This is a genomic window from Azospirillum sp. TSH58 (assembly GCF_003119115.1).
In the GTDB taxonomy this organism is placed as follows: Bacteria; Pseudomonadota; Alphaproteobacteria; order Azospirillales; family Azospirillaceae; genus Azospirillum.
Window position 1 is genome coordinate 1 of sequence record NZ_CP022364.1, and the last position, 54,910, is coordinate 54,910.

59 protein-coding genes and 2 pseudogenes (1 of these 61 cut by a window edge) are annotated in these 54,910 nt (G+C 65.2%); 50 read left to right on the top strand and 11 right to left on the bottom strand.

Annotation, left to right across the window (positions count from 1 at the left end):
- Positions 1 to 77: 77 nt before the first annotated feature.
- The 19 genes and pseudogenes from TSH58p_RS03495 to TSH58p_RS32940 all read left to right on the top strand — a co-directional run bounded on the left by TSH58p_RS03495 (position 78) and on the right by TSH58p_RS32940 (position 12,924).
- Positions 78 to 386, top strand: coding sequence for a hypothetical protein (locus tag TSH58p_RS03495; RefSeq protein ID WP_109067743.1), 309 nt, complete (start codon positions 78 to 80; stop codon positions 384 to 386).
- 12 nt (positions 387 to 398) lie between these two features.
- Complete coding sequence (locus tag TSH58p_RS32925) at positions 399 to 1,361, top strand: hypothetical protein (protein WP_162600018.1); 963 nt, start codon at positions 399 to 401, stop codon at positions 1,359 to 1,361.
- Positions 1,264 to 2,064, top strand: a complete 801-nt coding sequence (locus TSH58p_RS34395; protein WP_162600019.1) for a phage terminase large subunit family protein — start codon at positions 1,264 to 1,266, stop codon at positions 2,062 to 2,064. Before TSH58p_RS32925 ends, TSH58p_RS34395 begins: the two co-directional genes overlap by 98 nt.
- 40 nt (positions 2,065 to 2,104) lie before the next feature.
- Positions 2,105 to 2,445: pseudogene (locus TSH58p_RS34400) on the top strand (terminase gpA endonuclease subunit); the annotation flags it as partial.
- On the top strand, positions 2,346 to 3,110 hold the full coding sequence (locus TSH58p_RS34405) for a terminase gpA endonuclease subunit (RefSeq protein ID WP_109469113.1): 765 nt from the start codon (positions 2,346 to 2,348) through the stop codon (positions 3,108 to 3,110). The pseudogene TSH58p_RS34400 and the gene TSH58p_RS34405, both read left to right, overlap by 100 nt.
- 198 nt (positions 3,111 to 3,308) lie before the next feature.
- A complete protein-coding gene (locus TSH58p_RS03515) occupies positions 3,309 to 3,980 on the top strand; it encodes a phage portal protein (RefSeq protein ID WP_162600022.1) in 672 nt (223 codons plus the stop codon).
- A 286-nt stretch (positions 3,981 to 4,266) separates the two neighbouring features.
- Positions 4,267 to 4,476, top strand: coding sequence for a hypothetical protein (locus TSH58p_RS03520; protein ID WP_109469115.1), 210 nt, complete (start codon positions 4,267 to 4,269; stop codon positions 4,474 to 4,476).
- 323 nt (positions 4,477 to 4,799) lie between these two features.
- On the top strand, positions 4,800 to 5,228 hold the full coding sequence (locus TSH58p_RS34650; RefSeq protein WP_371732444.1) for a helix-turn-helix domain-containing protein: 429 nt from the start codon (positions 4,800 to 4,802) through the stop codon (positions 5,226 to 5,228).
- A gap of 316 nt (positions 5,229 to 5,544) precedes the next feature.
- Positions 5,545 to 6,225 (top strand): hypothetical protein, encoded by a 681-nt coding sequence (locus TSH58p_RS03535; RefSeq protein WP_146205844.1) that lies wholly within the window; start codon positions 5,545 to 5,547, stop codon positions 6,223 to 6,225.
- Between the two features lie 378 nt (positions 6,226 to 6,603).
- Positions 6,604 to 6,678 (top strand): annotated as a pseudogene (locus TSH58p_RS34655) (hypothetical protein); the annotation flags it as partial.
- Positions 6,678 to 7,088 carry a hypothetical protein gene (locus TSH58p_RS03545; RefSeq protein ID WP_247895510.1) on the top strand — a complete coding sequence of 137 codons (411 nt, stop codon included), beginning with the start codon at positions 6,678 to 6,680 and terminating at the stop codon, positions 7,086 to 7,088. The pseudogene TSH58p_RS34655 and the gene TSH58p_RS03545, both read left to right, overlap by 1 nt.
- Positions 7,072 to 8,244, top strand: a complete 1,173-nt coding sequence (locus TSH58p_RS33810; protein ID WP_247895511.1) for an HK97 family phage prohead protease — start codon at positions 7,072 to 7,074, stop codon at positions 8,242 to 8,244. The genes TSH58p_RS03545 and TSH58p_RS33810 overlap by 17 nt, the downstream gene beginning before the upstream one ends.
- Entirely contained in the window at positions 8,223 to 8,915 is a 693-nt protein-coding gene (locus TSH58p_RS33815) for a Mu-like prophage major head subunit gpT family protein (RefSeq protein ID WP_247895512.1), read from the top strand. Before TSH58p_RS33810 ends, TSH58p_RS33815 begins: the two co-directional genes overlap by 22 nt.
- 167 nt (positions 8,916 to 9,082) lie before the next feature.
- Positions 9,083 to 9,985, top strand: a complete 903-nt coding sequence (locus tag TSH58p_RS03555) for a phage tail length tape measure family protein (RefSeq protein WP_109469121.1) — start codon at positions 9,083 to 9,085, stop codon at positions 9,983 to 9,985.
- Between the two features lie 56 nt (positions 9,986 to 10,041).
- Positions 10,042 to 10,401 (top strand): hypothetical protein, encoded by a 360-nt coding sequence (locus TSH58p_RS03560; protein ID WP_109469122.1) that lies wholly within the window; start codon positions 10,042 to 10,044, stop codon positions 10,399 to 10,401.
- A complete protein-coding gene (locus TSH58p_RS03565) occupies positions 10,362 to 11,240 on the top strand; it encodes a hypothetical protein (RefSeq protein ID WP_162600023.1) in 879 nt (292 codons plus the stop codon). The genes TSH58p_RS03560 and TSH58p_RS03565 overlap by 40 nt, the downstream gene beginning before the upstream one ends.
- Positions 11,237 to 11,878 carry a hypothetical protein gene (locus TSH58p_RS03570; RefSeq protein ID WP_109069227.1) on the top strand — a complete coding sequence of 214 codons (642 nt, stop codon included), beginning with the start codon at positions 11,237 to 11,239 and terminating at the stop codon, positions 11,876 to 11,878. The genes TSH58p_RS03565 and TSH58p_RS03570 overlap by 4 nt, the downstream gene beginning before the upstream one ends.
- Positions 11,879 to 11,891: 13 nt before the next feature.
- Complete coding sequence (locus tag TSH58p_RS03575; RefSeq protein WP_109469284.1) at positions 11,892 to 12,221, top strand: hypothetical protein; 330 nt, start codon at positions 11,892 to 11,894, stop codon at positions 12,219 to 12,221.
- Between the two features lie 118 nt (positions 12,222 to 12,339).
- Positions 12,340 to 12,924: a hypothetical protein gene (locus TSH58p_RS32940; protein ID WP_146205845.1), complete on the top strand. Its 585-nt coding sequence runs from the start codon at positions 12,340 to 12,342 to the stop codon at positions 12,922 to 12,924.
- Positions 12,925 to 13,064: 140 nt separating this feature from the next.
- Here the strand turns inward: TSH58p_RS32940 and TSH58p_RS32945 are convergent, their stop codons facing one another.
- The 4 genes from TSH58p_RS32945 to TSH58p_RS03590 all read right to left on the bottom strand — a co-directional run bounded on the left by TSH58p_RS32945 (position 13,065) and on the right by TSH58p_RS03590 (position 15,866).
- Positions 13,065 to 14,039 carry a hypothetical protein gene (locus TSH58p_RS32945; RefSeq protein WP_146205846.1) on the bottom strand — a complete coding sequence of 325 codons (975 nt, stop codon included), beginning with the start codon at positions 14,037 to 14,039 and terminating at the stop codon, positions 13,065 to 13,067.
- Positions 14,039 to 14,833 (bottom strand): HipA family kinase, encoded by a 795-nt coding sequence (locus TSH58p_RS32950; RefSeq protein WP_162600024.1) that lies wholly within the window; start codon positions 14,831 to 14,833, stop codon positions 14,039 to 14,041. The genes TSH58p_RS32945 and TSH58p_RS32950 overlap by 1 nt, the downstream gene beginning before the upstream one ends.
- Before the next feature lie 489 nt (positions 14,834 to 15,322).
- On the bottom strand, positions 15,323 to 15,628 hold the full coding sequence (locus tag TSH58p_RS32955; protein WP_146205848.1) for a hypothetical protein: 306 nt from the start codon (positions 15,626 to 15,628) through the stop codon (positions 15,323 to 15,325).
- A gap of 28 nt (positions 15,629 to 15,656) precedes the next feature.
- Entirely contained in the window at positions 15,657 to 15,866 is a 210-nt protein-coding gene (locus TSH58p_RS03590) for a helix-turn-helix domain-containing protein (RefSeq protein ID WP_109069230.1), read from the bottom strand.
- Positions 15,867 to 16,025: 159 nt separating this feature from the next.
- On the opposite strand from TSH58p_RS03590, the gene TSH58p_RS33550 reads away from it, so the two are divergent.
- The 27 genes from TSH58p_RS33550 to TSH58p_RS03720 all read left to right on the top strand — a co-directional run bounded on the left by TSH58p_RS33550 (position 16,026) and on the right by TSH58p_RS03720 (position 47,697).
- Positions 16,026 to 16,832, top strand: a complete 807-nt coding sequence (locus TSH58p_RS33550) for an AlpA family transcriptional regulator (RefSeq protein WP_204165711.1) — start codon at positions 16,026 to 16,028, stop codon at positions 16,830 to 16,832.
- Positions 16,825 to 17,346 (top strand): hypothetical protein, encoded by a 522-nt coding sequence (locus TSH58p_RS03600; RefSeq protein WP_109469125.1) that lies wholly within the window; start codon positions 16,825 to 16,827, stop codon positions 17,344 to 17,346. The genes TSH58p_RS33550 and TSH58p_RS03600 overlap by 8 nt, the downstream gene beginning before the upstream one ends.
- Positions 17,343 to 17,555 carry a hypothetical protein gene (locus tag TSH58p_RS03605; RefSeq protein ID WP_109067693.1) on the top strand — a complete coding sequence of 71 codons (213 nt, stop codon included), beginning with the start codon at positions 17,343 to 17,345 and terminating at the stop codon, positions 17,553 to 17,555. Before TSH58p_RS03600 ends, TSH58p_RS03605 begins: the two co-directional genes overlap by 4 nt.
- A 117-nt stretch (positions 17,556 to 17,672) precedes the next feature.
- Positions 17,673 to 18,860, top strand: coding sequence for a site-specific integrase (locus TSH58p_RS03610; protein ID WP_109067694.1), 1,188 nt, complete (start codon positions 17,673 to 17,675; stop codon positions 18,858 to 18,860).
- Between the two features lie 29 nt (positions 18,861 to 18,889).
- The gene (locus tag TSH58p_RS03615) at positions 18,890 to 19,903 is read left to right on the top strand and encodes a phage portal protein (RefSeq protein ID WP_162600025.1); all 1,014 of its coding nucleotides are present in this window, start codon (positions 18,890 to 18,892) and stop codon (positions 19,901 to 19,903) included.
- Between the two features lie 20 nt (positions 19,904 to 19,923).
- The gene (locus tag TSH58p_RS03620; protein WP_109070195.1) at positions 19,924 to 22,068 is read left to right on the top strand and encodes a prohead protease/major capsid protein fusion protein; all 2,145 of its coding nucleotides are present in this window, start codon (positions 19,924 to 19,926) and stop codon (positions 22,066 to 22,068) included.
- Between the two features lie 62 nt (positions 22,069 to 22,130).
- The gene (locus TSH58p_RS03625) at positions 22,131 to 22,475 is read left to right on the top strand and encodes a DUF2190 family protein (protein ID WP_109070194.1); all 345 of its coding nucleotides are present in this window, start codon (positions 22,131 to 22,133) and stop codon (positions 22,473 to 22,475) included.
- A 49-nt stretch (positions 22,476 to 22,524) separates the two neighbouring features.
- Complete coding sequence (locus TSH58p_RS03630; RefSeq protein ID WP_109070193.1) at positions 22,525 to 23,367, top strand: hypothetical protein; 843 nt, start codon at positions 22,525 to 22,527, stop codon at positions 23,365 to 23,367.
- Between the two features lie 2 nt (positions 23,368 to 23,369).
- On the top strand, positions 23,370 to 23,822 hold the full coding sequence (locus tag TSH58p_RS03635; protein WP_109070192.1) for a hypothetical protein: 453 nt from the start codon (positions 23,370 to 23,372) through the stop codon (positions 23,820 to 23,822).
- 81 nt (positions 23,823 to 23,903) lie between these two features.
- The gene (locus TSH58p_RS03640) at positions 23,904 to 24,251 is read left to right on the top strand and encodes a hypothetical protein (RefSeq protein ID WP_109070191.1); all 348 of its coding nucleotides are present in this window, start codon (positions 23,904 to 23,906) and stop codon (positions 24,249 to 24,251) included.
- Positions 24,252 to 24,264: 13 nt separating this feature from the next.
- Positions 24,265 to 24,711, top strand: coding sequence for a phage tail tube protein (locus TSH58p_RS03645; protein WP_109070190.1), 447 nt, complete (start codon positions 24,265 to 24,267; stop codon positions 24,709 to 24,711).
- A gap of 145 nt (positions 24,712 to 24,856) precedes the next feature.
- On the top strand, positions 24,857 to 25,525 hold the full coding sequence (locus TSH58p_RS32960; RefSeq protein ID WP_162600026.1) for a hypothetical protein: 669 nt from the start codon (positions 24,857 to 24,859) through the stop codon (positions 25,523 to 25,525).
- 36 nt (positions 25,526 to 25,561) lie between these two features.
- Complete coding sequence (locus TSH58p_RS03655; RefSeq protein ID WP_109070189.1) at positions 25,562 to 26,392, top strand: hypothetical protein; 831 nt, start codon at positions 25,562 to 25,564, stop codon at positions 26,390 to 26,392.
- Between the two features lie 143 nt (positions 26,393 to 26,535).
- Positions 26,536 to 26,754, top strand: a complete 219-nt coding sequence (locus tag TSH58p_RS03660; RefSeq protein WP_109070188.1) for a hypothetical protein — start codon at positions 26,536 to 26,538, stop codon at positions 26,752 to 26,754.
- A 3-nt stretch (positions 26,755 to 26,757) separates the two neighbouring features.
- Positions 26,758 to 27,369: a hypothetical protein gene (locus tag TSH58p_RS03665; RefSeq protein WP_109070187.1), complete on the top strand. Its 612-nt coding sequence runs from the start codon at positions 26,758 to 26,760 to the stop codon at positions 27,367 to 27,369.
- Between the two features lie 90 nt (positions 27,370 to 27,459).
- Positions 27,460 to 37,185 carry a phage tail length tape measure family protein gene (locus TSH58p_RS03670; protein WP_158282607.1) on the top strand — a complete coding sequence of 3,242 codons (9,726 nt, stop codon included), beginning with the start codon at positions 27,460 to 27,462 and terminating at the stop codon, positions 37,183 to 37,185.
- Entirely contained in the window at positions 37,185 to 38,759 is a 1,575-nt protein-coding gene (locus tag TSH58p_RS03675; protein ID WP_109070185.1) for a hypothetical protein, read from the top strand. The genes TSH58p_RS03670 and TSH58p_RS03675 overlap by 1 nt, the downstream gene beginning before the upstream one ends.
- 126 nt (positions 38,760 to 38,885) lie before the next feature.
- A complete protein-coding gene (locus tag TSH58p_RS03680) occupies positions 38,886 to 39,653 on the top strand; it encodes a hypothetical protein (protein WP_146205869.1) in 768 nt (255 codons plus the stop codon).
- A complete protein-coding gene (locus tag TSH58p_RS03685) occupies positions 39,650 to 42,565 on the top strand; it encodes a LamG-like jellyroll fold domain-containing protein (protein ID WP_109070183.1) in 2,916 nt (971 codons plus the stop codon). The genes TSH58p_RS03680 and TSH58p_RS03685 overlap by 4 nt, the downstream gene beginning before the upstream one ends.
- The gene (locus tag TSH58p_RS03690; RefSeq protein ID WP_109070182.1) at positions 42,565 to 43,248 is read left to right on the top strand and encodes a hypothetical protein; all 684 of its coding nucleotides are present in this window, start codon (positions 42,565 to 42,567) and stop codon (positions 43,246 to 43,248) included. Before TSH58p_RS03685 ends, TSH58p_RS03690 begins: the two co-directional genes overlap by 1 nt.
- 95 nt (positions 43,249 to 43,343) lie before the next feature.
- Positions 43,344 to 43,838, top strand: a complete 495-nt coding sequence (locus TSH58p_RS03695; protein WP_109070181.1) for a hypothetical protein — start codon at positions 43,344 to 43,346, stop codon at positions 43,836 to 43,838.
- On the top strand, positions 43,826 to 44,005 hold the full coding sequence (locus TSH58p_RS03700; protein WP_109070180.1) for a hypothetical protein: 180 nt from the start codon (positions 43,826 to 43,828) through the stop codon (positions 44,003 to 44,005). The genes TSH58p_RS03695 and TSH58p_RS03700 overlap by 13 nt, the downstream gene beginning before the upstream one ends.
- A 149-nt stretch (positions 44,006 to 44,154) precedes the next feature.
- Positions 44,155 to 44,997 (top strand): N-acetylmuramidase domain-containing protein, encoded by an 843-nt coding sequence (locus TSH58p_RS03705; protein ID WP_109070179.1) that lies wholly within the window; start codon positions 44,155 to 44,157, stop codon positions 44,995 to 44,997.
- 310 nt (positions 44,998 to 45,307) lie between these two features.
- A complete protein-coding gene (locus tag TSH58p_RS03710; protein WP_109070178.1) occupies positions 45,308 to 45,673 on the top strand; it encodes a type II toxin-antitoxin system MqsR family toxin in 366 nt (121 codons plus the stop codon).
- A gap of 15 nt (positions 45,674 to 45,688) precedes the next feature.
- Positions 45,689 to 46,741, top strand: coding sequence for a type II TA system antitoxin MqsA family protein (locus TSH58p_RS03715; protein WP_109070177.1), 1,053 nt, complete (start codon positions 45,689 to 45,691; stop codon positions 46,739 to 46,741).
- Between the two features lie 450 nt (positions 46,742 to 47,191).
- Complete coding sequence (locus TSH58p_RS32965) at positions 47,192 to 47,395, top strand: hypothetical protein (protein WP_162600027.1); 204 nt, start codon at positions 47,192 to 47,194, stop codon at positions 47,393 to 47,395.
- The gene (locus TSH58p_RS03720) at positions 47,392 to 47,697 is read left to right on the top strand and encodes a hypothetical protein (protein ID WP_109469126.1); all 306 of its coding nucleotides are present in this window, start codon (positions 47,392 to 47,394) and stop codon (positions 47,695 to 47,697) included. The genes TSH58p_RS32965 and TSH58p_RS03720 overlap by 4 nt, the downstream gene beginning before the upstream one ends.
- 26 nt (positions 47,698 to 47,723) lie before the next feature.
- On the opposite strand, the gene TSH58p_RS03725 is transcribed toward TSH58p_RS03720, so the two are convergent.
- On the bottom strand, positions 47,724 to 47,993 hold the full coding sequence (locus TSH58p_RS03725; RefSeq protein ID WP_247895514.1) for a ribbon-helix-helix domain-containing protein: 270 nt from the start codon (positions 47,991 to 47,993) through the stop codon (positions 47,724 to 47,726).
- Positions 47,994 to 48,370: 377 nt separating this feature from the next.
- On the opposite strand from TSH58p_RS03725, the gene TSH58p_RS03730 reads away from it, so the two are divergent.
- Complete coding sequence (locus TSH58p_RS03730; RefSeq protein WP_109072784.1) at positions 48,371 to 48,748, top strand: response regulator; 378 nt, start codon at positions 48,371 to 48,373, stop codon at positions 48,746 to 48,748.
- Positions 48,749 to 48,808: 60 nt separating this feature from the next.
- Here TSH58p_RS03730 and TSH58p_RS03735 read toward each other — a convergent pair whose 3' ends face one another.
- Positions 48,809 to 49,051 (bottom strand): hypothetical protein, encoded by a 243-nt coding sequence (locus TSH58p_RS03735; protein ID WP_109072785.1) that lies wholly within the window; start codon positions 49,049 to 49,051, stop codon positions 48,809 to 48,811.
- A gap of 161 nt (positions 49,052 to 49,212) precedes the next feature.
- Entirely contained in the window at positions 49,213 to 49,623 is a 411-nt protein-coding gene (locus TSH58p_RS03740) for a response regulator (RefSeq protein ID WP_109072786.1), read from the bottom strand.
- A 204-nt stretch (positions 49,624 to 49,827) separates the two neighbouring features.
- On the opposite strand from TSH58p_RS03740, the gene TSH58p_RS03745 reads away from it, so the two are divergent.
- Together TSH58p_RS03745 and TSH58p_RS03750 are read left to right on the top strand one after the other, a co-directional pair.
- Positions 49,828 to 50,361 carry a hypothetical protein gene (locus TSH58p_RS03745; RefSeq protein ID WP_109469127.1) on the top strand — a complete coding sequence of 178 codons (534 nt, stop codon included), beginning with the start codon at positions 49,828 to 49,830 and terminating at the stop codon, positions 50,359 to 50,361.
- 10 nt (positions 50,362 to 50,371) lie between these two features.
- A complete protein-coding gene (locus tag TSH58p_RS03750) occupies positions 50,372 to 50,956 on the top strand; it encodes a YgjV family protein (protein WP_109469128.1) in 585 nt (194 codons plus the stop codon).
- Here TSH58p_RS03750 and TSH58p_RS03755 read toward each other — a convergent pair.
- Entirely contained in the window at positions 50,907 to 51,413 is a 507-nt protein-coding gene (locus TSH58p_RS03755; RefSeq protein WP_146205983.1) for a DUF6790 family protein, read from the bottom strand. The genes TSH58p_RS03750 and TSH58p_RS03755 overlap by 50 nt on opposite strands.
- 219 nt (positions 51,414 to 51,632) lie before the next feature.
- Between TSH58p_RS03755 and TSH58p_RS03760 the strand changes: the two genes are divergently transcribed.
- Entirely contained in the window at positions 51,633 to 52,361 is a 729-nt protein-coding gene (locus TSH58p_RS03760) for a hypothetical protein (RefSeq protein WP_109469292.1), read from the top strand.
- A 17-nt stretch (positions 52,362 to 52,378) separates the two neighbouring features.
- Here TSH58p_RS03760 and TSH58p_RS03765 read toward each other — a convergent pair whose 3' ends face one another.
- The 3 genes in view from TSH58p_RS03765 to TSH58p_RS33555 are tightly spaced (each overlapping or abutting the next) and all read right to left on the bottom strand, a layout consistent with a single transcriptional unit that may run on beyond the window.
- Entirely contained in the window at positions 52,379 to 52,885 is a 507-nt protein-coding gene (locus TSH58p_RS03765; protein WP_109070371.1) for a hypothetical protein, read from the bottom strand.
- Entirely contained in the window at positions 52,885 to 54,192 is a 1,308-nt protein-coding gene (locus TSH58p_RS03770) for a hypothetical protein (protein ID WP_109070370.1), read from the bottom strand. Before TSH58p_RS03770 ends, TSH58p_RS03765 begins: the two co-directional genes overlap by 1 nt.
- Positions 54,192 to 54,910, bottom strand: partial view of a DUF1653 domain-containing protein gene (locus tag TSH58p_RS33555; protein WP_199230138.1) — the 3' portion only. Its footprint extends 157 nt past the window's final position; only the last 719 of its 876 coding nucleotides appear in the window; its start codon lies beyond the right edge, outside the window; it ends in the stop codon at positions 54,192 to 54,194. The genes TSH58p_RS03770 and TSH58p_RS33555 overlap by 1 nt, the downstream gene beginning before the upstream one ends.

The following is a 54,910-nucleotide window of genomic DNA, read 5'->3' on the forward strand; positions in this document are numbered from 1 at the left end:
CTCGTCGCGCTGGCTGTGGCGGCGGCGGTCAAGACGACTCACCGCGATGGGGTCGAGCTTGGGATCGGGTGCGCAAAATGACCGCCTTCCCTCCGATGCCCTCCCTCCCGCCCATCGTCATGCAGGAGCTGCGGCGCGAAGCGCTGAAGGCCGCCCTGCAGTTGGACGGCCTGCCGGACAAGAGCCTGGGCACCGTCATGAATGCGGCGAAGGTGGTGGAGGGCTTCATCCTCTTCGGCGATGCCGAGCATGCATGGCGTCACGCCGGCTTCCGCAGCGTGGCTGACGCCATCGCCGCTGAACGTGCTGCTGGGCGGGCGGCAACCCCCGATGATGTCGCGGCCTTGCTTCCGGCTAATGTCGCAACGCTGCGCCCGAAGGGCTGATCGGTTTCACCCATGGCCCGCGAACGGCCCCAGACCAGCGCGAAGGAGTTCATCGACCGCTTCAACTCGCTGGGGATCGTCGGTGACGATGATCTGCCGGTGACGGTGACGAAGGGCACCGTGTCCAAGCTGGTCAACGGGCAGGAGATGCCGCTGCTCGGCGTCACCTTCACCGCCACCATGCGCTGGCTGGCGGACAACACGGACCCGACGAAGCCGAAGTCGAAGCTGGGCACCGCGGCGCAACGGTGGTTGAGCGGGCAGGGAGCAGCACCAATCCCGCCGATCCCGAAGGCTCCGGGAGAGACGCCGGCGCGTCAGGCCGAAAAGCAGCCGACCGTGGCGGTGCTGCCGATGGAGGAAGGCATTTCGGCCGGCGGCCGGAACTCAACGGTATCCGAGTCCCGGCGCGAAAAAAGAACGGCTCGACGTCGAGCTGAAGAAGCGCGAACTGGCGAAGCACGACCGCGAGCACATTCCGCGGGCGGAAGTGGAGGTGGCGGTGGATGCCGCTATCACCGAATTCCGCGGCCAGTTCGAGGGTTCGCTGGGCTGCTGGCCCGTCAGGTCGCTGGCAAGACCGATACCGAGGCCTACACCCTTATCCAGGCTGAGGTTCGCCGGCTGCTGGAGCGGTTGAGCACGAACCTGCGGAAGGCCGCGATCGGGCTCGTCGATGAGCTGCACGACGGTGGGGCCGTCGAAACCGGAAGGCGAGTGACCTTCTCAACCGGATGGCGGCGGCTCTCGATCCGCCTCCGGAGATGGAGCCCGACGAGTGGGCCGAGGAGAACATCGTCCCCCAAGAAGGAGGGGATGCCCGGCCCTTACCGCATGGCCACACGCCGCCGCAGTTCATCCCGTTTGTGCGCGCGTTTTGGGACCCGCGTGGCGCCGCATCGTCTTCGTCTGCGGCGCCCAGGAGGGGAAGTCCCGAGCCGTCCAGGCGGTGATCGGCAAGAAGCTGGACCATGAGCCGGCGCCGGTCATCTACTACGGCCCGACCAAGACCTTCGTCGAGCGCACCATCGAGCCGCGCATCGTCGAGATGCTGAACTCCTCCAAGAGCCTGAAGGGTAAGACCCTCTGGGGGAAGAAGCAGAAGAAGACGCTGAAGGTGGTCAGCGGCGCGCCGCTGATCCTCAGTTGGGCGAGTTCCGGTTCCGAGCTTGCTGGTCAGGAAGCCGCGTTGGTCTTCATCGACGAACGTGACCGCCTGGCCGACGATATCGACGGCGAGGGCGATCCGGTCGAGCAGGGTGAGGCGCGTATCGGCTCCTACGCCAACGGCAAGATCGGGATCATCTCGACGCCAAAGACGGGCGTCATTTGGAAGGAGCGGCATCCCGAAACGGGGTTGGAGCATTGGGCAATCGCCGACCTAAAGAAGGTCAACAGCCCGATCATCAAGCTCTGGTGGGAAGGTTCGCGCCATGAAATGGCGTGGCCCTGCCCAGAATGCGGCGACTACTTCATCCCGCACTCTGGGCTGCTGGATTGGGACGGAAAGGCTGACGGCACGGCGACGTCCGCTCAGGCGGCCCGCACGGTTCAAGATGATCTGCGGATGCTGCGGGGTGCCGATAGCCGAGACGCACAAGGAGTGGATGTGCGATCGCATGATGCCGGTCGCGCCGGGGCAGCGGGTGGAGCCGGATGGAACGGTGGTGGGGCCTGACCCCGACACCGATTGCTTCTCGATCTGGTCCAACGGGCTGATGTCCAAGTTCAAGTCCTGGGCCAAGCTGGTTCGTCGGTGGCTGTCCGCCCTGGCGTCCGGTGAGCCTGGGAAGGTGCAGGGCGTCGTCAACACGGGCTTTGGCGAACTGCACGCCGTCTCAGGCGACGCCCCGAAGCACTCGGCGGTCACGGACTGCAAGCTGCCCTACAAGCGGGGGCAGGTGCCTACGGCGTCCAGCGGGTGGTTCTGACGGTCGACGTGCAGAAGCGCGGCGTCTATTGGGTGATGCGCGGCTGGGGCGCTCGGCGGGAGTCCTGGCTGATCGACTACGGCTATCTGCCGGGCGAGACGGACGGCGCCGAGGTCTGGGACGACCTGGAAGGGATCGTCCGAGCAGCGCTGCCCGGCAACACCGGCGTCAACCTGCTGCTGATCGACTCCGGCTACCGGCCCGGCAAGCCGGCGGTGGTGCGGAAAATGCCGTCTACGATTTCTGCCGGCGGTTCAGCCGCTCGTTCGCCCGGCCCATCAAGGGCGAGCGGTACCTGACCGGCAACAAGTGGTTCACCACCGCGGATAACGACGTTGACAGCCGGGGCAGGGTGCGGAAGTCCGCCGGCCTGATCCTGCACCGCCTGAACACGCATGAGTTCAAGAGCCGCGTGTTCGAGAAGATCACGCGGCGCAAGGAACTGGCTGGCGGCTGGCATGTGCCGGAGGACGTCGACGACGTCTATGCCAAGCAGATCGTGTCGGAGACCTGCCGGTGGGTGGGCGGCAAGCCGATCTGGGACGAGCTGGGCGCCAATCACTATCTCGACGCCGAGATGATGCAAGAGGCGGCGGCGGAGATCCTGAAGTTCCGCCTGCTGCCGCCGCTGCCGCCCGCGCCGGATGGGGCCGAAACCGATGAGGGCGCAGACGTCGAACAGCCGACCAGCGTGCCCCTGGTGGAAAGCGTCCAGCAGATCGTCGCTCCGCCGTCCGCTCCGAAGATCCGCCCGAGTTCCTGGCGCACCCCGAACATGAGGCCACGCCGATGAGCAGCTTCACCCAAGCCGACCTCGATGAAGTCGAGCGGGCCATCTTCAAACTGGCCACCGACCCCTTGCGCGTCCTATCCGAGTCCGTGGCGCGGACGGGTCCGAGAACGAGTTCAGCCGCGTCACTCTGCCGGAACTGCGCGCTCTGCGCGACCAGATCGCGGCGGCGGTGGCTGGCCAGCAGCGCACGAGTTGGCGATGCGCCAACGTGGCCCGCTTCAGCCGGGGATTCTGACGCATGCGTATGAACCCGCTCGACCGCGCGATTGCCTTCGTGTCGCCGCGGCCGCGCTGCGTCGCGTCCAAGCCCGGGCCGCGCTGGAGCTGACGGTCCGGACCTACGAAGCGGTGTCGGCGGCACGGGCGAACGGTCGGCGTGCCCCGGCCACCGGGCCGAACTCGGAATTGCGCGGCGGGGCCTTCCTCCGGCGCTTGTCGCGCGAAGCGGTACGGAACGCCGGCCCGGCCCGGTCGGCGGTGTCGAAGCTGGTGACCAACATCGTTGGCACCGGGATCATGCCGCGCGCAGCCACTGGCAATGAGAAGCTGGACAAGGCGCTGAACGACGGCTTTGCGCAGTGGTCGCGCGAATGCCTCGCGGGGACGCGGGGCGGGAACTTCGTGACGCTCCAGGTGCTGGCCGGCCGCTCGATGGTGGAGGGCGGAGAAACCCTGACGCGCCGCCGGACACGACAGGACCGTGATGGGCTGTTCGTTCCCGTCCAGGCTGAGCTGATGGAGCCGGATCTACTGGACGAGCAGAAGACTGTCGCGCTCGACAACGGCTACATCTTCCAGGGAGTGGAATTTAGCCCGACTGACACCCCGCGGGCCTACTGGCTGTTCGATGCCCACCCAGGCCAACCCTGATATTATCGTTTATAAACAATAAGTTAGGCCCTCTTGGACCCGTCCGGAGGGCCTTTTTCACATGCGACAAGGCCATTCGCCAAAAACCAAGGCGATACAAGGCGTTACGGCGCGCCCACGCGACAACGGCGCGACATGGACGCGACATGGACGCGACAAGAGACAGCCCCTCGAACGGGGCATTTTGACCAGGGTTGGGCGCCCGAAATCCGGCCCCTCCCACGCGACCCTCACCATGGAGAAGTATCATGAACGCACAGCCGTCCGCTGAGGCGGGCACCCTCGTTTGGGGCTTGGGCAACATCGCCAAGCACCTGGGATCACGAAGCGGCAGGCCCATTACCAGCACGAAAAGGGCAACCTGCCGACCTTCAAGCCGCCCGGCACGAACAAGATCGCCGCGCGCCGGGAAAGCCTCGATGAGCTGGTGAAGGGGTGGGAGGCCGCCGGCCGGACCGACGGCGCCGGCGCTGAGAAGGACCCCGGCCATGAGTGACCCTCTGGTGCGGGTGTCCGGTCTATCCCTCCTCGATGGGGAACCGGACGAGCGGGGGCGCCTGCCCTCGCGTGCCTCGACGTGCTGGTGGGGGGCGTGTGGCTCCACCGCTGCACGCTCGTCCGAGCCGAGGGCGGAGAGCTGGCCGTCCAGCCGCCCGCGGTCTTCGGCAAGGCGTTTGCCCGGCGAGCGGAGCGGGGAACCGATCATGCGGCCTGGGCAGCGGTCAACGCGGCGGCGCTGGCCGCTTACCGAACGGCAGGGGGCACGGAGGCCGCCGCGCCCGGCGCCGGGCCGGATGAGTGAGTGTCCGTGTCATGACCATGGTGTGGAACACGGACCTCAAGAGCACACCGAAGTTCGTGCTGCTTCGGTTGGCAGACTTCGCGGCCGATGATGGCGGGAAGGTTTTCCCTGGTGTGAAACGGGTAGCGAGGGACACCGGCCTGTGTCTCCGCGCTGTGCGGGACGCCTACCGTGTGTTGGAGGACTGCGGGGTGCTGGTGATGGTGGCTGCGGAAGATCCCGCAAACCACCTGCCTAGGGAATACCGGATCGACCTCGACCGCCTCCGTGAGCTTGCCGTTGCGAGTTCGCCGACCGCTGATGAGTTGGACATTCCGACCACACCACCCCCGGCACCAGATGCCGTACCCCCCGGCATCTCCTGCCTCCCTCCCCGGCACCAGATGCCGCACCCCCGGCACCAGATGCCGTACCCCCCGGCACCAGATGCCGCCAATCCATCATAAAGAACCACCAAGAATCCAGAATCAGACTCTATCGCTCGACCTGGGGGGCGAAGAGGCGCGACTGCCGCCCCCTGAACCGGACATCGAGGCCGCGTTCGCCGAGTGGTGGGCCGCCGTCCCACGCAAGGTGGCGAAAGGGGCGGCGTTGCGCGCCTACCGATCCGCCCTGAAGCACGCCACGCCCGCCGACCTCCTGGCCGGCATCCGCCGCTATGCGGACGAGGTGCGGGGCGGGAGGAGCGCTTCATCGCACACCCTGCAACGTGGCTGAACGGCCAGCGCTGGCTTGATGAGCCGGGCCGGCAAGGAGTCGACCATGCCCAACGTGACCAAGCTTCCCGCCCCATCAGGAACGGGTTCGTCGCCGTCGCTCTCGAAGAGGCTGAGCGACGCCACCAAGACGCCCCAAACGATCCTGCCCGATGGGACGGCCCAACCCTCGACTTGGACCCTGCCGGAGACGGTGGCGCCTGACCTGCAGCGGGAGGCCGCAGCGGCGTTGCCGGCGCTGGCCGAGTGGATGGGGCCGGCGGACGAGGACACCGTGCGCCGCTGGCTGGCGGACCTGGGCGTTCTGGTTGCCGGGACGATGGGCGTGGAGGAGGCGCGGGCCAAGCTGGCGGCCTACTCCCGCCTGTTGGCCGACGATTACCCGCGTCTCGCGTTCACGGAACGCACGCTGATCGCCGCGGGCCGCCGGTTCAACACGTACTTCCCGACGTTCGGGAAGGTCGCGGAGTTCTTGGACGAGCTGGCGGTGGAACTGCGCACGAAGGTCAACCGCGTGCAGGCCCTGGCCGTGCCGCCACGCCAGCGCCAGCGGGACGCCGAGGACGAGCCGGTGAGCCTGGAGCAGCGCCAGCGCATGGGCGAGCTGTTCGGCATTCTCGGCAAGGCCCTGACCTCCGGGGACTGGAGCGCGGTGGACGCGGAGTGCCAGCGGATCGAGGCGCGCGGGAGCCGAGATGGCGTAGAGCCGCCTGGGGCGCTGCTGTAGCGCGTTCTGCGCTGTAGGGGTGTCCGAGTGGCAGGGGAAAGCCAGAGCCACGCCAGCGGTCACCGGAGGCGCGCGGAAGGGGTATCCAGGGCTCGGGACAGCGTGCGGGTCCTTCCGAGAGGGCGAAGACCCGGGGGCAGCACCCGCCCCATGTCGCGAGGATTTTCCGGCCCTGGGTTCAATGAAACCACAAGGTTTCGAAACCGCCGGCCGATGACAACCCATTGACTCTGCGTGTGAAACAGCCCGTGCGCCACGGCGCGGCAGTTTCCAAGGCCGCGGTTTCCTAGCGAAAGCAGCAAAAACAGTTTCGTTGACCCGTTCTTTGAGAAGCGTTACGTCTGAACCAGATTAGGACTCCAGACCTGAGGGGATGACATGGACCCGACCCAGACTTTCACCGCCGGACAGGTCGAGGACCTGACCGGCCTTTCCTCCGAAACTTTGCGCGTTTGGCGCCGTCGCGGCTTCATCCCGCGAACCCGGGCGGTGGGTGGGCGCGGTACACCTTCAGCTCCGTCGTTCTGATCGGCGTTCTTCAGGACCTGACCGCGAACCACCGCCTCGACGTCAGTGAGGCGCATGACAAGTTCGTGCGCGGCGCTGGAGGGATCTACATCCGTGAGGCTGCGGACGCGGCCCTGAACGGCCAGCCGGACATGTGGGTGGCGGTGCTGACCGGCGACGTGGACGAACACGACGGACGGGCCTGGACCGTCACGACGACCGACAACCCGGCGACGATCTTCACCGGCATGCAGTCGCCGCGCAGCGTCGTGGCGGTGAACGTTGGCGATGTCGCCCGCAAGGTCCTGGCCCGCATCGAGCGGGTGGAGGGCAGCGACGATGACGACGCCGAATAACGACCCGGCCAGCGCCGTCAGCACGCGGGCCGGGTCGCTGGCGCCGTCCACCTTCAACGCCGACCGGCGCGAGGTAGAGGTGACCGCTTCCTCCGGCGCCGACGTGCGGCGCGTGGGCATGCGGCCGGATGCGACTTGGGGTGCCTGGAGGGAACGCCTCGACGTTGCCGGGGTGGATCTCTCCCGCTTTACCGGCGCGTCCGTCCTTCGCGACCATCGGCCGTCCACCGATGCCGTTGTCGGTTCGGTTCTCAGCGCGCGGAAGTCCGGCGGAGAACTCCGCGCCATGCTGACCTTCGATACGACCGACGCGGGCGAGCTGGCGTTTCAGCAGGTTCAGCAGGGCTCAATCCGCCAAGTCTCGCTGGGCTACTTCGTGCAGGAATGGGCCGCTGGCCCCTCCGACGACATCGCCGAGCCGCTGTTCATCGCGCGGCGCTGGCAGCCCGTCGAAATCTCCATCGTCGCAATCGGCGCCGATCCTGCGGCGCGCACCCGAAGTGTAGAGGGAATCACCATGACCACCCAGACCACCCCGGCGCCGCAGCACCAGCCCGCTCCCGCCACGGACAGCCGTGCGGAGCTGCTCGACCACATCCTGTCGCGGGCGACCTGCCCGCAGCTCGCGCTTCCGCCCGACATGGTTCAGCGCGCGGCGGCGGACCCGAGCATGACGATCCAGCGCTTCAACGAGATGGTGGTCGATCACGTCGCCGCCCAGCCGTCGAACCAGCGCAACATCAACCCGCACATTCAGATGTACGACAGCCACGATGATCCCGTGACGACGCGGGCGTTCATGGCCGAGGCCCTGGCCGCGCGCTTGGCGCCCGGCCTGGTCAAGCCGGGCGACCGGGCGCGGGAATATATGGGCTGCTCGGCCATGGGCATGGTCGGCGAGCTGCTGGCCGCGCGCGGCGAGAACGTGAACCGGCTGAACCACAAGGAGATGATGAAGCGGGTTCACACCACCAGCGACTTTCCGCTGTTGCTGGAAAGCGCGGCGAACAAGGTGCTCCTGGCGCAGTACGCCGCGGCCGCGCCGACGTATCGGCTGTGGGCGGCCCGGCGCGGCTTCAACGACTTCAAGCCGGCGAAGTTCCTGCGTGTGGGCGACTTCCGAGCCTCAAGCCCATGGCCGAGGTTGGCGAGCTGAAGTACGGCACAATGAGCGAGAACCGGGAAACCGTGTCGGCGAAGGAATACGCCAGCGGCATCATCTTGAGCCGGCAGACCCTGGTAAACGACGACCTGGGCGCGCTGGGTGATTACGCCATGATGATTGGCGTCCGCACCGCCGCGGACGAAAACCGGATGGTCTATGGGCTGCTCAACAGCAACCCAACGCTCGCTGACGGCAAGGCCCTGTTCCATGCCGCGCACGGCAACCTCGCCGCCGGCGCGGCGATCAACGTCGAAAGCGTGGGAAAGGCCGTGGCACTGCTGCGGAAGCAAAAGAGCCTCGACGATATCCCGCTCAACCTCGCCCCGCGCTTCCTTGTGGTCGGTCCGGACGGCGAGCTGGCCGGGCGCCAGCTCCTGGCCGCCATCGTCGCGAACCAGTCCAGCGCCGTGAACCCCTGGGCCGGGCTGATGGAGCTGGTGGTGGATGCGAACATCGAGGGCACGGCGTGGCACCTGTTCGCCGACCCGTCGCTCTGCCCCTCGATCGTGTTCGGCTACGTCGGCGACGCGGAAGGGCCGCAGATCCTCACCGAAGCCGACTTCGATACGCAGGCGGTGAAGGTCCGGGCCTCGATCGACTTCGGCTATGGCGCCATCGACCACCGCGGCGCGGTCAAGAATCCGGGCGCCCCCTCAAGCTAAGGGGCGCTGCACAGAATGCGCGGCGATCTCGAGGGCGACACGGCCAGCCCAACAACGGAAAGCCCAATCCCTCCGCGCAACCGACTGGGGTCGGTGTCATGGGGTCAATTGGGCAAGGCCTCTCCTACCTCCGGCGCCGTGGCGCCACCCACCTTCGCAGGTGACCCATGAGCGACATTCGCATTGCGGAACTGACCGTCGACAACAAGAAGGCGATGGCCGCCCTTGGCGACGTCGCCAAGGTCATGGACTCGGTCGGTGGGGGGGCGGAGACCAACACGAAACGCCTTGCCGGGGTGACGCGCGAGTTCGGCGCCCTGGCCCGTGCCAGCGGGGTTTATGTCGATGCGTCCGACCGCATGGCCCGCGCGACGGAGCAGGCGGACAGGGCGCTGGCGAAGAAGCTGATTACCGAAACGCAACACGCCAGAATCCTCGAAACCGCACGGCTCAAGTACGACGAGACCGCCGCCGCCAGCGCGCGGGAGGCGAAGGCCGTTGAGGACCTCACGCGCCGTCTCGACCCGGCTGCGGAACGCACTCGCCAGCTCGCTCATGACCAAGAACTGTTGAACCGCGCGCTGGCCGGTCAGGTTAGCGGAGTCAAGCTGTCGGAGGAACGGCACGCCGAACTTTCACGCCGCCTGCAAGAGACCGGCGCCGCCACCACCGTCGCCGCCGTGGGGGCGGGACGAATGAAGGGTGCCATGGGCAACTTGGGGCTCCAGCTCCAGGATGTGGCGGTTCAGGCGCAGATGGGAACCAGCGCCTTCACGATCCTGGCGCAGCAAGGTCCACAGGTCGCCTCCGCCTTCGGTCCTATGGGCGTGGCTATCGGAACGGTGGTGGCGGTGGCATCGGTCGCCGCCGGGGTTCTGTTCAAGCTGGGGACGAGACAGGAAAGTCGGCGAAGGAAATCGACACCTTCGGCGACGTGCTGGGCGTGTTCGAGGGGCGGGCGCGCGAGACAGGGAAGTCGGTTGACGACCTGTCCGACCGATACCGCGCACTCGGTGGCGAACTACGCGCCCTCTCGAAACTGGCCCTGCAAGCTGACCTTGCCACCCTGACCGAGAAGCGGACGAAGGACCAGAAAGCTGCATGGGACACGATCCGCAACGCAACGATGGCCGGCGTGCAGGACGCGCCGGCAGCGCTGAGCGCCCTGCAACAGCTCGGCAGAGATAAGGACCTCACCGCCTTCCTGGGCAAGCTCCAGGCACTGAACGCACAAGGTGCGGTGAAGCTGATGCGCGATGAGGACGTGCGCGCCCTCTTGGAGACGGGGGAGGCGATCCGCGTTGCCGAGGCGCGTATGGCCGATCTGGAAGGCAGGGCGACCGAGGCGCAGAAGGCGCTGTTGGGCTATGCGAAGCAGCGCGGGAGGCCGCGAAAACCAGCCGCGATCTGGCTCTTGCGGAGGGACAGGCCGCCGCGTCGCTGTTCGTGCAGGAAGATGACCTCGACGCCAAGATTAAGGCGCTGAAGGGCGGTGAATCCGCCATGCGGGCCTATGCCCAAGAACAGGTGAAGGTTACCGCCTACAAGAAGGCGTTTGATGACGCAATCACTTCCGGAATGCCGATCCTCTATGCCCAAGAGACGGCGAACCGGATTGCAGCGAAGGCGGTGGAGGCATACCGGCTCGAACAGCAGCGGGGAGTCGACGCCACCAACCGCGCAGCCGCCGCACAGGCCGAGGGTGCCCAGAAGGTCGCCGCTGCGCATGGGGTGTCTTCCGCCGCGGTGCGGGAGGCGACGATTCAGCAGCAAGCGATGGTCGAGGCCGCGCGCAGCACCACCGAATCCTATGATGCGATCGTTGTCCGGCTGCGCAAGATCGATGAGGCGCAGCGCGCGGTTCAGGCCGCGCAATTCAGGGCCAGTATGCGCGATCAAGCCGCCGACGCCGAGCGGCTGGCGAACGCCTGGGCCAAGGGTGGTGCAGCGGCGGCCCGCGAAGCGGCCCTGGCGAACGAGGTACTGGCGGAGGCCCGCAAACGCGGGCTGGACGCTGAGCGAGACGCCGCACAGGTGCGCTCCATCACCGAAGATATGGCGGGCCGCGATCTGGCGCAGCGACAGCTCCGGTTCACCCAGATGGCGGACGAGCAACGCCAGCAAGTCGAGATGGCGAACGCCGAATTCCAGATGCTCGGCATGAGCAACGCGGCCCGCGCTGAGCAAATCGCGATCATCCAGAAGATGAACGACCTGAAGGCGTTGGGTGTGGACATGACCGACGCCGGCACCGACGCATTCATCACAGACGGCGAAGGCGATGATGTCGCCGTCACCGCCATCTTCGAGGAGGCCCTTCAATGAGCTGTTGCAACCTCGCCTTCAGCGCCGACCGGATCATCTGCGTGACGGACACGCTCGTCTATAACCTGAAGGGCGACCCGCTGCGCCTGTGCGATACGAAGGCCCGTGTTTCCGATAATCGGGGTTTCGCGGTCACCTATCGCGGGATCGAGATGGTGGGCGAACCCATCGTCCAGGCGCTGGCCGTGCACGATGACGTGATCCACGCCGTCGAAGGCACGCGGACCATGTTGGAGGGCCTGCCGCTCGATGACGCGCCGGTCTTCATCGCGTCGCGCGGGATCGAATTCACGATCTTCGGCAAGAACCGGGATGGTGGGCTTGCTGTGGCCCGCGTGGTCCGGGAGCCGGGGGAACCGGTGTGCACGACCTGGCTTGCGCCGTCCGTGCATCTGATGCCGGCGCCGCCCGCCGCGGTGAAGCTGCCCGCGGAAGCGGACGTTGACCGGCTGGTCAAGCTGAGCCTCGCGCAGTGGAAGGCCAAGGCCCACTACGCGAACTGGGGCTGCATCGGCGGGCAAATGACCCTCACGACCGCGACCGCCGCCGGGGTCGCGCAAACCGTCATCGGGACCTATCCCGACTATGCGGAGCTGTCCGCCCGGTTCGGGCGGGTGGAGCGGCGCCATGCTGCGTAGCGAAGCGCGGCGCATGGCCCAGCGCGTCGAGAGGGATGCAACTCGCACCGGTCTCAAGGTGACGGAGCGGATCAACGCCGTTCTGACGATGGATGTGCCGTACGAAGAGAAGATTGCAGCTCTGAAGGAGGCCGAAGAGAAGGGTGAACGTGAACTCACGTGGGTAATCGACAGAGCGTGCAAAATTCTTCGTGAGCAAGGCGTTGATACTCTGGACATCGGCAAATACAGGGGTGGCGCCTTTTCGTCCGTCTACCGGATGAAGGAGAACGTCCGGAAGGTCAGGGACATCATCGAGGAACAGCGAGTGGTTGACGGCATTTGGAGCGATGCCCTGGAGTGACGTCGCTTCGAAGCCTGCCGCGGACCCGGCTGGGGCGGGCCTGTAACACACCTTGACCGCCCTGTGTTGCGGCCTGTAACACAGGGTGTGTTACGCACTGTGTTACAGGTGATCCGCCATGGCGACCCCGACCATTTCAGTTCGCGTATCTCCAGAACATCAAGGGCTTGTCCGAGACGTGGCGGCCCGGCTGAAGGCCGATCCCGGCTTTGCTGACGTGCTGCGCGCCGCGCTGGGGGAGGGTGTGACACAGCCTGTCATACAGCCTGTGACACAGCCTGTGTTACGGCTTGGATCGCGGGGTGTGTTGCAGGCCGCAACACAGGTGGACGGCCAGCCCGCGCACCAGATCCAGCCCGATCCCACACCCGAAGGCCAGCCCGATCCCGCGGCCGGCGCTATAGCCGATGTCCTGCGCCGTGTGGAGGTGCTGGAGGCGCATGTGGCGGATCTCCGGGGCAAGGCCGGCCGGCAAGCCAAGGTGGCCAGCCAACAGCAACGGCTGATCGCCGCCGCGGGCCTGGAAGGCGTCATGACCCGCCTGCAGTATGCCGCGCATATCGGCGTGTCCAACCCGACGCTCACGCGCTGGGTGAAGCGGGGAATGCCGGTGCGGGACGATGGGCTTCTCGATATCGAGGCGGTGGAGAGCTGGCGGAAGGCGAACGAGTCCCGGCTCCTGGCGGAGAGGGTGAAGGGGTAGGGGGTGACCGGGCCGGCAACCGGCCCGAGCATCTACAGCACCGACGAGAGGCCGGATGAGTTGCTGATGGTGTGAGGGAGCGGTTCTGGTGGAATCGCCACTTGACGAATCCACCGATCCCGCAAAGATCACCGAGGTGGTCAGTGAGCTCTATTTTCCGTCTGCTCGGCCATCAAAATATGCTGCGCCATTACCTTTACGGACGACAGAGGGCGTATTCTGATTTCTTCTTGATCGGCTTGCTTCTCCAACTCATGCAAGGCTTCAGCGATGTTATCAAGCTGCTTGTCCGTATAATTGGGATCGCTCTCGCTTGGCCTAAACACAAAAAGTTCATGATCTAGATAAATTCCAGTCATTTTGCGAGATCTGTCGCGATCAACTTTTAGATCCCACAACCTCGTCTTCACATTTTTTGCAGCGTTGAACGGCCTTAATGCATTAAGCGTGCAAAAATTTGCAACAATGCGTGATCCTGAGAAATCGATATTTACGGTGTGAGATTTCTGTCGTGGCCGTGAGCGATATTTTTGATCAAAGCTTGGCCTAAGATCCAAGCGGAAGAAGTCGGCAAGTCCAGGACGGATCGCCGCAACTTCCTGGGCAACCCTGGCGGGGAGCTGATCTTGTATCGTTAAGTCGTTTTTGCTTGCCACTTCTAAGACAGTTTCGCTTGTCTCAGCGATTTCTGTGCTGGCAATTTTGGGCCGATAGAGTGACGAGCGGACTTGTAGCCAAGACTCTGCTATGGCTTCTAAGCTTTCCCCAGCACCTTCTAACGCTTGCCCCACTGTTATCCCGGCTAGCGTACTGATTGGATGAGTTAGAGCGTCGATGCCACGTTTGGAGATATCCTCCTGAAGTTCATCCAGGGACGCATCAATGAGGAACAGTAACCCTTCGGCTTCTTCTGCATATAAGCAATGAAGCCTATCGAGACCGCTTGCCCGTACAACGGCAAATCCATCTTCAGAGGCAACCAAAATGCCAACAGTGAGGCGTTCACCTGATCCAATTATAGGTTCTAGGTAGACAGGCGCCCATTTTGCCCTCGTTAAATCAGAGGGTAATGGAATTTCGTCTTCCGACAACATATTAATTCGAAGTTCGGACATCAGAATAACCCGTATGGCGACGCTTGACGGCTTCCCACATGCGGAACGATAGGCGCTCGATCTCTTAGGAAAGAAATCATTGAAGCTCCATCGCTTTCTGTCAAGAGGTCTAAGGCGCGACTTGCCTGCGCAATGGCAGTAAGGTCGAGTGCTTTGACGTGGGTGGGCATCGCGCTGCATGCGGCGATGAGCACGGATGTGCGAGGCTTATCCAGGTAGGGGCAAAACCAAAGTGCGAGTTTATTTTTATAGGATTCACTTGGGTTGAGATTTTTCGCGACCCAATTAGGTCCGGTCAAGCATTGTCCGTGATCAATGAGCCAAATGTCAGTGCCTCCACCGAATAATATGTTTCCGAGATTTCTGTCTACATTTGCTACCCAGGTGTCGAACGCAAAAGCCGTCCCATTTCCTGGCCAGCGTGCAAGTGCATCAATAAGCCTCTGTGGAATACGTGTGCCAGTCCAATGTCTTTTCAGCGGTGGCGTGCCTTGTCGCTCTGTAGCAAACATAAACTTATAGCTGCCGCGAGACGGTCCTTTGCGCACTGGTAAAACAGATGAAGTGGCCGCTGCAATAAAATAAGGAGGAACTGGTAGTCCCAATGCAGTGGCCAAAGCTGCGCCAAAAAGTTCGTTGGCCAACTCTTTCGGTGGTAGATCCTTAAGTATGGCATGGACCGGCGGTTTGCCTTTCCCGACGAACAGCTGCCCCAACCAAGTGTCGGTGACATTTCCGTCTTTATACGGTGTTGCTCCAGGAAGCACGCTTGCTATTGGAGTCATTTGTCTCATCTACTGTGATTGATTTGCTGAAGGACGAGAGGGGTTGGAAACAGTTCGTGGTGGCTGCATCCCTTCCAGAATAGATGAACACTCCCCCGGGTCCTTACCGGGAGGGCGAGTGGAGCGGCGAATGCTCCACTGAGGCGAGTATGTGACCCGTATGGGAGAATGTCTAGCGCGGAACTATGTCGTTCGAATGCATCCTAAACTCAGCTTCTGCCCAAGGTTCAGTCCGAGCGAGTGTGTTCAGCTTTGATGTATGCACATGTTTCAGCGCCGGGGTGTCGCCTCAACCGACACCCCTCCAGCCGCTACCCGATAAATCGCGCTCCGGCGGCCTGTGAGTGCGTTCTGCGGGGAGGGGCTGCTGTGGGGCAGCCCCTCCTCCTTGGGCGCGCTGAGCAGGCTGCTGAGGGCGAGCTATGGGATAGCGTGGCTTTCGCCGGGGGCGTGTTCCAAAAGTAGAGGCCCGACAAAGCGGTTTATCGTGGTCGCCTGTCAAATAATTTCCAAAATATCAGTCCGTTTTGGAACTTCAAGGATAGATATCCTTCTTATGCTTGGCTTAAACCAAGGGTTATTGGCGCTGAACTCTTTAACATGTTCTACGCACTGGTTGTAGCTTGTTGCGTTATCGCTAAAATATAAAGTTCTTTGTTCTATGGTAAATCCCCTATTTTTAAAAAACTTATTAATATCCGTATACAGATTTGTGTATGACTCCGGATCGTTTTGCGGTTTTACTTTGGTGTATTGAAGCTTTAGTGTGCTTTTATCCATTTCAATGGCTATGGCATAACGCATTATATCCTCGCAATGGCTGGATGACGTTTTACAGACTGCCCTTCCTCAACCGTACCCCCGCGCCCCCACCATTCTCCGGGATGAACTCGACCCCGGCAGTCTCCAGGGCGGCCCGGATTGCTGCGAGGGTGGCTGGCTTCAGCTCTTCACCACGCTCAAACCTCGAAATGGTTTGCGTCGAGACGTTGGCCGCTTCGGCCAACTCCCTCACCCCGAGGCCCGTGGCGACGCGGGCCATCTTGCATTGGACAGGTAGCACCGTCACAACCCTGTTGTGATTTTGGTTGACGGGTTATGTTAACAGTGTTGTGATTGTGGGGCAAGAGAAGCGGCCGAACGGGGTGCGGCAACACTCCGCCCGGCCTGACCACAACCCGACCTGAGTGGAGATCGGATCATGGCTGATTCCGTCAATACCACACCTTTGCCCGGCACCGGCCGCCGGAAATCGGCTGGCGCCCTGGTGCCTACCAAGCCCGCCGACCTGCCGCCCCTGACCCCCGACCAGCTGAACGATCAAGATGGGGAGCCGCGGGTTTCCGATTTGGTTCTGGCCGAGCGGCTGGGCTTTGATAAGCCACACAACATCCGCAAGCTGATCGAGCGGAACCGGGCGGAGCTGGAAACCTATGGGGCGCTGGTGGAAGCTACCGGGGTTTTCTCCACGGTGGAGAAAACCTCTGGCGAGGTTTCCGACCGGCAATCGGAAACTCCCAATCGTGGCGGCCGCCCCGGCAAAGCCTACTACCTGAACGAAGGCCAAGCGCTGGTCATCTGCGCCCTGTCCCGCACCCCGCAAGCCGCCCTGGTGCGCCGGCAGATCATCGAGGTGTTCTTGGCTTACCGGCGGGGCAAGCTCGCCTCGCCCGAGGGGGCCGCTCTGGCTGCCCTTGCTGCCGAGGTAGGCCGGCTGGCCGCGGTGGTGGGGGAGCTGGTGGCGGGTGCCGCCAAGCCCGTCCAGATCGCCGAGGAGAAGCCGAAGGTGCTGACCGGGAGCAAGGTCCGCATCCGCGCGACCGAGCCGGGCGACCTGCTGTACGGCATGAAGGCGATTGCCAACGCGCTGAAGATCACGAAGCGGCAGGCGTACCACCTCCACCAAGAGGGCCGCATCCCGACCATCAAGATCGGCCCGAGGCGGATCGGCGCCCGGCGCAACGAGCTGTCGGCTTGGCTGGCCGGGCAGGAGGTGATCAATGCTTGAGTCATTATCCCGCCGCTCCATCCTGGCCGGCGCGTCGGCGGTGGCCCTGGCCGGCCCGGTGTCGGCCGATGCCGCGGACCCCTTTGGCGCCGCTATCGCCTCGCTCGAAGGTCGTGCGCCGGCCGCCGGGCCTGATCCGGTCCTCTCCCTGTGCGCGCACTGGCGGGAGGTGGACGCCAAGTGCGAAGGCGCCAACAAGCGGGTGGATGCCCATTGGAACGAGCTGGAGCAAGCTGGCCTGACCCACGACGAGATCCAGCGCGACCCGATCCAACGCGTCATGTGGGACGAGACGTACCGTTGGAGCGCGGAAGTCGATGCGGCTGAGTCCGTCATCTGCTCCACCCCTGCCGCCACTCCCGCCGGCATTCTCGCCAAGCTCGAAGTCTGGAAGCAGACCAGCGAGGCGCTTGTGGGCGATTGCCTGCTCGTCGTGTCGGCCATCGAAGACCTCCGCCGGCTGGTGCACGGCGACGCCGGCCCGGCCGCTGACGAGGGGAGGGCCGCCGCATGAGCCTCAACGGGAACCGCTCCGAGATCATCGGCTACGCCGAGGGGCTGGAGAAGGTGGTGGGCGAGCTGGCCGTGATGGTCAAGCTGCTGCGCGCCGCCACGGTCAACGGCGACGCCGATACGATCCGGCTTGCGGCGGGAATCACCCACGGTCACGCCGCCGAACTGCCGGGCACGCTGGCGCTGCTGATTGAACGCCTGGGCGCCTGACCGGCCCGGCAACACTGACGGGGTGCGCGATCCGCGCACCCACCCAACCACACCTGAACCGCGGCGACGGCGCTGGGCATCCCCGGCGCTGCGCCCGTTCCAATCTGGAGAACCATCATGGCAAGCGTGCGCAAGCGCGAATGGACGCACAATGGCGAGACTAAAACCGCGTGGGTGTGTGAGTACACCGATGGCAAGGGAAAGCGCCATCGGAAGACCTTCGAGAAGAAGAAGGACGCCGACGCATATCGGACTCGCATGGAAGTGGAGAAAACGGATGGGTTCTCCGCTCATTCATCGCTGACCGTTAAGGATCTGGCTGATCTATTTTTGAAGCATCTTGAGGATAAAGTTAAAGATAATCGAATTGGACTGAATCATCTAAGGGTTCATAAGCAGGGCGTCACTGTCTGCATCCTGCCGTATTTCGGAAAAATGAAGGTGTCGGACGTTAAATTCTCAGATGTCGAGGCGTTCAAATCATTCATCATAAAAAGCCGGAATTACTCTGCCCGATCGGTGAAGACGCGATTGTCAACGCTGCGGGCTATGGAAGAGTTTGCAAAAAAGAGAGGGATGGTTAAGGGGCAGGTGATATCAGAGGCGTGTAGGGAGTTGTCTCCTGTGGGTTGCGGTAAAATCGAAACTTTCACTCCAGAGCAAGTTCAAACACTGCTGACTGTTTCATCTAAGCTTTATAGCGGCTGTAGCCCCAGGGTTAGGGATATGATGGAGTGTTTTGTAAACATCTCTGCATTCTGTGGTCTGCGGCTTGGCGAAATCATGGGGCTCACTGTTAAGAACATCGACATTAACAAGAGGATTATTCATGTGAGGCACAGCCTTACTGATTTCGATTTATTGAAGGCGCCGAAGACGAAGTCTGGAATTAGGGATGTTCCTATGCCGGTGCGTGTTCGCGACTTGCTTCGCTCGTGGATTGAGCAACACTATGTCGAGAACGAGCGTGGTTTGATATTCCGGAATGAAACTGGCACGCAGGTTAGGCAACAGAACTTCCACAAGTGGTATTGGCCACGTCTGTTGGAACGAGCTGGGTTGAGGGTTCGAGGGCAGAAAAACTTGCATTTTCATGCGCTTAGGCACTTCGCCGCTAGCTGGATGGTTGAGCATGGACTGCCGTTACCCGAGGTGGCTGCGCTGTTGGGGCATAGCAAGTTCGACATGACCTTGCAGATCTACGTTCATCCCATCGTCAACGGCAGTCGGCGTCACGAAGCAATAGACCGAGCTGCCGGCGCGCTTCTCGCACTCACCGATGCGACAAATTCGCGACATGGCTAGCTAAGCCATTGAAGTAAAAGCCCACTCGGGTGTTCGATGCGCACCCTGGCGACCGGTCGGCAATGGCAGCATCCCGCAGGATGGATTCCAAGCCCGTGCCGGCGAGCGACATCGCCCACCTCTTCGCCATGGAGCGGATTGGGCAGGCCCGCGGTGTGCCTTGGCTCTGCGCGGTGCTGCTGGCTATCTCCGAACTCGGTGATTACCGGCTGGCCGAGCAGACCCGCAAGAAGCTGGAGGCGAGCGTTGCCGCCTTCATCCTCCCTGGGGCCGGTGATGACGACGACAACAACGGGAGGCCGAGCGGCCTCACCGGGACGGCGACCGAGCAGCCTGGTGCCTACGACGCCCACAACCAGCTGCTTGAAACGATTGAGCCCGGCACCATCGCCACGCTGCGCAATGGGCGCGACATCAGGTTCAACACGCCGTCGCATAACCAGAGCTACCCGGACTACATCCGGGCCGAGTTGCAGCAGATCGCCTCGGGCGCGCTGATGACGTACGAGCTGCTGACCGGCGATCTCAGCAACACGAACTATTCATCCATCCGGGCAGGCCGGAACGATTTTCGGGCGATGATCGAACAGCTTCAGTGGGCGTTCTTCATCCCGTTCCAGCTCGACCCGCTGTGGCGCTGGTACGTTGACGGGATGTTCGTTGCTGGCCGCATCCGGGAGAAGAACTATGGCGTCGAGTGGGACACGCCGCGGTTCATCTCCATCGACCCCTACAAGGACGCCCTGGCCGACCTGATCGAGATGCGCGCCGGGCTCAAGAGTCCCATCGCTGCCATCGGTGAGCGCGGCTACCACTGGAAGTCCGTGCTGGCCGAGTTCCGCGCCTACTTCGATGCGGTGGACGGCGAAGGGCTGGTGTTCGATTCCGATGCCCGGAAGGTCACCAAGTCCGGCTCGGCCAACAATCTGACGCCTCAGCAGATGGACGCTGCGGCTGATCGAATCCTGCGGGCGCTGGAAGCCGATGGCGACCCGGACGCACCGCGGCTCCGCGCGCTTTATCAGGCCGCGGTCAACTCCTGACCTCAAACCCAGAGGCATCCATGACGACACCCCCCAACGGGGCGGCACCGGGCGGGGCCGTCACCGATCGCACGTTGCCGCCCGGTGTGGCGCCGGGCTGGCGCGCCAACGGCGATACCTCCGTCCGTGCGGCCAGCCTGGAGCCCGCGACCTTCAGCGCCGAGGATCGTACCGTCGAACTGGTCGCGTCCACCGGTGCCACGGTGCGCCGGTACGATTGGTGGACCGGCGAATACTACGACGAGGTGCTGTCTGTCAGTGCCGAGGCAGTGGACCTGACCCGCTTCGAAGCCGGCAGTGTGCCCATCCTGAACGCCCACGGCCAGTGGGAGGTGAAAGACATCATGGGCACCGCCGTGCCGGGCTCGTCCCGGTTCGAGAGCGGCACCCTGGTCCTGACGGCGAAGCTGTCCGCCCGTGAGGACGTCGCGCCCTTCGTGCAGGACGTAAAGGACGGCATCCTCCGCAACGTGTCGGTCGGCTACCGCGTGCTGGCCTACGAGGTGGACGAGACCACCAAGCCGAAGACCCGCACCGTCACGCGCTGGGAGTTGCTGGAGGTGTCCTTCGTCCCGGTCGGCGCCGATGGTCTCGCCGGCACCCGCTCCCTTCCTCCCGGCCCGGCTGGTGCGCCGCAAGCTGCCCCGGCTCCGGTGACCGTCAACGTCAACATCCCGGACTTCACCCGCGCGCCCGCCGCGCAACCCACCCCGGACAACACGAAGGAGAATCGCATGTCCGACACCCCCGAGACGCCGGCGGTGACGCAGGACCCGCCCGTCACCGAGAACCGCGGCCAGCCGCAGGTTCCGCCCGCCCAAACGCAGGCCGCTCCGACGGCCCCGGCTCCGCAGACGGAGTCCGATCCGCTGGCCGCCATGCGCGCCGCCGAGGCGGACCGCATCGCCCATATCCAGAGCCGTGCCGCGTGCGCCCAGCTCGGCCTGCCGTCCGACATGATCACCCGCGCGATCACCGAAGGCTGGAGCCTCGACACCTTCAACCGGGCCGTGATCGACCACGTCGCCGCCCAGCCGTCCAACCAGCGCAACATCAACCCGCACATCCAGGTCATCACCGACGAGGGCGACACGCGCATCCGGGCGGCGACCGCGGCGCTGCTGAACCGCTCCAACCCGTCCCGGCACAAGCTCGACGGGGCTGCGACCGAGTATCGCGGCATCAAGCTGCTGGATCTCGCCCGCGATGTCCTGGAGTCCCACGGCACCAAGGTCCGCGGGATGGCGGGCAAGGACATCGCAAGGCGTGCTTTCCAGACGACGTCGGACTTCCCGGCTATCCTCAGTGGCGTGACCAACATCAGCCTGCACGAGGGCTACGAAATGGCGCCGCGCACGTTCCTTCCCTGGGCGGCCCAGATGATGGCCACCGACTTCAAGGATCTGCATCTGGTCCAGTTCGGTGGCGGCGGTGTGCTGCCGAAGGTGAACGAGCAGGGGGAATTCGCCCGCGGCAGGCTGTATGAATCCAAGGAGAGCTTCCGCGTCCACACCTTCGGCGAGATCATCGGCATCACGCGGCAGGTGATCGTTAACGACCAGCTCGACGCCCTGACCCGCGTCCCGCGCGAGGCCGGATATCGGGCTGCCGTCACCGAGAACACCATCGTCTATGGCATCCTGCTGACGAACCCGGCGATGAGCGACGGCAAGACGCTGTTCCATGCAGGCCATGCGAATCTCCCCGCGTCGGGGACCGCTCTGTCGCTGGCCGGTCTGTCGGCTGGACGAGAGGCCATGCGCAAGCAGAAGGCGCTCGACGGGAAGACCGTCATCAACACCACCCCACGTCATCTGCTGGTCCCGGCTGCGCTGGAGACTAAGGCCGAGCAGCTCATCGTCGTCCGCAACACGCCGGCCAGCACCGATCAGGCGGTGCCGGAGTTCTTCCGCTCCCTGAACCCGATCGTGGAGCCGCTGCTGGATGCCAGCAGCGCCACGGCTTGGTACCTGCTGGCGGACCCGGCTTCGTCCACGGCCTCCATCGCTTACGCCTACCTGGAAGGCGAGGAGGGGGTCTACTTGGAGGAGGAGCAGGGCTTCGACGTGGATGGCATGAAGATCAAGGTCCGCCACGACTTCGGTGCCGGCGCCATGGACTTCCGTGGCGCTTACAAGGACCCCGGCGCGGCTCCGTCTCCGTAACCGACACGACCAACGGCGGGGCGCCCCATGCGGTCGCCCCTTCTTTCTGAAGGAGACGCGCGATGCGCAATTTCATCAAGCCGGGCAACAGCCTGGATTTCATCGCCCCGACCGGCGGCGTCACGTCGGGGCAGGGCTTCGTCGTGGGCAACTTCTTTGCTGTGGCGCACACCACCGCTGCGGAGGGAGAATCGGTGTCCGGCCTCATGGAAGGGGTGGTGGAACTCCCGAAGCGCCTGTCCCAGACCTTCGCCAGCGGCGGCGCGGTGTCCTGGGATGTCGCGGCCAAGCGCTGCGACGGCCCCGGCTCGGGCAAGTACCCCATCGGTGGCGCGGTCGAGGCGGCGGGCAACGACGCGACGACCGTCATCGTCCGCTTGAACGGCACCACCACCAGCGCGGCCTAATAGGGCAGGGCGGCCAGAAGCCGCCCGTCCTGCATCCGGAGCAACGCCCATGACCTACGGCGCCCAGCAGATGGCCGTCCAGTTTCGGGTTCTGGGCGTCCCGGCCCTTTACACGCCCCCGACCGCCAACCCGATCCCGTGCCGGGCGATCCGCGCCACGCAGCCGCTGCGGTTCGGGACCATCGACCTGCCGGTCGAGGGGGCGTGCTGGGACCTCTTACGGTCGGAGGTGGCGCCTGAATTCGGGGGCACCTTCACCGTGGGCGGGGCGGCCTATCCGGTGGACATTCCGCCCATCCCCTTTCCGGTGGATCAGGACCCCGAAGGCCTGCGCGCCCGGCTGCTGTGCGGCTGGGGCACGTCGGCAACTTTCCGGACCACCACCGGCAACCAGAACACCCTGAACCCGCCGACCGGCTCCGGCTGGACCGTCGCCACCGCGGCGCCGGCCGGCGCGTCGAACGTCACCATCAAGGCGACGCTGACCACCGGCCAGCTTCTGCCCGGCGACCGCGCCGTGATCGGTGGTGATGCCTTCGCCATCACCGCGCCCGTCTCGGCGGCCGGGAACGTCTTCGCCAACGTGCCGCTCGACCGGGCCTTGCCGACGCCGGCGGCCGCTGGCGCGCCGGTCGCGTTCTCGTTTGCCTGTGATCAGCTCCTGAAGGTCGCGGTGCGCAGCTTCGAGGCCGGCCAGCTTCTCGGCGGGATCGTCGTGGGTGACCAGCGTCTGATCGTGCCGCAGGTCGCCTTGGATGCGGCTGGCGTGATGGTTGAGCCATCCGCGGCGCACAGCGTGCTGATCGGCGCACAGCGCTGGCGGGTCAAGACGGCGGTCGCCGCTCGACAGGCCGGCGCCGCGGTGCTGTGGGACCTGCACGTCGGAGCATGACGATGATCAATGACGCTGCCGTGCGCGTTGCCCTGCACGCCGTTCTGGCCGACGGGCCGATTCCGGAGGAAGACATCGGGCGCCTGGGCGACTTCTCGTTCCAGCCGTCTCCCGACCGGGTGCACCTGCGCATATCGCTGATCTGGGAGCGCAAGGCGAAGACCGGCGCCGTGCTAACCGAGGCCTCCGGCATCTGGCAGGTGCTGGTCTACGCGCCGGAGGGCGCACAGGTCGATGCTGTGGAGAGCTTGGCCCTGTCGCTGGGCCTGCTGTACGAGCCCTACGTCGATGGGCCGCAGCTCGCCGACATGGTGCGCATCACCGACGTGCAGACCCTCACCGCCGTGGACGGGCAGGATCGCCCGGCGAATGACGGAACGCCCGGCCTGTGCTGGGTTGTCGTGCCCCTCCAGGTCGATTTCCGGATGGAACTGATCCCAGACGGGATCGTCTGACCCACCCATTCCTCAACGCCTTCATCACCGCCGCCCGGCATCTCGCCGTGGCGGCTTTTTCACGTCTATGGAGAAAGCCCCATGGCCCAAATCAGCGCCCAAACCACGAGCGAGGCGGGCGCCGCTCTCACCTACAGTTCCGCGTCTGGCGGCGGCGACAGTTTCACCAACACCGGCAAGGAACTGCTGCACGTTAAGAACGGCGGCGGCTCGTCCGTGACGGTCACCCTGAAGTCGCGCAACACCACGCCGGTCATCGACGGCTACGGCCCCGTCAGCAAGCCGGACGTTGCGATCACCATTCCGGCGGGCGCCGACCGCTTCGCCGGCCCCTTTCCCCAGAAGGCGTTCAACGACGCCAACGGTCGCCTGTCGATGACCTACTCGTCCACGACGAGCGTGTCGGCGGCGGTCATCGCCACTCGATAAGGAGCACTGATCCATGGCGACCTCCACGTCCATCCAGGCGAAGGCGGGCCGCGCCTTCACCATCAAGGTCAGCGACGGCGGCACGACGCCGACCTTCCTGACCATCGGCGGCTTGAAAAGCACGAACCTCCAGCTCAACGGCGGCGCGGTGGAAATCACCAACGTCGGCAGCGCCGGCTGGAAGGAGTGGCTGCCCGGTGGCGCTTCCAAAGGCCTGTCCATTTCCGGCGACGGCATCTTCGACAGCCTGACTCAGGGCGCCCGGAAAGTCTGGGACGCGGCCATGGCGATGGACGCCACCGGCTACATCGAGTGCCAGATCATCAGCGGCCACGGCGACAGCTTCGTCGGCACCTTCGTGGTGGAGAACTACAGCCGCAAGGGCGACGACGGCAGCGCCGAGACCTTTTCGGTGTCGCTGCAGTCCTCCGGCCCGCCGCAGTACATCCCGGCGCCGTAAGCCCCATCGCCTTTCCCTGACCCGGACTGGGAACACCCGTTGGCCGAGAGGCTGACCACCCGCGCGAGGTGTGGGCGGCGGAGCGTCCGGGATTCGCTCTGCCGCCCTTCGCGATTCCCGTAACCTTCCTGATCCCGAGGAAGATATGAAGAACCTGGAACAGTTTTTCCGCGATGCCGCCTCCGTCGGCATCATCGATTTTGCGCTGCGCGCCTCCATCGTGGATGGCGAGCGCGTGACCTTCTACGTGCATCCGCACGGCAAGGATGGCGAGACGCTGGACTTCACCGTCACCGGCAACGTGCTCACGCCGCCGGGCGAGTTTTCGCCGCTGGCGGGGCCGAAGCCCGACGCCTCCATCACCATCGACCGCTTCGGCGACCGCTTCAGCGCCGTCACCGGCCCGGACGAGCGCGGCATGGCGTTGGGCATCGCGGCCAACCCGGATCACACCGCCGCCCAGAGCCTCTCTTCGGCGCTGGACTTCGCCCGCGAGCAGCTGATGGCCAACGTCAGCGGTGAGGCCGTCACCCTCTGCTCCGATCGGCGCATGATTCTCATGTCGGCCGACAATCCCGCCGGTCGGAAGCTGGAAGACCTGCTTCCTCAGATCGCCGGGGAAGTCGAGGCCAAGACGCTGAAGATCGCGGCCGATCCGCGTCCGGTCGCTCGGCGGGTCGCCGAGAACAACGCCCGCATCGTCAAGCTGCTGGAGGAGGCGGAGACGCTTCAGCGTGCCTCGTTGGAGGCGCTGGCCTCCATTGGCCCGGACGAAGGGCCGCTTGGCGCCCCACGCATCGGCTCCGCCGCCTGAACCAGTATCTGCATTCCCATCCCGAAGGACCATCCCATGTCCATGCTGCCCATCACCGCCGCCAAGCCCTACCTGTTCATCCGGCTGGTGGACCAGATCGAGAAGGCCCGCGACACCGTGGCCGATGCCTCCCGCAAGCTCGCCAACGCCTCCGCCGCGCTGGAAGCGAAGCCGGATGACGTGGACCTGAAGAAGGACGTCGACGAGGGCGAGAAGCTGCTGTCCGACGCCTACGAGGAGTTGGACCGGCTGGAGGCCGAACTGGAGACCAACCCCGACCAGCCCGTCTACAAGCTGCGGGTCCCGAGCTTCGACATCAACGCCGCCTTCGAGGAGGCCCTAGTCCGCCTTCCGACCTACCCGGGCGACCGGAAGATGTTCCGTGCCATCGAGGCGAGCGGCCTGATCCCGAGCGACGATCCCGATTTCGTCGCCGTGAAGGAGGCCCTGAAGAAGTCCGGCGGCGGTGTGTCCGAGGACCTCAGCGCGACCTTCCAGGACCTGTACGATCGCGCCGACGATGCTGAGACGGTCCGGGACATCCGTGCGGCTCGCCTGCGTTTCCAGAAAGGCGTGGCCCGCCTCCGCACGAAGCACTACCTGATCGGCTTCGAAGGCGTCCGCGACCTGGATGGCGACCTCGTACCCTACCTCGCCGAGAACGGCTATCCGGCCGACGCCACCATCAACGCCATCCCGCCGGAGGACATCACCGCCATCGGCGACAAGGTGCAGGAGTTGAACACGCTGCGCGGCCGCGGGGGAAACTCTCGTCGCGGGGCGAAGTCCTCCGCCTCGCCGCAGCCGTCGCAGCCGAGCCCGACCGATACCGTGACGGAGACGGTGGAGACCCAGAAGATTCCGTAATCGGACCGTGGGAGGTGCTGGGGGAGACGTGGCACGTCAACCCCAAGCGCTTCATTCCAGGCTGGGCTTGGACGATGGTGCGGCTCTGGCGTATGTCGCAGGGCGGCACGGGTGTAGGGCACCTACCTGAAGGCCCGCGTGCCATGAGCCAGTCCACGCTCATGATGGATGCCTTTGCGCTGATGACCGAGGCCGAGGCAGAGATGCGGACCGAGGGCGAGAGCAAGCCGGGCGTCTGGACGAAGCGGCAGATCGCCGATGTTCGCGCCAGCGTGGCGCAGGCGAAGGAACTCTACCCGGACGGTCCGGCCACCGGCGCGTTGCTGGAGGCTGTTCTGAAGTCGCGCCAGCGAGAGGAATGAACCATGGCCCGAGATTCTGTGTTCGACCGGCAGGTCTTCCTCATGCTGCGCGGCGCGGAGCAGGAGGTGAAGCGGCTGTTCGTCCAGCACATCCACCAGGAACTGGACCGTGCCAGGGCGGAAGCCCGGCCCGCCGGATGGGACCAATGGATTGACGGGAAGGAGGGGGCGCCGATCGAAAGCGTCGCCCCCTTCGGCGTTGCGGTGTTCGAGTTCCGGTACATGCCGGAGATCATCTGCTTCGCCCTGGACATCCTGTTCGCCAACAGCCCGATCGACATGCACCCGCGGGCGGACAACATCGTCTTCCGCGAGTTCCGTCAGTTGTTCGTGGATGGGGTGTTCCGCGACGACGTGAGTGACGGCATGGAGCCGTCCGATTTTAGGTGGACGCTCGATATGCCGAAGGGCACCGAGTACCTGCTGACTGATGATGAACCTTATGCCGGGAAGCTGGAGCGTGGGTTCTCCGACCAAGCACCAAATGGCGTCTACAAGGTTTCCTGCGACACCGTTCGCCGGCGGTACGGGAATCTCGTCCAGGTTCAGCTCCAGTGGGTTCGATCCGAGGGCGCAAAGCGAGGCGCCCCGGCAATGATGATCCGGGAGCTGTAAAGCTCCAAACGCATAGGCCCGCCTCTGGCAGGCTTTCCTGTTTCTGGGCGCCCGGCCATGCCGCGGCGCCCTTTTCGTTGGGTGTTGCCCATGACCGATATGCGCCTTGCTCGCCTGACCGTCGACAACGGCTCGGTGGCCGAGGATCTGCGCAAGATCCAGGGCCTGTTCGATGCCGTCGGCGGATCGGTCGAGAACACCACGAAACGGCTGACGGGCACCTCGCGCGAGTTCCAGGCCATCGCCCGGCAGGCGGGGGTGGTGACCGATGCAGGAGCGAAGATCGTCCGCGTGTTCGGCGAGGCGAAGGCGGCCATCGACAAGGGATCGGTGTCGGCTGAAGACGGCGCCCGCGCCATGGCCACCTTGGCAAAGACCGTGGGCATCACGGGGCAGGGCCTGGTGGAGTTCGTCAACACGGCTCGCGCGTCGAAAGCGTCCCTTGAGGGCCTGACGGAGGGCACCAAGGAATACAGGGAGGCGACGGCAGCCCATAACCGGACCCTGGCCGAGGCCATCCAGAGGCAGCAGGAAAAGCGGCGGGAGGATGAGGAGGCCGCGCGCAAGGCCCAGGAAGCGACCGAGGCCACCCAGCGGAACGCGCGGGCCGTCCAGGCTCTAGCCGAGCAAATGGACAGTTCGACGGCGGCTCAGAACCGGTTTGCAGCCAAGCAGCAGGAGGTGATTGACCTCTTCGTTGCGGGTGACCTGAACGGACGCCAGTTCGCCAGAGCGATGGAGCATGTCAGCAACTCCTTCGACCCAGCGGTGATCGAGGCCCGCAAGCTCCAGGTCGAGTATCAGAATCTGCTGGCGAAGTACGATCCGGTCCGCGCCGCTGTCCGTGAGCACGGGCAGGAAGTCGCCCGTGCGACCGCCATCCTCGACAAGTCCAACGCCTCCGAGCAGGTCCGCACCGCGGTGCTGAAGGGCATCGCCGATGCCTACGATCCGGCGACCAGGGCCGCGAACGAGCGGACAGCCGCTCTGAAGCGAGAGGAGGAAGCGCAGGCCGCCCTGATGACCAGCTACCGCGAGCAGGCTGCGCTTGCCCGGTCCAGCGCTGAGGGGCAGGGCACCTGGAATGCCTATGCCGGCGCGACCACGCCAAAGCCCAAGTCGGCGAAGGATTCGGCGGACTTCTTCGGTCCCATGCTCGAAAAGCAGGCACTGGCCGACGAGTGGGAGTCCCTGATCGCCATGGAGGGCTTCGCCCAGCAGGATCGAATCGCCCAGACCAAGGCGGCGGTCGCTTCGAATTGGGAAGCCCAGCTCACCATGGACGCTTGGGGCGCGGCTGAGGCGAAAGCCCGGTTGGCGGCCGAGTGGCAAGGCATGCTCACCGTCGAAGAGATCAAGACGGCTGAACGCATGGCGCTGACCAAGGCGGCCGTCGCCGAGAGGTGGGAGGCGCAGATTGCCATGGAGGGCTTCGCTGCCGCTGAGGCGAAGGCGAAGCTGGCGAAAGATTGGGAGGGCATGCTTGCGGCGGAGGGCTTCGCTCAGAAGGAGCGGCTTGCGCAGCTAGAGCATCACGCCGCCCTGGTCATGCAGGCCGAGTTGGATATGGCCAGCTTCGACGCGCCGGCCAAGTTCAACCGGCTGGTGGCGGGTTACGACAAGGAGTCCACCGACGCGCTGAAGTATGCGAATGCGCTGGGTGAACTGCGGTCGACCGCGGCGGCGGCCGGCGTTCCCCTGGAGCAGCTTGCTGCGGCCGAGGAGAAGCTGGCCGCGAAGATGTCACCGGCTGCCCTTGCCGCGAAACGGCAGGCCGATGAGCTGGCCGAACTTCGCCGCACCATCGATCCCATGGGCGAGCGTTTGCGGGACCTGGAGGCGAAGAAGCTCAAGCTCGATGAGGCCTTCGCCGCCGGCAAGCTGGAGGGCGGGCGCGCCGAGTATGAGGCTCTGTCCGCCGCTTACGAAAAGCACCGGCTCCAACTCGTCCGCAGCACCGAAGCGGCGGAAGGGTTCGCGGGCAAGATCGGTCTGACCCGCGCCCAGATGACGGCGCTCGCCCCACAGATCAACGACGTGGTGTCCGGTCTGATGATGGGCCAGCCGCCGATGATGATCTTCGTGCAGCAGTCGGGCCAGATCGTCCAGGCGCTCCAGGCCGGTGGTGCCGAGTTCAAGCTGTTCTCCGGTTCGATGGGGGTTGCCCTCGGCGTGATTGCGGGCGTCACCGTCGCGATGATCGCCCTGGTGGCCGCATCTGAGAGCTACCGGAACTCCATCAACGCGGTGAACGACGCCAACCGCATCATGGGCGACTCCACCGGCTACAGCCGGGGCCAGTTGGAGGATCTGGCGGGCTCGCTGGACAAGGTGTCCACACGCTCCGCTCGACAAATGGAAACCGCCTTTATCCGTGTCGGCAACGTGGCCGGCGACCAGTTCAGGGGCGCGATGGGTATCGTCCGCGACTTTGCCCGCGTGACCGGTCAAGAGGTGCCGGAGGCCGCGCAGAAGCTGGCCGACCTGCTGAAGGACCCGGCCAAGGGCGCCGAGACATTGCGCGATAGCTACCGGGCGCTGACCGCGGCCCAGGCGGAGTATGTGCAGCGGCTGGCCGCGCAGGGCGACGTCGGCAAGGCTCAGCAGATCCAATTGGACGCGCTGAAGGCGAAGTATCAGGACTTCGCGGATGAGGGCGTGGGCTATCTGGCTCGGGCCTATCATTTCCTGCGGACCGGCGTTTCTGATGCCTGGGACTGGATGGGGCAGATCGGGGCGCCGAAGTCGCTGACGAAGCAACTTGCCGACGCCGAGGCGGTCGTCGCCAAGATCGAGGCAAAGTTCCGATCCACCATGGGGCGCGCCCCGGTCGGCAATGAGCTTCGCCAGATCGAGCCGGAAGCTTACGGCGAGGTTGACACCCTTCGCGCTCGGAAGACCGCCGAGGAGGCTGTCGCCGCTGCTCGGGCGGCTGGTGCGGCAGCAGAGGAGCGTCGCAAGGCTGGTCTGTCCCTGTCCAAGCAGTTGGACACAGAGATTGGCCAGCAGAACGCCCTGAACAACCAGTATCGCGCCCTGGAGAAGTCCGTTGAGGCCTATTCCCAGCAGATCGACACCCTCAGCCAGGGCGAGGGCAGGGCTGCTGCTCAGCTCGGGCAGGTTAAGGAAGCCTACGCGCAGGTTGCCGAAGCGCTCGATCGCGTGAAAAATGCCAAAGCGACCCACCTCAGCGTTTCCGAACGTCTGGCCCGTCAGGACCAGATCGCGCTCAGCTACGCCACCCAATATGGGCAGTTGGCCGACAGGAATCGCGCCCGCGAACAGGCGGATCTGGAGACGGCTGGGCAGAAACTGACAACGAAGGAGCGCGAGGCCAAGATCAACTCAGCGGTTGCGCAGGTGATCGCCCAGCAGACCGCGGCGGTGACCGGGCAGGTGGTTGCGGCCCGGTCGGCTATCGTATCGCTCGACCTGCTGACCACTGCATACGGCCGAAACGCCGCCTCTGTCCGTGACGCTGAGTTGGCCCAGAAGGTCATCCAGGCGACCATGGGCATGGCGCCCGACCTTGCCCGGCAGGTTGCCCGTGCCATCACCGAACAGGAACTTGCCCAGCGCCGGCTGAACGCCGCCACCTACGCGGCCAACCTGCGCGATCAGGTTGAGGACGCCCAGCGGCTGGCGGACGCCTGGACCTTCGGCGCCGCGGCGGTTCGCGAGGCCGCTCTGGCGAACGAGGTGCTGGCGGAGGCTCGCAAGCGCGGGCTGGACGCTGAGCGAGACGCCGACACGATCCGCGGCATCGCAGAGGGTGTGGCGGCGCGCGATATGGCCCAGCGTGCCCAGACTTTCGGGCAGATGGCAGAGGAGCAGCGGCAGGCTGTCGCCTTGGCGAACGCCGAATACGCCATGCTCGGCCAGAGCAACGCCGCTCGCGCCCAGCAGGTTGCCATGCTTCAGGCTGCGAACGACCTGCGGGCCAAGGGCGCCGACCTGACAGACGCTGGGACTCGCGCGTACATCGAGCAGGCCGGGGAGCTGGCGCGTGTCAACAGCATCCTCCAGGACGCCGCCCAGAACGCGGCCAACATCGCCCAGCCGATCAGCACGGCATTCGAGGATGTGCTGGTCGGCGCGAAACAGGCAGGGGAGGCCATCGAGGCGCTTGGCGAAGACCTGAAACGAATCTTCGTTCGACAGACCATCACCAAGCCGTTCGAAACGCTCGTTTCCGGCGAGCTGACCAAGCTGATGGCTGGCCCCGTCGCAGTGGCCAACGACAACACGCCGCGGGCTGCGGCCGACGCCGGCCTGTTGGATCGGATCGTCGGCAAGGTCAATGGTGGGCTGGGCAGCACCGCCCACAATGCGATGTGGGTCCGAATGGCTTCAGGCGCGGCGGCGCTCGATGCGACCGGTCTGACGGCTCGGACCCTGACCGGGCCGGTGCCGGTACCGGTGGCGGTGAAGGACGCCGGGGAGCTTGAAGGCGTGATCCAGACCGCCTCCACCAAGTACGGGGTGGATGCCAACCTCATCAAGGCGGTGATCCAGAAAGAATCGACCTGGAACCCCACCGCTGTGAACCCGCGTTCCGGCGCCGCCGGCCTGATGCAGATCATGCCGGCCAACTGGAGCGCGTACGGCGTCACCAACCCCTTCGACCCGGCGCAGAACGTCGATGCCGGCACCCGCATCTTCCGTGAGCACCTCGACCGTGCCGGCGGCGACCTGGAGCGGGCGCTGTCCACCTTCGGCGGCTTCATCACCAAAAGCAGCGACGGCTATGTGGCGTCGGTGAAGGCCAACAAGGCGGCGTACGATCAAGCCGCCACATCGACGGTTACCCTCGCGGGTGCACAGACCCAGGCGGCTGCGGCTGCGTTGGTGTTCACCAGCGAGCAGCGCAAGGTGATCGACGCCGCGCTTGGCAGCCAGAAGGCCACGGCCGAGGCAACCAACCAGCAGGATGCGCTGACGGACGGGCTGGGCCACTTCCGGGAATCCCTGGAGGCGGAAGTCAATTCGCGCGACCAAGCGGTGAGGGCGACCCAGCAGCTTACGCAGGCCCAGCAGACCGCGGCGGCGGGCATGGTCGGCGGCACGCAGGCCGCCCTCGGCGGCATCATGTCCCTGGTTGGCGGGATCACCGGCGCCGGAACCGTGTCGGTCGGCGGCAGCGTCATCTCCGCTGGCGGACCACAGGGCATCCAGTCCGCGCTGGGAAGCCTTTGGAACGGGATCAGCGGCGGGAGCTTCGCCAACACCAGCCTGAGCGGCATCAAGACCTGGCTGAACAGCACGGCGTGGGGCGGAAACGTCGCCTCCAAGACGGCGCCCGTGGCGAAGGCCGGGAACGGCATGCTCGCGGGGGGCGAAGGCGCACAGACCGGCATGGGCACCGCCCCGGCAACGCCTGCGGTGACCTGGGGCAACGTCGTCGGCGGCGGCCTGACCGCCGTCGGTGGCGCCATGCAGATGTCGCGGGCACAGAACGCCGGCCAGAGCATCGGTGGAGCCGCGCAGATGGCCAGCGGCGTCATGATGTTGATCCCTGGCATGCAGGTTGCCGGTGGGCTGGTCGCGCTCGGCGGCACCCTTCTCAGCGCGTTCAGCGACGGCAACAGCCGCGGCGACCCGTACTCCGTCACGAACTTGTCGATGAAGGGCGGGCGCTTCACGCGCGGCAGCTTCGACGCCGACAACGGCGGCGATCCGGCGAAGTGGAACAGCGCGGTCGATCAGGTCGCCGGCAAGCTCAACAGCCTGATGGACACCTATGGGCTGGTCGCCGGCAAGCTGACCAACGTGGCGGTCGGCGAGCGGAATGCCACGCCGGAGCAGGCCATGCTTCAGGCCCTGCGCTCCATGAAGTCGGACAACGCCGACATCGCATGGGTCCTCGCGAACGCGGTCGGCGATGACCTCGACGCCGCGGTCAAGGCCATCGACTTCGCGGCGAAGTTCCGCGACACGGTGGCGCTGTGGAACAGCGGCATGGACAGCATCGTCGCCGCCACCCAGCAGGGGACCGCGGCCGCGAACGCCTTCGGGAAGTCGGTGCTCGCCTTCTTGGATGGCGCTGCGGCGACCTACGACGTGGCGGCGCTGTCCGCGAAGGCCGGCGGCAAGACCGGCAATCCCGCTCTCGACAAGCTGCTGGCCGGGCTGCCGGGCTACGCCACCGGCACGCCCTCGGCCAAATCCGGCTGGGCGGTGGTCGGCGAGGAAGGCCCCGAACTGGTCAAGCTGTCTGGCGGCGAGCGGATCTGGAACGCGCGTGAGTCGGCGCGGATGGTGGCCGGGCTCGGGCAGGGCCGCGACACGGAGCTGGTCCACGTCCGGCCGGACGAACTGGCCTGGATGCACAAGACGCTGGGCGGCGGGCGCATCAACCCGGCCACCGGTCTCCCTATGTTCCTCGAAGGTGAAACCGGCGGCGTGTCGGACACCGGGTCCGGTGGCGTCGGCGGCATGGGCGGGAACTCGGACGGCTACGGCGGCCACACCGACCGCGACGGCGGCTTCACAGCCTCCGAGAATAGCGGCGGGATCGCTGGGGCCATCAGCTCGATCTCTACGGCCATCAGCAACGCGAGCCGTGCCATCGCTAATGCCCTCGGGCTGGATGCAAAGGAGGCCGGCCTTCTTAGCGGCATGGTCGGTCTTGCCCCGACCGCCGCCATCGCCGCCATGCGCGCCGCTGCCGAGTTTGCTGGCAAAGGCCTCACCGCGGCATTCGGCCCCGGCGATGCCCCGGCAGTGGCCGGGCCGGGGGACCCCGGTAAGTCGCCGACCGGCGGCGACTTTGCGGCGGCTGAGGCCGTGCTGACCAAGTTGCTCGATGCCATCAAGGCTGACCCGACCGGCGCCACGGGCAAAGACGTGTTGGGGGCGATGGAGGCCGGGAACACCGGCTACACCGTCGCGCAACTCGGTGGCGGCTCGTCCGATGCCTATCTGGCTGGCGTCCGCGGGCAGGGCGGCGAGGCCAAGGTGGCGGCGCTTGCTGAGGATCTGGACGCCGCTGTGCAGTCCATCGCCGAGGCGGGCGTGGCGATCCCCGACGTGCTGCGACAGGCGCTGGAGAAGACCAACGCCTACGCGACCTCGCTCGGTATCACCCCGGCCACCGAGAAGCGTGAAACCGCAGCCCGTCTGCTCAATGAGAAGCTGGGCGAGCAGGGGCTGAGCACCGGGCGTTATGGCGAGGTGATGGGCGTCGTCCAGAGCTTGGCCGATGGCACCTTCAGCGCGGTCGGGAAGGACTTCCAAGCGCTCGCCGACGACATGGTGAAGTCGATGGCGGCGATGTCCGCCGCCGGCATGCAGGTTCCGGCGGCACTGGCAGCCGCCGAGAAGCGCATGCTTGCTCTGGTCGCAGCCAAGGCCCGCATCGACGCGGAAATCGCCGGGGTCACCGACACCAGCACCGACTATCAGAAGCAGGTCGCGCAGCTCACCGGCTACTGGTCCATGGCCAGCACCGATCTGGTCAAGGCGATGCAGGCCGTTGGCTATGAAGGCGATGTGCTGACCCAGAAGCTCGGCGAGGGCCTGAAGAACGCGCTGGAGAAGCTGAACAAGGAGACGGCCAAGAGCTTTGACACCGGTCTGCGTTCGGCGCAGGGGCGCAGCTACATCGATGACCTCGCCGGGATCAGGGAATGGTGGAACAAGAACGCCACCGACATGGTGCTGGCCGGACGGAACCCGAACGACCTTTACGCCGCCCGAGCGGAAAAGGCGCTTGAAGGTCTGAGCGTTGACCAATTGAACGACGTCATCACGACCTTCCGGGGCGTCGATGACGTGATGGTGGGGTTTGCGCAGCACGCCCGTGAGATCGCGCTGTCCAAGGCGATGACCGACCTCGATCAGCGGTTCAAGGCTGCTCAGGTGTCACTGGGACAGCTTTCGCAGGAGGAATACGACCGCTACGAACTCAATCTGAAGCACACCGACGAACTGGCCGACGTGACCGACGCCGCGGTGCGGGCGCGCCTGCTCGAAGTCCAGGCCATCGAGAAGCAGGCCAAAGCCGAGGAGGCGCTAACCAAGAAGCGGGAGGAACTCCTGCAAACTGGTGGGGGTGTCCGCTCTTGGCTCGACCAGAAGAACGCCACAGCCGGTACCAGCGTCTCCCCGCAGGAGGCGCGGGACGCGGCGCAGGCCCAGTTCGCACGGGACCTCGCGTTGGCCCGCGGCGGTGACGTGGAGGCCTATGGCCGTCTGACCGGTGCCGCTGACCGGCTGCTGTCGTCGCAGGAGGCGCTGACGGCCAGCGGCACCGAGACGCAGACGATGCGGGCGTGGGTGATGTCCTCGCTGGAAAACCTGCCGGCGACCAAGAGCTATGACCAGCAGATGTTGGAGGAGCTGCGGAAGCTCGGCGGCTCGGTGAACGTGCAGGTGGAACTGACCACGGTACGTGTCATCACCGAACAGCTTTCGGCACTGTCCGACGCTGACAAAGCCAAGCTGACCCAGGCGGCGGTGGTGCTGCGTACGGTCGAGGAGCGGATTGGCCGCTTCCTGACCGATGCCGAATTGGGGCGGCTTGTGGACAACGCCCTGGTGACCCGCGACGTGCAGCAGACGCTGGGCCGGGACCTGACCGACGCCGAACGGACGGCGCTGGTGGACGGCGGGAATGTGCTGCGGACCGTCGAGCAGCTCATGGGGCGGACACTGACCGCGGTGGAGGTGGAATCCATTGTCCAGTCCGGTTCGGTGTCCCGCAGCATCGAGCAGGCCATCGGGCGCAACCTGACGGCGGCGGAGGCGGCGTCCATCGTTGAGGCCGGGTCGGTGACCCGCTCCATCGACCAGCACCTCGCCCGCGACTTGTCGGCACCGGAGATCGCCGCGCTCGTGGTGGGCGGTGCTGTCGAGCGGCTGGTCACCCAGCAGCTTGGCCGCGACCTGACGTGGGAGGAAAGGGCCGGGCTGGTCACGGCGGCCACGGTCATCCGCTCGGTCGAGCAGCAGCTTGGCCGTCCACTGACGGCGGCGGAACAGGCGGCGATCATCCTGCCAGGGAGCGTTCAGAGGACCATCGGCCAGCAGATCGACCCGGCGACGGGCGCCGTGCTGGTCCCCGGCGGCACGGTTACGCGTACGGTCACGCAGTCGGTGGAGACGACGGAGACGGTGCAGATCAGCCGCAGCATTGACGACAAGATGTCGGGCATCCTGGCCTCCATCAAGGAGTCCTCTGCCGGCATCAACACATCCGCCGCCGGCATGCAGAAGCTGCTGGAGCGGGCGGTGGACGGCGACGGCCTCATGGTCAGGACCCGGCCCACCAGCGACCCACGGAGCTGGGTGGCTTTCGAGCGGGGCGGCGTCGTGCCCGGCTTCGAAAACGGCGGGATTGTCGCCAACGGCATCCCTGGCCGGGACAGCGTGGTTGCCCGCGGGCCGGGCGGCATGCCGATCTGGCTGGCCGGGCTGGAGGGCATCCTAACCGCTTCGGCCACCGCCGCGATCGGGGGCAAGCCGACCATCGATTACATCAACCAGCACCACGCCCTGCCGGGGTGGGAGCGCGTGGGGTACGAGGCTGGGGGCATCGCCCCGCCGGCCAATGACCTCTGGGCGCCCAACGTCACGCCGATCCGGCGGCAGGACTACGCTCCGGCGCCGAGCCGCTCGGGGTCGGACGACCGCGCCGTTGCCGAGCTTCGCTTGCTTCGGCAGGCCATTGAGCGGCTGGAGCGCCGGCTGGAGCGCAACGAGGGCATGGACCAGGAGCAGCGAGCGGCCATCGCGCAGGAGATGGCGAGGCTGCTCGACCGCGTGGCGGATGCCACTGAAACCACCGCTCAGAAGGTCAGCGGGAGGCAAGGCTGATGACGACAATCCACCTGATCGAGCTGGACGCCTACCATCTGGCGTCCGGCCACATTCACCGCTGGCACCTCGCCACCAAGCCGGGCTACCGGTCGGGCCCCGGCGATACCCCGGCCTCGCTGCCCTGGCTGCCGCTGGTGGGAAAGCCCTCCGACGTGTCGCTGTCGATTGCCAGCCTGGGGGAGACGATGGGGGCCACGTTGGTTTCCTTCGGGTCAGTCGAGTTGGACAACGCCCGTGATTGGCAGGGCGGTCGGCAGGCCCGGGTCTACGACGCGACTGCCGACGCCTGGATCACCGTCACGCTGCCGGCCCGCCCGCTCAACCCCTTGCTGACCGACTACGCCCTGGCCGGCTGGCCGCTGGTCGAGAAAGTCATCGAGGTGGGGGCACCCTACGCCACCGCCCAGGTGGTGGCGCGTGTCACCATGGAAATGCCGGACCCGGACAGCAAGCGCAGCACCATCAACCTGTCCGTCCGCGGGCGGGAGGCCGACTTTGACGACCCCCTTCTGACGGAAAAATACAGCACCGGGGACGGCGAGTCCCTCGCCGACCGGACGAAGGAGCGGGCCTTCGGCCACTGCTACATGGAGCCGACCTATCTCGGAATCATCGGCGGGCTCTACACCTGGAGCGTCAACGGCGGGCACCCCATTGATGGCGTGCCGACGCTGTGGGATCGCGGCTTTCGGATGATCCCGCGAACCACCGGAACGCCAGCCAGCAACGAGTTCAAGGCGGACCCAGCAACCGGGATCATCGTCACGGCCAGCCGACCGCCGGAGATCCTCTGCGAGGTGAAGGGCGACAAGACCGGCGGCGTCTGGCGACGGTACGTCGGCGAGATGGCCCAGCACCTGGCAGTGACCGTTGCCGGCAAGGTGCCTCTCGCCAGAATGGACGCCGCATCTGTAGCGGTGCTGGACGCCACGCCGCGCGAGATCGGCTACGCGATCCCGACCGGCTCCAGCCCGACCCTGCGCGAGGCGTTGGACAAGCTGCTCTGCTCGCTGGCGCGCGGCTACTGGATCGTGACCGCCGATGACATGTTGACCGTTGGCCGGTTGCTCGCTCCCACGGCGCCCGCTGCCCGGACATACCGACGCGGGGTCAACACCCCCGGTCTGACGCCGCGCAGCACCGACAGCCGGGGCTTGCCGGCGAAGACCGTGACCTTGCGCTACGCCGGGATTCCGAAGGTCACCCAAACCATCGTCGCCGACGCCCTGGACGAGGACGTGAAGCTGCACAAGGCGCTGTGGCGCGAGGTGACCGACACTGACGCAGCGACCGCAGCGGCATATCCCGGCGCGCGGTCTCCCACGGTCGAAACCCTGCTGTGGGACCGCACCCAGGCGGTGGCCGAGCAGGCGGAATTCCTGTCGGAGCTGAAGAAGGTCCGGCGCGTCTACGACTTGGTCGCCCAGGACGGCGCCCCCGGCACCGACCGGCGGGCCGTGCTTCAGGTCTTCGATGACCTCGCCGGCTATGAGACCGGGCGTCTCGTCACGGTCATCGGGCGGATCAACAACGCCCGCTCCAAAATTCCCACCCTCGTCGTCCGGGAGTAGCCGATGGGCTATGGCCTTCTCGCAGATCGCAACCGCTGGCCGGCTGCGACGCTGACCAGCAATGCCGATTGGTCGCCGAACTCGCCGCTCGTATCCTGCCAGTCGCTGCCCCTGCTGACCGCGGCGGTGTCGACCCGGCTCGGGACCGCCGTGAACCCGGTGGTGATCAACGCGGTGTTCCCTGAGCGCTACGCCTGCACCTATGCGGGCTGGTTCCGCACCAACTTCCGGCAGGCCGCCCGGTACCGGCTGGAACTGTTCGCCTCGACCGCGTTCACGGGGCTGCTGTTCGACACGCGCTCCACAACGACGGGCCGGGACCGGGCGGTCGTGCCGTCCCTGCTCGACTGGCGGCAACTCCGGTGGGGCGACAGCAACCTTTACCGGGGCGACTTGCCCGATGAGGACTACCAGCTCTACCCGACGAATATCCACGTCACCTTTCCCTTCTGCCGGGTCGGTAGTGCCCGGTGGACCTTCTACGGGGCCGCCTACCAGCCGGACGGAACCGACGCAGACGCCTACAGCCTGGGCTATGGCTGGATTTCCGACAGCCTACAGTTCTGGCGCTCTCTGGATGCCGAGGACGGCTACGTCTCGACCGACGAGGTGACGCGCTTTCCCGGCGGCGGGGTGTCGGTCGAGCCGGGGACCGGGTATCGCACCGTGACCATCCCCCGGCAGGTCAACGGTCGGCAGATCCGCGACAGCCTGTTCGACTTGGCCCGGCGGGTGGACTACTCGAAGCCGGTGGTCTGGCTCCCCAACGCCGACGATCCGGCGGCCTGCTTCCGCTACGGCGGCCTTTTCCAGCGGCGAGGCGAACACGTCAACCGCTGGTTTGCCTCCTCCTACACCAGCAGCACCACCTCGCTTGAGGAGATCACCACATGACGACGCAGAGCGACCTGCGCGCCATCAACGGCGACACCTACAACAGCAACACCAACCCCGGAGGTCTCGACGGCCCCGGCGGCATGGAGGCCAACTTCCCGCGGGCATTGGCGCTGGTCGCCCAGGGCCTGGACGACATGGCGGGTTACCTGTCGCAGGCCAATTTCCTCGCCGCTCAGGCATCGGTGGCGACCATCCTGCAACTGTGTCAGGCGCTGGTGGCGCAGATCACGCAGGGCAGCACCTCCGCGCTCGCCTTCCCGATGGTGGACAAGGTGCTTTTATCGTCCAGTGCGGTCGCACAGGTCCATGTCTACGACACGAGGCTGGATGACCGCTTGCCGGACGGGTCGCGCTGGAACGAACCGGGGCGGGGCTCGCACCTGTCCTACTGGTCCGAGGCGCTGGGCACGTACAGCGGGGTCAAGCGCGACGTTCCCGCAGTGGTGGCAATCTCTGCGCTCAAGGAGCAGTGGTATCTGCACGATGCGCTGGACCTCGACCCGGTCACTGGCGTTCCCCGCCTCTGGAGAGCGTCAAATCCGACTGGCAACGGCCTCGTTCTGTGCGGCTCCTCCGCGCCGATTACCAGCGTCTTCGCGCGCAACAGCTACATTTATTTCGGAACCGGCATGGGTTTGCACGTTGTCAGCCTTACCGGCGACTGGTGCGAGCGGTACGACAACTCGGGCCGTCGCCGCCGGCTGGGGACCTTCGCGCAGCGGAACACTGTGATCCAGGAGGGGGCGGTCTTCGCGGCGGCGGCTCTCATTTCGACGCAGATCACAGGTGTGCACGCGGAGGTGCTGCCTTTCGCGCCACTCGACCCAACCGGCATGCCGATCCCGACAGTCGTCGTGACGACGCCGGCTGGCGCGAGCGTGATCCACCCCAATGGGCTGGTGGTGCACATCCCGGCGGCGCAGGGCTTGGCGGGTGTACAGTTGCGGCGGGACGGACAGCTGTGGCTGGCCGATGCCGCAGGGCACTCAGTGTACACAGGGCCTGTGCCCTACCAGACCATCAGCTACACAGCCTGGGCAAGCAAGGCGTACAACCGGGTTGGTGGCAGCAATGAGTGGCCCTTGATCTCCTACGGCGGGGCCAAGCGGATCGCCGGCAACGCTTTCGGCGGCAATGACGGTGGGTTTTCCCATCCGGGCTTGACTTTTTTACAGGAAGATCCGGGGAACCCGTCCAACGGCATGGTCGCCTTTACGACGATTACCTGGGCCACTGGGTGGCTGCCGGGGGACATCCGGCTCGCCGCACTCTGCGACGCGGCAGCGGGTGCACTCACGGGATCGGTTGAACTCGCGACCAACGGTGGCTTCGACACCGACACCGTATGGAGCAAGGGCGCCGGGTGGGCTATCGGCGGTGGCGTTGCCACCAAGACGTCCGGTACCGCTGGCTCGATTTCCGAGCCAGTCCCTTTCACTGCAGGGGTGCTCTACGCCATCACTTTCACTGTGGCGGGGGTGAGTGCTGGGTCCCTTACTCCCACTATCTCAGGGGCGACACAGACCGTTGGCGTGGCCGTCTCCACGAATGGCACCTACACACAGTATTTGACTGCCCCGCCTTCTGCCGCGACCGTCGATTTCTATGCTTCCGGGTCTTTCACAGGGACGCTGGACGCCGTGTCGATCCGGCTCGCCGTGGCAGATCACAGCTACAAGGGCAAGGGTCTGATTCCGAACGGTACGCTCCAGCGCAATCCTGTGGCGCCCGGCGCGGACATGGTGGCGTGGTCCGGCTTTACCGGGTCCAACTGCCTGCTCCAGCCTTACAGCGCCGACCTGGACTTTACCGGTGATTTTTGGGTCGGCTGTTGGGTGAACAACACCTCGAATTGGAACGTCCTCTTCGACAGGTCGGCTGCCAGCGGCGCACACTGGCGGTGTGACAACATTGGCGGCTCTCCACAAGTGCCACGCTTCTGGGTCAGCGATGGATCGTACAACGCGTCCGTTGTGCTGCCGTCGTCCTTGCAAGGCTTGGGCTGGGTGCTGCTGATGTTTTGCCGCCGCGGGACACTGCTGGAAGCCTGGGTTAATGGCGTGCTGGTTGCCACCGGTTCGGCGGCCTCCGTTGGGTCCCTCGCCAATAGCGCGGCCACGCTGACAATCGGCAACGCCCGATCCCTGGCCGCCAACGCCAACTCGTCCATCGCCATGTTCCGCGCTGGGGCCGGCGCCCCATCTCCTGTCCAATTCCGCCGCATGTATGAGGACGAGCGCCCGCTAATCGCGGATGGCGCCAAGTGCCTGCTGGGCGGGACGAGCAATGGCATAACTGCACTATCCCGCTGCCCCCTGACCGGGCGTTTGGCGGCGGGAACCGGCGATGGTGTGACCATCTTTTCTGGCCTGCGCCCTGTGTCGTACCTGGACGAGGTGGCGCTTGCCGCCACCACCTCCGACACCATCCGGTCGGTCAGCCTGTGCGGCGGCGTGCTGCTGATCGGCACGGCTGCCGAGGTCGGCATCGTCTGTGACGCCACCGGCGGCAAGGAGGCCATCGCTGTGGGTGGCGTCACCCGTCCTGGCTCGAACCGCCCGCCAGAAATCTATGGCGTGACCCTCGACAGTGCGGCCGTGGTGCTGCCGGGGTCGCATGTCTTCGTGGAGGAGGGGCAGCGACGCGTCGTCCGCGCTCTGGTGAAGGTCACCGAATACAACAACCCGGCGGGCGAAGGAGCGACCTATGAGGTGCGCGGCGCGTTCCGGCGCGCGGCCGGCGGGAACATTACCCTCATCAGCAGTCAGCAGATCGGCACCCCAGACGAGACGACGAGCACGATGGATCTGGCGTGGGTTGTTGATACCGCATCCCAGACCGCTCGCCTTCAGGCCATCGGCGTCACGGGGAAGCGGTTGGTCTGGGAAGGCTCGAAGGAGATCCTGTGATGCACAACATTATCGACAGCTATAAGGGCGGTCGCTACCTCCTCCGCTGGGCCTTGGTCGAGATTCATCCGGCGGTGCTGGACGCGGAAACCGGGGACGAACTGGCGCCCGCCATCTACGGGCCGAGCTGCCCGGACGCACCGCTTGACGTTTTCGCCGCCGAGCCGGAGGAGATCGAGGCGGTGCTGGCCGAGAATGCCGAGGTTCGGGCGCTCGCCGTCGCCGCCTTGCCGCCGGCCGAGCCGATCATCGTTCGGGACTTCGACGCGGAGGGCAACCTGGTCGCCGAGCGCGAGGTGATCCCGGAACCGCCCGCCGCCCCGGTGGTGCCGCTCGCCGAGCTGAAGGCCGCCGCGGTGGACCTGATCAACGCCCGCGTCGGCGAGCTGCGCGCGGACCACATCACCGTGACGGTCGGGCAGTCGGCGACCTATTTGGAAAAGCAGGACGAGGCTGCGCGGCATGCGGCTGGCGACAGCGGCCCGTTCCCTTACCTGTCCGCCGAAGCGATCGCCACCGGCTCCAGCCTGGACGAAGTGGCCGCCCTGGTCGGCGCCACGGCAACGGCCTGGACCGCGGTCAACGCCGACCTGGAGGGCAAGCGCCGCGCCGCGGTGGAGGCTGTCAAAGCCGCCGAATCGCCCGTCCAGGTCTACCAAGCCTGCACCCACCTCCGGGCCTGATCGCCCGCGACAAGACTCCCAACCCTGTCCACCGACCGGCGCCCGCGAGGCGCCTTTTTCATGCCCGCGCCTCGGCGCCGGCCGCAGGAGGTCCCATGCCCGATCCATCATCCGCCGCTGATGGCGGTGTCCTATCCAACATCTATTCGCAGATCGCCGCCGGGGTCGGCGGCAGCCTCGTCGCGTGGCGGCTGTTGGTGTCCTTCGGGCGGCAGGACCGGGCCGCGAAGATGGAGGCGGAGATCCGCGCCGACCTCCGCCAGCAGATCGCCGACCTCCGAGCGCAGGTGGTGCAGTTCCAGGCCAACATCGCTGACATGGCCCACGAGCGAAACGAGGCCGTGAAGGTGCGCGGCCAGCTCGAAGCCCGCATCGGTATGACCGAGGAGCGGCTTGCCACCACGCGGACCGAGCGGGACGAGGCCCGGACCGCGCTGGTTCGGGTCCAGCAGGAGAACGAGAACCTCATGGCGACGAACCAGCGACTGGTCGAGGAGGCCGCGGTCGCTGAGGCAGAAGCCCGGGGCGCGCCGGCCGGCACGAAGCCCGGGTCGCGGCAGGTGCCCGGAGAGCGGCCATGGAAAAGCTGAACGATCCGGGGCAGCACGACGCCCAGCAGGTCGCCGACAAGGCCCTGGCCGATTGCGGCGGGGACGAGGCCGCCGCCCGCCTGCTGCTGGCGCACCAGCTCATCGTCGCGCGCCAGGGGATGAGCACAGGCCACCTGCGGCTGGGCGCGAACGCTGCGACCCGCTGAACCTCCCCTCTGTCGGGGATTGGCGCACCGGCAAAAAGAATGGCGGCCCCAGAGAGCCGCCAAGGTTCAGCTAATTCTGCCGTGGAAGGCAGATCGCGCGACCCTAAACGCGACGGCTTTTTAAAACAATTCCAATGAGGAAGTAACCCATGACCACCACGCCCTCCGGCGCGGCCGAAGCCGTGCGCCTGCCCTCCGTAGTCGGCGCCGCGCGCCCGCTTGGTCCCACCGACATCGCCACCGCTGCCGCTGCCCTCGGCGTCGAGGAGGCGGCCTATCGCGCCGTCCTGATCGTGGAGACCGGCGGCCGCAGCGCCTACCGGCCCGACGGCCGCATGCCGATCCTGTTCGAGGCCCACATCGCCTATCGCCTCAACGGCGGGGTGACCGTGCCTGGTCTGGCGGAACGAAGCTGGGACCGTGGCCTCTACTCCAGCACGGCGGCCGGCGAATACGACCGACTCAACCGGGCCTGCCAGCATCGGGCCATCGGGCCGGTGGTCGCCCTGAAAGCGGCGTCCTGGGGGATGCCGCAGATCCTGGGCAGCAACCACGCCCTCTGCGGTTTCGGCGATGTCGAGAGCTTCGTGCGGGCGATGGCGGACAGCGCCGTCGCCCAGCTCGCCGCCTTCAATGCCTTCGTCGTGGCACGCGGGCTGCTGCCGGCCCTGCGCGGCAAGCGCTGGAGCGACTTCGCCCGCGGGTACAACGGGACAGCCTTCGCCGCGAACGCCTACGACGAGAAGCTCGCCGCCGCCTATCAGCGGGTCCGCGGCGCCGCGGGTGACGGCGTGCTCGGGATCGGGGACGTCGGGCCTGACGTGGCCGCGTTGCAGCGGGCGCTCCAGCGCTGCGGCTTCCCGTCCATCGTGGAGGATGGCGACTTCGGGCGGCGGACGGCCAACGCGGTCGAGCAGGTCCAGGCTGTTCACCGGCTGCCGGTCACCGGGCTGGTGGACATGCGGACGGCGATTGCGCTGGGGCTGGTTTGAGGGTGGCGAACTCAGAAAGCAGAGTGCAGCGGGAGGGGGCTATAAGAGCGCTCTTGCGAACGCATATGCATTATTTTTGAGAGTGAGACCGAAAATGGCGCGGTAGTGCAGCCTTGTGAACTTTTCGCCTTGTTGCGCTTGTGTTAGGGCTAGCAAAGCTAGCAAGCCTGGTTGTGGATGCGGAAATCTGTTGGCCTAACCCTGTTGCGCATGGCATTTATGCAATCGCCAGTGGGTGTCATTCGTGCAGAGCTCTCCTTTTGGCTCTTGCTAACCCATCAATTGATGTGTACCTTAGAGGGCGAAGAAGTTGGCAACCGACGCTGAGGTCCAGGCGTTTCTAAGGCGCTTCGTGCAGGCTGTGGCATCCCATGGTGTGCATGTGTGGAAAACCAAAAAGAATGACGCCTTTCTAATGGATACTGGATTCACGAATGCCGACGTTGTCGATGCTCTAAAAACCCTGCGCGTGCAGAACTACTCTGCAGGCCCGGAGTTAGACGACGACCCAAACCGGCCTGCAGGTGAGGTGTGGAAGTTTATGCGCGAGTACGAGGGCTATAACCTGTACGTTAAGCTCAAGCTCGACGCATCGACGGGACTGCCGATAGCTGAGTGTTTGTCTTTCCATCCTGCGGAAAGGCAGATGCAACAGCCTAATCTACCCCGCCGTTAGATGGAGTGAGCTGAAATGAAAGCCGAATTCTTAGCTGATGCTGCATGTCCATCATGCGGCAAGGCTGGCTTCGTCTCAAGGGTCAGCCGCCCTGAAACCGTATCTATTCGTGACTTGGACATGAATGTGTATCGCACATTCCGGGTCTGCGCGAACTGTCATGCAGAGTTCGAGAACTCGAATGATGAAGACTGGAAGCTAGACGCCTATGCCGCTTATCGTGAAATAAAAGGTATGGTTACGCCAAACGCAATACGTGATTGGCGAAAAGAGTACGATTTAACTCAGCCCGAAGTCTCAAGATTGCTCGGTTGGGGGGAGGCTACCCTCGGTCGGTATGAGAATGGTGCGCTTCAATCCGATGCACATAATAAAGCGCTTGCTAGGCTGATGGAGGTTGATGGGTTGGCCCAGGCTTTGGAGGCCAATCCAGGAGCTATTTCGGATGCCAAGAAAGCGTTCATACTTGATAAGCTAAGCGTGCCTTTAACGATACAGCGCGCGCGGCAAATGCTTATGACTGTGGCCAGCTCTCCTCGGCCAAGCGCCCTAAACGGCTGCCGGTTGTTTAGCGTTGAAAAGACTGCCGGTCTGGTTTCTTTCATCGCTGATGCTGGAGAGTTCAAGACAAAATTGAACAAGCTTATGTTCTATACTGACTTCTTGTCATTCTTCAAACATGGGCGCTCCATTACTGGCCTTCGATATGCACGAATACCTTACGGCCCGGTTCCAGATAAATATGGAACAATATTTTCTTCCCTTGCCGAAATGGGTGTTCTTATCATTGAGCCGTGGGAAGCTGGTGAATGCTCTGGTGAGATTGTCAGATCGAGTAGGGTCGCTGGCCTTTCTATATTGTCTGAGGAAGAGCGCCAAGTTGCGACTCTCGTAAGAGATTACTTCTCTGGCTGGACTTCGACAAAAATAAAAGACTTCTCACACAAGGAAAAGGCTTGGATAGAGGTTCCTACGGGAAGCCCAATATCTTACGATTACGCTGCCCATCTTCAGATCAGGGGTTTGGTACCACGGGCCTCTTATAGGGAGCATTCGGAGTTTTGCTGACATATTGTGGTTTGACTCCAGGCTGGCAAATTCCCGCTTGCTATCCTCCCCGTTGCCCGGTCACCACTCCATCCGATCGGGCCGGATCGAGTTCTGTGGCGACAGCTCGCACGCGCTCGCCGGCCAGACGGTGGACCTGCCGGACATCCCAGGGGACGAGTTGGATTGAGGGCGTGACCGCCGGGTAGGTACGTCACCCCCTACGTTCGGTCGCCCCACCCGAAGATGGGCCGACGCCGGCCCGTGTTGTCCGGTCCACACAGCGGTCACTGTCCGCGACGTGTGCGTGATGAGCCGAGGCTCCCCCGCCACCCAACGTCCGAAACGTCTTCGCAGACTGACCAGAGCCTACAGCACCGAGGTTTTACCCGCCAGCCGCCCAGCCCCCGCCATTTCTTCGTGGCGCTCCGGGGGATGGGGGGTGAACGGGCGCATGAACGAAGGAACAGCATGGTCGCATTCTCCACAATCAAGCCCGGCGACGTCCTGTACGACTTGAAGAAGAGGAACTCCGCCATGGTATATGAGGTCCGGGTAATCGCTTCTATTCCGGGTTCGGCGATCGTCTCGTATAGCGGCAACCCGCCACGCAACGCCGGGCGGCGCGTCATCACCCGTCTGCGCCGCCCGCCCGACAAGGACGCCCCACCATGACCTGCCACCACTGCCGCAAGCCTCTGGATGGCAAATTCTACGCGCTGAACGTCACCGCCATGAAGGCGGAGTCGCCGGGCCGCGCCATAATGATCGCTGACGGCGAACTCCCCGTGACGCTCTCCGCCGACATCGGCTACCACGACCACGATCTGGAGAAGCTGACCGGATCGGCCTCGGTCGATCTGCTGGACGGCCTGCCGATCCGCAACGTCCAGGCCGAAGCCTCCTTCTGCTCGAAGCGGTGCTTGGCCGGCTGGTTTGCCGAGAAGATCAACAGCCTGACCGACCTTTCTGCCTGACCAGCCCTAACTCGTCTCCCGGCCCGTCACTCTGCCGCAATGGGCATTTCGCAGAGAGCTACTTCCTGCGACGGCGTCGCCGACCTGAAATACTCCATCACGTAGACCCGCACGGCGCTCGACAAGCTGTCTACGTCCAGCGCCTCCACGCGCTCGGCGAGGCGCGTGCACAGCCTGCTCACCGTCAGGTCTTCCCTCTGCGCGATCTCCTCCAGGGCATCCCAGAAGGCCGGCTCCAGCCGCATGCTGGTGCGCTTGCCGGCGACCATCAAGTTCCTCAGCTTCTTCGATGACATGGCAGCTCACCGCAACACGTTGCATTCTCGGGTATGTAGCGTCGCGGAATTGGAGCCGAAAAACATGTGATAGAAATCACATGAAACGGGGGTCTCGCTCCGGGGCCGGCGAGGTCACAGCGGCACCGCTGATAGGAGCCGCTCAAGCAACAATCACTCACTGCTGAACCCATTCCCGCCGCCCGGCACCCGCCCGGCGGCTTTTCCTTTTCCGGAGTCCCCCATGTGCGACTTGCGGGACAGCGACCACCGCCTCAGGCATCACCTTGCCGGCCGAGGCGACGCCTTCGCTACGAACAGCCTGCAATCTTGCTGCTGTGCATGAGTTGTTATCTGGATAGAGATGGCAGTCATATACTCGTTGATGTGGGTGACAGATGCGCGAACCCCCTCATGTTCTGCTGGCCGATGACGAGGATCTGGTTGCCATGGTGGTGGCCGAGGTTCTTGAGTCCGAAGGGCTCCGGGTCACCGTCACGCACAACGGGCTGGCAGCCGTCGAGGCTGACGCCGCCGATCCGGCTGACCTCCTGCTGACCGACATGCGCATGCCGGTGATGAACGGCGAGGCGCTGATCCGGATCATCCGACAGCGGCGCCCAGGCCTGCCGGTCGTCGTCACCACCGGGTTCAGCGAGCATATTCCTGCCGAGGAGCCGGGACGGCTGGTGGTCCTGCGCAAGCCTTATTCATTGTCCGCGCTGGTCCCGGTGATCACCGCCCTGCTGTCCAGACGGACAGAGCCGGCCTCCTGAGCGAGGGGTGAATCGGCACCAGCGGACGAGCTGAACCGACCGCCGGCGGGATGTCCGCCATCAATCCAGCAGCGCGTTCCAGGCATCCCACCCGTCACCGCTGAGACGCCATTTCCCCGGCCCATCTCCGGGCTCGATCAGCCCTAGGTCGTAGCACTCAGCAATTAGCCATTCCAGAGAACCGCCCGGCTCCGCCACACAGACATCACCGGTATCAGGATCAGCCGTCAGTAGGAGCAGGATCTGGTCCTGGGACAGGTAGCCCCGGACGGCGGTCAGGCTACTGTACTGGAGCTTAGGCATAAGCCCACCTCCGGTGAAAGCGTGTGGATGTGGGGCAACCGACCCTGAACCTCTCCAGCCGTTCGGCCAGTTGGGTGCCCAGGAATTCTGCGAAGGTCTCCATGTTCATAATTTCCTCCTCAAACGCGATAGAGAAAATACGCACGGGACTGAACATCAATTCAGTGCACGCGCCAGTAAGAAATAGCCGTCAGCGCAGAGAATATTGCGCTGGCAGGGAATGGCTTTAACAAATACGTCCATCCCATTTGCTCCACAGCAGTTCGGCAATGGTCATCAGAATTCCCAGTCATTGCGATCACCGGCACGACAAGATCGGATTGCGTCAAGAATTTTGAGACATCATCAATAAAGCTAAGTTCGTTTTCAATGTATGGTAGGGGAAGATCGACAATGATCAAATTCGGAGTGAAGTTATTTGATAGCATCTGACATTCTGCCGATCTGATCGAGTTAACTGCAAGAACTCGAAATCCCCAGCTATTTAAGATAATGCGAAGGGCATCGCATACTTGCGTATGCGGCTCTATGACAAGTATTGAATAATCTTGAATCGTTAAGGTAACGGTCATGACGCCAACACCTCTCAATCGGAAGAGAACGTAATCTAAAGCCCTCTTGTTTACTTCTGTTTAAATGGGATACGCCCCACCGGAAATGTGGGGTTTCGGACTTATCCGTTTGGGAAATCCATGCTGAGTTTTATCGTATCCTTTCACCAGCCGCCCGGCCCCGCCGAGGCGGCTTTTTTCATGCCCGAAGGAGGGGCACCCATCATGCTGCCACTGCTCATCCCGATCCTCACCGCTCTGGTCCCGGTGCTGCTGCCCGAGGTCGCCAGGGCTGCGCTCGGCACCGGCGAGACCGCCCAGAAGGTCGGCGAGGCCGCGGTGTCCGTCGTCTCCGCCGTGACCGGCCTGCCGATCACCACCCTGGCGGACGCCGAGCGCGCCGTTGCCGCGGTGCAGACCGATCCGGCGAAGCTGGCCGAGCTGTACCGCCAGCAGGGCGATCAGGTCGTGGCGCTGCTGCGGCTGGACAACGAGGACCGGGCCGACGCCCGCGCCCAGACCGTCCAGCTTGCCCAAGCCGGTAGCCGAATCTCCTGGGGCGCGCCGGTCGTGTCGGCCATCGTCCTGGTGACGTTCGGCGTCGTACTGTACCGAGTGCTGAGCCAGCCGGCCGGCGCGATCGACCAGAACGCCACGCTGATGCTCGGCGCTCTGACCACCATGGCGTCGGCGGTGGTGTCCTACTGGGTCGGCTCCAGCGCCGGGTCCGCGGCGAAGGACAAGCTGCTCCGGAAGTGAGGGACTCGTCGTGACCGTTCCTCACCTCTCCGACCTCACCGGGGCCGCCGGGTTCATCCTGGTGGCCCTCTGGCCCTGGCTGTCCGGTCGGCGTGCTCTGCTGGCCGGACAGGGTGCCTCCGCCGCGGCCTTCGCGCTGCATTACCTGCTGATCGGTGCCGCGACCGGTGCCGCCATGTCCGGGTTGTCCATCCTGCAGGTCGCCACCGCCTGGCCCGATGACCGACCGATCTGGTGCCGGGCGCTCTACGCCGCCACGGTGCCCCTGCTGGCGGTGCTGGCCGCGTCGACCTGGGCGGGCAGGCCATCGGTATGCGCGGCGACCGGGATGGTCCTCGGCACCGCAGCTCGCTGGTGCCGGTCCGCCTTCCTGCTGCGCGGCCTGTTCCTTCTCGCCGGCGCCTGCTGGGGCGCGCACGACCTGCTGACCGGCTCGACCTTCGGCCTGCTCGCCGACCTGCTCTGCATGGCCGGGCTGGTCTACGGCGCGCTGCGCGATTGCGTACCTCGGAAGCGCGACGAAGCAGCGCTCCGCCAGCTACTTCCTACCTCCCAAGCGCCAACGCCGGGGCTGCCTTCCGTTGAGCCGCGATGAGGAGCAGGATCAAGAGGAACGGCCGGATGCAGGTGAGAACGAGAAGAATGCCAGCGTTCCCAGGCGCATAGTTTCCTGCAACCCAAATCTGATGAAAGTGGCCGTACGCCACGCCGATGTAGAACAGCGATGCGTAGGTCACGACCGCCGCCTTGAAGTCGAGTGATCTGCGGAAGGCGAGCACTCCCATGACCCCCAGCGCTATGTCGGCGACGCCGATCTCGAACTGAAACGGGCTTGTCGTCCACCCGATGAACGCCGCGGCGCGCTCGGGAGCGAACACATGGAACAGCCCGGCCCAGAGAGCATCGACTCCAACGGCCAACAGCAGCAGCCAGGACAGATAGCCTTCCGGGGTCCGATCAGATCGGCTGAGGGTGGGAATGATGATCGCCAGTAGAAAGGTGATCAAAGGAATGTGTGTCAGGACAAATCGTATCAAATTAGCGACGTCCATTTCGTCCTCCATGGAAGAGACGACAAGCGGACGTTGAGACGTTTATCTCGCCCGTTCCAAGAGGCTATCGGAAATACCTCGATGTAGGCGCTGGCCTCGCGCCTGTGTCTGTTATGGCGAGGTGCGCAACCGCATCGATCCTGCGAACTGATGTCTGCAGATCGTCGGTCTGACTACCCAACCCCTATGTTCAATCAAAGGATACCAACCGTGAACGCCATGTTCCCGGCGCGCACCGTCGCGCCCGACTTCCGTCTCGTCGAAACCCTGAACCTGGGCACCGGCCCGCTCGCCCCGGCGCTGGGCGCCGCGCGTGACCGCCTGTGCGCCGAGCTGGTCGCCCGCGGCGTGACGCCGATCCTGTGCGAGTCCTGGCAGGACCTGCAGGCACTGAACGCACGGCACCGCGAGAGCTGGTTCCCCCTGCTGCCCAAGCCGTCCAGCGCTCCGGCCTTCTGGCTTGGGCTGGTCGACGGGGAAGGGGAGGTGGTCGCCACCCACGCCGTGGTGCTGGTCGACTGCACCGCGTCCAGCTTCGGCGCTCGGCTGGCGGACCTGTCGGCGCTGCACGTTCCCGGCGACGCGCCGGCGGACGAATGGGCCTTCGTCGCCAGCGAGGCCGCCCACGACACCCGCGGGTCGGTGGCCTGGATCGTGGCTGGCTGGACCCGGCCGGACTGGCGCGGCGCCGGGCTGTTTCACCGGCTGGGCGAACTGGTGCGGCTGGTCGCCCTGGCCCGCTGGAACCCAAAGTGGGTGGTTGGGCTGGTCGATCCGGAAACGGTGCCGGTGTGGAGCGGGCGGGGCGGTGGCCGGCGCCGGCTGGAGGAGCGGCCCGGCATCCTCTATTACCAGAGCGACGTCGGTCGGCTCCCGTTGCACCTCATGCGGTGGGGCCGCCACGCCGTCTATATGGATCTCGGTATCTGCGGCGGCCCCTCCTGGTGAACGAGGCCGCCGTCAGGTCAATGCAGCGTCTGCACATCGATGGCCGACAGCACGGCCCGCCGCCCACGATCCTCCCACCCGAACAGCGCTTGGGTGTAGACGAAGGGCCGCCCCACACCGGCCACAGCAATCCGGTTGAACAGGGCCTCGCCCGCGCCGATGGCCTCGGCATACTCTAGCCCGATCCGATGGGCGTAATCGGCATGCGGATCGGCGGCCTCGGGCTGGCCGATCATGGACCGGCTCCAGCCCATGCCGAGAACCTTCACCGTCGGCACACCGATCCGGCGGAACAGCAGCGGCGTCTCGGCCTCCATGGCGGCCAGCACCGTGCAGCGGTCGAACAGGCCGCGCCGTTCCAACCAGTCGAACAGGTCAGCGCTGAGGGTCCGGCGGCGCCGGCACTCCGCGGCGATGTCCTGTTGCCAATCCGCGGCAGCGCGCAGGGTCAAGCGCTCGACGCGGATCTCGGTGTGGACGGGGCGCGGCGCGCCCCGATCCGTGTAGAACTGCAGGATGGACATCACGCAGCCTCCATCATCTTGAGCGCCGCCGCGAACCCGGCCCGGAAGGCGTCGGGGGAGCAGCCGGCGGCGTTGGCGCCCGCCTCCACCATAGCATCGGTGATGGCGGTGGGGACCGTAGGCGCAGTGTGAGGGATGGCCCGGTCGGCGAGGCTGGCAATGGCTGCGCCGAAGTCGTCCGCCTCGTTCGCAACGGCCGCTTCGCCGGTCAGCAGCGCCTTCAACTCCGGCACCGCCCGCAGCGCATCGGCGACCAGCCCGAAGACCAGCGCGTCCTCCTCCTTCTGGGCAGCCGACACCGGGGGCGGGAAGGGCAGGGTGCCGGGCTTGCTGTCCGGGTGGCAGGCCACTGGGTGCCCGGCCCAGAGCAAGACCGCCTTGGCGGCCATGGCCAGCGTCGGGTTCCCGTTGTAGGCCGCGATCTGGCGGGCCAGCCGGAAAGACTCGTTGCTCGAGTCGATCAGGTCGGCGTCGTCTTGGCCTTCGGCGCCAATGTTCGCTTCCAGCTCCAGCCATCGGCGGACGACGGCGAGGAACGGGCCGCGGTCGGCGCCGTCATCCTGCTGTTCGACCTGCCGCGCCAGCAGGTCCCGGAGTCGGGTAAGCGCCTCAACCTCGATGTTGGTTCCGCCGATGCCGGTGTGTGGGCAGAGCAGCCGGTCCAGCACCGCCACCGCATCTGCCAGGGTGGCCGGCTCGGCGGTGAGAATCTCGCACAACAAGTCGCTCCATTCCGCCGAAAGTCGGGCGCGCTCAGCATTGGCGTCGGGGTTCTCACTACCCTTCAGTTTAATTTGTGCATCGATCAGCGCGGCAGCTCGGGAGGTGGCCCCAGCGAAGGTCAGCCCGATGCTGGGGATCATCGTGGAGCCGCTTCCGCCGGCCGACTTACCATTCGCACGCGCCTCCTGGTGCACCGCATCCAGCGCCGCCTGCACCAGCACGCCGCGCACCCGTTGGAACAGCGTCATGGCGGCACGATCCATGTTCGGCCCGATGGCCGGAAAGAGCGCGGTATCGATCACCGCCACGCTGTCGGCGAGCGTGCGAGGGATGGAACCCAGGATCGCCCGGCCCAGCACCTCCCACTGCTCGGTGATCTCGTCCGAGCGGGCGTCCGCCTCGGACGTGTCGGGAAGTTCGTCCTGCTCCTTCACCAGCGCAGCAAGCCGCGTAGCAGCATCGCGGAATGGGATGCCCAGCGAGGGGACGACGGAGGAGGGGCCAGGGCAGGGCCAGCGGGTGCCGGACGAGTAGACGTTGGAGCCGCTGGAGGTTACGGTGTGGTCGCCATTCTTGGTGCGCATCAGTGCGCCTCCCCGGTGCTGGTGGAGATGGCGGTGAACCGGCCATCATCGAACTCGCTGGCGGGGTGGACCCACACGCGGCCTTCCTGGCTCTCGTAGACCACCACGGCAGTCAGGTCGCTCTCCAGTTCGCCACGGGCGATAACCCGGTACTCGCCTCCCTTCCGGTGACGGTGGGTGGGCTTCCAGTTAAGCCCCGGCATGTCGCTGCCCAGCGCCGCCGCCGCAATCGCCTCGCAAGCTTCTAGCAATGAGACCGGATCGATGGACAGCTTACCGGCGCACTCGACCGCAGCGGTTTCCATGGCGGGGAAGGCGGTCGGGTCGAAGCGCAGGATGTCGTGCAGCGCGCCCTCTCGCGCATGAGCCGCGCAGGCTTGGCTGACAAGCCGGTTGACCACCTCGCACAGATTCACCGTCTCATTGCGCAAGGCATCCCGGTCGGCCTCGGCCTGCTTCAGGCTGGCGCCCAGCGATTTCGCCAGAGCAATCATCCCGTTGCCGGTCATGACGGTGGTTGTGAAGGCGTCTTCCAACAGCTTCAGCCGGCCGGCGACATCTCCATTGGACGGCAGGTTCGAACCCGATGCGACGGCCTGTTTGCTGTCACCTTCCTCTCCCGATTCGCCGTAGCCGGCCAGCGGGTCTACATCGCTGATGCCGAACAGCCAGTCGAACATATCGCCGATTACACCGGCCTCGACGGCTCCGTCACCGC

What these genes read in the sequence shown, in the direction of transcription:
- TSH58p_RS33550 (WP_204165711.1), top strand. Translation starts at nt 16,026, where the DNA reads ATGGCTGATTCCGTCAATACCACACCTTTGCCCGGCACCGGCCGCCGG.
- TSH58p_RS32950 (WP_162600024.1), bottom strand. Translation starts at nt 14,833, where the DNA reads ATGAGACAAATGACTCCAATAGCAAGCGTGCTTCCTGGAGCAACACCG.
- TSH58p_RS03620 (WP_109070195.1), top strand. Translation starts at nt 19,924, where the DNA reads ATGACGACACCCCCCAACGGGGCGGCACCGGGCGGGGCCGTCACCGAT.
- TSH58p_RS32925 (WP_162600018.1), top strand. Translation starts at nt 399, where the DNA reads ATGGCCCGCGAACGGCCCCAGACCAGCGCGAAGGAGTTCATCGACCGC.
- TSH58p_RS03570 (WP_109069227.1), top strand. Translation starts at nt 11,237, where the DNA reads ATGAGCTGTTGCAACCTCGCCTTCAGCGCCGACCGGATCATCTGCGTG.
- TSH58p_RS03760 (WP_109469292.1), top strand. Translation starts at nt 51,633, where the DNA reads ATGTTCCCGGCGCGCACCGTCGCGCCCGACTTCCGTCTCGTCGAAACC.
- TSH58p_RS03610 (WP_109067694.1), top strand. Translation starts at nt 17,673, where the DNA reads ATGGCAAGCGTGCGCAAGCGCGAATGGACGCACAATGGCGAGACTAAA.
- TSH58p_RS03560 (WP_109469122.1), top strand. Translation starts at nt 10,042, where the DNA reads ATGGCCGGCGTGCAGGACGCGCCGGCAGCGCTGAGCGCCCTGCAACAG.
- TSH58p_RS03690 (WP_109070182.1), top strand. Translation starts at nt 42,565, where the DNA reads ATGCACAACATTATCGACAGCTATAAGGGCGGTCGCTACCTCCTCCGC.
- TSH58p_RS32955 (WP_146205848.1), bottom strand. Translation starts at nt 15,628, where the DNA reads ATGCGTTATGCCATAGCCATTGAAATGGATAAAAGCACACTAAAGCTT.
- TSH58p_RS03725 (WP_247895514.1), bottom strand. Translation starts at nt 47,993, where the DNA reads ATGTCATCGAAGAAGCTGAGGAACTTGATGGTCGCCGGCAAGCGCACC.
- TSH58p_RS03630 (WP_109070193.1), top strand. Translation starts at nt 22,525, where the DNA reads ATGACCTACGGCGCCCAGCAGATGGCCGTCCAGTTTCGGGTTCTGGGC.
- TSH58p_RS03590 (WP_109069230.1), bottom strand. Translation starts at nt 15,866, where the DNA reads ATGGCCCGCGTCGCCACGGGCCTCGGGGTGAGGGAGTTGGCCGAAGCG.
- TSH58p_RS03675 (WP_109070185.1), top strand. Translation starts at nt 37,185, where the DNA reads ATGACGACAATCCACCTGATCGAGCTGGACGCCTACCATCTGGCGTCC.
- TSH58p_RS03715 (WP_109070177.1), top strand. Translation starts at nt 45,689, where the DNA reads ATGAAAGCCGAATTCTTAGCTGATGCTGCATGTCCATCATGCGGCAAG.
- TSH58p_RS03535 (WP_146205844.1), top strand. Translation starts at nt 5,545, where the DNA reads ATGCCCAACGTGACCAAGCTTCCCGCCCCATCAGGAACGGGTTCGTCG.
- TSH58p_RS03685 (WP_109070183.1), top strand. Translation starts at nt 39,650, where the DNA reads ATGACGACGCAGAGCGACCTGCGCGCCATCAACGGCGACACCTACAAC.
- TSH58p_RS03700 (WP_109070180.1), top strand. Translation starts at nt 43,826, where the DNA reads ATGGAAAAGCTGAACGATCCGGGGCAGCACGACGCCCAGCAGGTCGCC.
- TSH58p_RS32945 (WP_146205846.1), bottom strand. Translation starts at nt 14,039, where the DNA reads ATGTCCGAACTTCGAATTAATATGTTGTCGGAAGACGAAATTCCATTA.
- TSH58p_RS03495 (WP_109067743.1), top strand. Translation starts at nt 78, where the DNA reads ATGACCGCCTTCCCTCCGATGCCCTCCCTCCCGCCCATCGTCATGCAG.
- TSH58p_RS32940 (WP_146205845.1), top strand. Translation starts at nt 12,340, where the DNA reads ATGGCGACCCCGACCATTTCAGTTCGCGTATCTCCAGAACATCAAGGG.
- TSH58p_RS03625 (WP_109070194.1), top strand. Translation starts at nt 22,131, where the DNA reads ATGCGCAATTTCATCAAGCCGGGCAACAGCCTGGATTTCATCGCCCCG.
- TSH58p_RS03735 (WP_109072785.1), bottom strand. Translation starts at nt 49,051, where the DNA reads ATGCCTAAGCTCCAGTACAGTAGCCTGACCGCCGTCCGGGGCTACCTG.
- TSH58p_RS03765 (WP_109070371.1), bottom strand. Translation starts at nt 52,885, where the DNA reads ATGTCCATCCTGCAGTTCTACACGGATCGGGGCGCGCCGCGCCCCGTC.
- TSH58p_RS03740 (WP_109072786.1), bottom strand. Translation starts at nt 49,623, where the DNA reads ATGACCGTTACCTTAACGATTCAAGATTATTCAATACTTGTCATAGAG.
- TSH58p_RS32960 (WP_162600026.1), top strand. Translation starts at nt 24,857, where the DNA reads ATGAAGAACCTGGAACAGTTTTTCCGCGATGCCGCCTCCGTCGGCATC.
- TSH58p_RS03730 (WP_109072784.1), top strand. Translation starts at nt 48,371, where the DNA reads ATGCGCGAACCCCCTCATGTTCTGCTGGCCGATGACGAGGATCTGGTT.
- TSH58p_RS03605 (WP_109067693.1), top strand. Translation starts at nt 17,343, where the DNA reads ATGAGCCTCAACGGGAACCGCTCCGAGATCATCGGCTACGCCGAGGGG.
- TSH58p_RS03600 (WP_109469125.1), top strand. Translation starts at nt 16,825, where the DNA reads ATGCTTGAGTCATTATCCCGCCGCTCCATCCTGGCCGGCGCGTCGGCG.
- TSH58p_RS03515 (WP_162600022.1), top strand. Translation starts at nt 3,309, where the DNA reads ATGCGCCAACGTGGCCCGCTTCAGCCGGGGATTCTGACGCATGCGTAT.
- TSH58p_RS03770 (WP_109070370.1), bottom strand. Translation starts at nt 54,192, where the DNA reads ATGCGCACCAAGAATGGCGACCACACCGTAACCTCCAGCGGCTCCAAC.
- TSH58p_RS03575 (WP_109469284.1), top strand. Translation starts at nt 11,892, where the DNA reads ATGGCCCAGCGCGTCGAGAGGGATGCAACTCGCACCGGTCTCAAGGTG.
- TSH58p_RS03665 (WP_109070187.1), top strand. Translation starts at nt 26,758, where the DNA reads ATGGCCCGAGATTCTGTGTTCGACCGGCAGGTCTTCCTCATGCTGCGC.
- TSH58p_RS32965 (WP_162600027.1), top strand. Translation starts at nt 47,192, where the DNA reads ATGGTCGCATTCTCCACAATCAAGCCCGGCGACGTCCTGTACGACTTG.
- TSH58p_RS03720 (WP_109469126.1), top strand. Translation starts at nt 47,392, where the DNA reads ATGACCTGCCACCACTGCCGCAAGCCTCTGGATGGCAAATTCTACGCG.
- TSH58p_RS03670 (WP_158282607.1), top strand. Translation starts at nt 27,460, where the DNA reads ATGACCGATATGCGCCTTGCTCGCCTGACCGTCGACAACGGCTCGGTG.
- TSH58p_RS33815 (WP_247895512.1), top strand. Translation starts at nt 8,223, where the DNA reads ATGGCCGAGGTTGGCGAGCTGAAGTACGGCACAATGAGCGAGAACCGG.
- TSH58p_RS03695 (WP_109070181.1), top strand. Translation starts at nt 43,344, where the DNA reads ATGCCCGATCCATCATCCGCCGCTGATGGCGGTGTCCTATCCAACATC.
- TSH58p_RS03755 (WP_146205983.1), bottom strand. Translation starts at nt 51,413, where the DNA reads ATGGACGTCGCTAATTTGATACGATTTGTCCTGACACACATTCCTTTG.
- TSH58p_RS03555 (WP_109469121.1), top strand. Translation starts at nt 9,083, where the DNA reads ATGAGCGACATTCGCATTGCGGAACTGACCGTCGACAACAAGAAGGCG.
- TSH58p_RS03645 (WP_109070190.1), top strand. Translation starts at nt 24,265, where the DNA reads ATGGCGACCTCCACGTCCATCCAGGCGAAGGCGGGCCGCGCCTTCACC.
- TSH58p_RS03655 (WP_109070189.1), top strand. Translation starts at nt 25,562, where the DNA reads ATGTCCATGCTGCCCATCACCGCCGCCAAGCCCTACCTGTTCATCCGG.
- TSH58p_RS03635 (WP_109070192.1), top strand. Translation starts at nt 23,370, where the DNA reads ATGATCAATGACGCTGCCGTGCGCGTTGCCCTGCACGCCGTTCTGGCC.
- TSH58p_RS03745 (WP_109469127.1), top strand. Translation starts at nt 49,828, where the DNA reads ATGCTGCCACTGCTCATCCCGATCCTCACCGCTCTGGTCCCGGTGCTG.
- TSH58p_RS03660 (WP_109070188.1), top strand. Translation starts at nt 26,536, where the DNA reads ATGAGCCAGTCCACGCTCATGATGGATGCCTTTGCGCTGATGACCGAG.
- TSH58p_RS33810 (WP_247895511.1), top strand. Translation starts at nt 7,072, where the DNA reads ATGACGACGCCGAATAACGACCCGGCCAGCGCCGTCAGCACGCGGGCC.
- TSH58p_RS03705 (WP_109070179.1), top strand. Translation starts at nt 44,155, where the DNA reads ATGACCACCACGCCCTCCGGCGCGGCCGAAGCCGTGCGCCTGCCCTCC.
- TSH58p_RS03640 (WP_109070191.1), top strand. Translation starts at nt 23,904, where the DNA reads ATGGCCCAAATCAGCGCCCAAACCACGAGCGAGGCGGGCGCCGCTCTC.
- TSH58p_RS34650 (WP_371732444.1), top strand. Translation starts at nt 4,800, where the DNA reads ATGGTGTGGAACACGGACCTCAAGAGCACACCGAAGTTCGTGCTGCTT.